At 70.9% G+C, this 55,876-nt stretch carries 55 protein-coding genes (1 of these 55 only partly in view); 17 read left to right on the top strand and 38 right to left on the bottom strand.

All coding sequences use genetic code 11. The annotated features are described in order from the left end of the window. On the top strand, positions 1 to 337 hold the 3' portion of the coding sequence (locus ABD327_RS33240) for a VOC family protein (protein WP_344456758.1). Its footprint begins 41 nt before the window's first position; only the last 337 of its 378 coding nucleotides appear in the window; its start codon lies beyond the left edge, outside the window; it ends in the stop codon at positions 335 to 337. Here ABD327_RS33240 and ABD327_RS33235 read toward each other — a convergent pair. Both ABD327_RS33235 and ABD327_RS33230 read right to left on the bottom strand, forming a co-directional pair. Continuing rightward, on the bottom strand, positions 334 to 1,206 hold the full coding sequence (locus ABD327_RS33235) for an LLM class flavin-dependent oxidoreductase (protein WP_344456756.1): 873 nt from the start codon (positions 1,204 to 1,206) through the stop codon (positions 334 to 336). The two genes, ABD327_RS33240 and ABD327_RS33235, sit on opposite strands and share 4 nt — an antisense overlap. Then, complete coding sequence (locus ABD327_RS33230) at positions 1,203 to 2,258, bottom strand: helix-turn-helix domain-containing protein (RefSeq protein ID WP_344456754.1); 1,056 nt, start codon at positions 2,256 to 2,258, stop codon at positions 1,203 to 1,205. Before ABD327_RS33230 ends, ABD327_RS33235 begins: the two co-directional genes overlap by 4 nt. Positions 2,259 to 2,387: 129 nt before the next feature. Between ABD327_RS33230 and ABD327_RS33225 the strand changes: the two genes are divergently transcribed. Continuing rightward, positions 2,388 to 3,182, top strand: coding sequence for a class II aldolase/adducin family protein (locus tag ABD327_RS33225; protein WP_344456752.1), 795 nt, complete (start codon positions 2,388 to 2,390; stop codon positions 3,180 to 3,182). Between the two features lie 37 nt (positions 3,183 to 3,219). On the opposite strand, the gene ABD327_RS33220 is transcribed toward ABD327_RS33225, so the two are convergent. The 11 genes from ABD327_RS33220 to ABD327_RS33170 form a co-directional block, all read right to left on the bottom strand. Then, positions 3,220 to 3,615, bottom strand: coding sequence for an HNH endonuclease (locus ABD327_RS33220; protein ID WP_344456750.1), 396 nt, complete (start codon positions 3,613 to 3,615; stop codon positions 3,220 to 3,222). A 118-nt stretch (positions 3,616 to 3,733) separates the two neighbouring features. Continuing rightward, a complete protein-coding gene (locus ABD327_RS33215; protein ID WP_344456748.1) occupies positions 3,734 to 4,942 on the bottom strand; it encodes an ROK family protein in 1,209 nt (402 codons plus the stop codon). A gap of 17 nt (positions 4,943 to 4,959) precedes the next feature. Continuing rightward, complete coding sequence (locus tag ABD327_RS33210) at positions 4,960 to 6,207, bottom strand: sugar ABC transporter permease (protein ID WP_344456746.1); 1,248 nt, start codon at positions 6,205 to 6,207, stop codon at positions 4,960 to 4,962. Then, positions 6,204 to 7,013 carry an ATP-binding cassette domain-containing protein gene (locus ABD327_RS33205; protein WP_344456744.1) on the bottom strand — a complete coding sequence of 270 codons (810 nt, stop codon included), beginning with the start codon at positions 7,011 to 7,013 and terminating at the stop codon, positions 6,204 to 6,206. The genes ABD327_RS33210 and ABD327_RS33205 overlap by 4 nt, the downstream gene beginning before the upstream one ends. A gap of 65 nt (positions 7,014 to 7,078) precedes the next feature. Then, positions 7,079 to 8,164: a sugar ABC transporter substrate-binding protein gene (locus tag ABD327_RS33200; protein ID WP_344456742.1), complete on the bottom strand. Its 1,086-nt coding sequence runs from the start codon at positions 8,162 to 8,164 to the stop codon at positions 7,079 to 7,081. A gap of 254 nt (positions 8,165 to 8,418) precedes the next feature. Continuing rightward, positions 8,419 to 11,742 carry a S41 family peptidase gene (locus tag ABD327_RS33195; protein ID WP_344456740.1) on the bottom strand — a complete coding sequence of 1,108 codons (3,324 nt, stop codon included), beginning with the start codon at positions 11,740 to 11,742 and terminating at the stop codon, positions 8,419 to 8,421. A 64-nt stretch (positions 11,743 to 11,806) separates the two neighbouring features. After that, a complete protein-coding gene (locus ABD327_RS33190; protein ID WP_344456738.1) occupies positions 11,807 to 12,769 on the bottom strand; it encodes a GNAT family N-acetyltransferase in 963 nt (320 codons plus the stop codon). A 71-nt stretch (positions 12,770 to 12,840) separates the two neighbouring features. Further along, on the bottom strand, positions 12,841 to 14,142 hold the full coding sequence (locus ABD327_RS33185; protein ID WP_344456735.1) for a L,D-transpeptidase: 1,302 nt from the start codon (positions 14,140 to 14,142) through the stop codon (positions 12,841 to 12,843). Further along, positions 14,139 to 15,377, bottom strand: coding sequence for a L,D-transpeptidase (locus ABD327_RS33180; protein ID WP_344456732.1), 1,239 nt, complete (start codon positions 15,375 to 15,377; stop codon positions 14,139 to 14,141). The genes ABD327_RS33185 and ABD327_RS33180 overlap by 4 nt, the downstream gene beginning before the upstream one ends. 200 nt (positions 15,378 to 15,577) lie before the next feature. Then, positions 15,578 to 16,237, bottom strand: a complete 660-nt coding sequence (locus ABD327_RS33175) for a VC0807 family protein (RefSeq protein ID WP_344456729.1) — start codon at positions 16,235 to 16,237, stop codon at positions 15,578 to 15,580. A gap of 216 nt (positions 16,238 to 16,453) precedes the next feature. Beyond that, the gene (locus tag ABD327_RS33170) at positions 16,454 to 16,735 is read right to left on the bottom strand and encodes a GlsB/YeaQ/YmgE family stress response membrane protein (RefSeq protein ID WP_344456727.1); all 282 of its coding nucleotides are present in this window, start codon (positions 16,733 to 16,735) and stop codon (positions 16,454 to 16,456) included. A gap of 196 nt (positions 16,736 to 16,931) precedes the next feature. Between ABD327_RS33170 and ABD327_RS33165 the strand changes: the two genes are divergently transcribed. Then, positions 16,932 to 17,438, top strand: coding sequence for a DM13 domain-containing protein (locus ABD327_RS33165; protein WP_344456725.1), 507 nt, complete (start codon positions 16,932 to 16,934; stop codon positions 17,436 to 17,438). A 75-nt stretch (positions 17,439 to 17,513) separates the two neighbouring features. On the opposite strand, the gene ABD327_RS33160 is transcribed toward ABD327_RS33165, so the two are convergent. After that, complete coding sequence (locus ABD327_RS33160; RefSeq protein ID WP_344456723.1) at positions 17,514 to 19,346, bottom strand: AMP-dependent synthetase/ligase; 1,833 nt, start codon at positions 19,344 to 19,346, stop codon at positions 17,514 to 17,516. 164 nt (positions 19,347 to 19,510) lie between these two features. Here ABD327_RS33160 and ABD327_RS33155 point away from each other — a divergent pair, with 164 nt between their 5' ends. Both ABD327_RS33155 and ABD327_RS33150 read left to right on the top strand, forming a co-directional pair. Next, positions 19,511 to 21,049, top strand: coding sequence for a peptide MFS transporter (locus tag ABD327_RS33155; protein WP_344456721.1), 1,539 nt, complete (start codon positions 19,511 to 19,513; stop codon positions 21,047 to 21,049). 119 nt (positions 21,050 to 21,168) lie between these two features. Beyond that, positions 21,169 to 22,077 carry a metal-dependent hydrolase gene (locus ABD327_RS33150; RefSeq protein ID WP_344456719.1) on the top strand — a complete coding sequence of 303 codons (909 nt, stop codon included), beginning with the start codon at positions 21,169 to 21,171 and terminating at the stop codon, positions 22,075 to 22,077. A 53-nt stretch (positions 22,078 to 22,130) separates the two neighbouring features. Here ABD327_RS33150 and ABD327_RS33145 read toward each other — a convergent pair whose 3' ends face one another. Both ABD327_RS33145 and ABD327_RS33140 read right to left on the bottom strand, forming a co-directional pair. Beyond that, positions 22,131 to 22,559, bottom strand: a complete 429-nt coding sequence (locus ABD327_RS33145) for a CBS domain-containing protein (protein ID WP_344456717.1) — start codon at positions 22,557 to 22,559, stop codon at positions 22,131 to 22,133. A 94-nt stretch (positions 22,560 to 22,653) separates the two neighbouring features. Next, the gene (locus ABD327_RS33140; RefSeq protein WP_344456715.1) at positions 22,654 to 23,541 is read right to left on the bottom strand and encodes a DUF1444 domain-containing protein; all 888 of its coding nucleotides are present in this window, start codon (positions 23,539 to 23,541) and stop codon (positions 22,654 to 22,656) included. A gap of 141 nt (positions 23,542 to 23,682) precedes the next feature. Between ABD327_RS33140 and ABD327_RS33135 the strand changes: the two genes are divergently transcribed. Next, entirely contained in the window at positions 23,683 to 24,651 is a 969-nt protein-coding gene (locus tag ABD327_RS33135; RefSeq protein ID WP_344456713.1) for a sulfotransferase family protein, read from the top strand. Here ABD327_RS33135 and ABD327_RS33130 read toward each other — a convergent pair. The 8 genes from ABD327_RS33130 to ABD327_RS33095 form a co-directional block, all read right to left on the bottom strand. After that, positions 24,624 to 24,749: a hypothetical protein gene (locus ABD327_RS33130; protein ID WP_344456711.1), complete on the bottom strand. Its 126-nt coding sequence runs from the start codon at positions 24,747 to 24,749 to the stop codon at positions 24,624 to 24,626. The two genes, ABD327_RS33135 and ABD327_RS33130, sit on opposite strands and share 28 nt — an antisense overlap. Before the next feature lie 195 nt (positions 24,750 to 24,944). Further along, complete coding sequence (locus ABD327_RS33125) at positions 24,945 to 25,385, bottom strand: hypothetical protein (RefSeq protein ID WP_344456709.1); 441 nt, start codon at positions 25,383 to 25,385, stop codon at positions 24,945 to 24,947. 46 nt (positions 25,386 to 25,431) lie between these two features. After that, positions 25,432 to 27,330: an ABC transporter ATP-binding protein gene (locus tag ABD327_RS33120; RefSeq protein ID WP_344456707.1), complete on the bottom strand. Its 1,899-nt coding sequence runs from the start codon at positions 27,328 to 27,330 to the stop codon at positions 25,432 to 25,434. A 75-nt stretch (positions 27,331 to 27,405) separates the two neighbouring features. After that, positions 27,406 to 28,176, bottom strand: coding sequence for an enoyl-CoA hydratase/isomerase family protein (locus ABD327_RS33115; RefSeq protein ID WP_344456705.1), 771 nt, complete (start codon positions 28,174 to 28,176; stop codon positions 27,406 to 27,408). A gap of 186 nt (positions 28,177 to 28,362) precedes the next feature. Further along, complete coding sequence (locus ABD327_RS33110; protein ID WP_344456703.1) at positions 28,363 to 28,578, bottom strand: helix-turn-helix domain-containing protein; 216 nt, start codon at positions 28,576 to 28,578, stop codon at positions 28,363 to 28,365. Positions 28,579 to 28,693: 115 nt separating this feature from the next. After that, the gene (locus ABD327_RS33105) at positions 28,694 to 30,292 is read right to left on the bottom strand and encodes an ABC-F family ATP-binding cassette domain-containing protein (protein ID WP_344456701.1); all 1,599 of its coding nucleotides are present in this window, start codon (positions 30,290 to 30,292) and stop codon (positions 28,694 to 28,696) included. A gap of 123 nt (positions 30,293 to 30,415) precedes the next feature. Then, a complete protein-coding gene (locus ABD327_RS33100) occupies positions 30,416 to 31,552 on the bottom strand; it encodes an EAL domain-containing protein (protein ID WP_344456699.1) in 1,137 nt (378 codons plus the stop codon). 80 nt (positions 31,553 to 31,632) lie between these two features. Then, complete coding sequence (locus ABD327_RS33095; protein ID WP_344456696.1) at positions 31,633 to 31,983, bottom strand: ABC transporter permease; 351 nt, start codon at positions 31,981 to 31,983, stop codon at positions 31,633 to 31,635. A 259-nt stretch (positions 31,984 to 32,242) separates the two neighbouring features. On the opposite strand from ABD327_RS33095, the gene ABD327_RS33090 reads away from it, so the two are divergent. The 4 genes from ABD327_RS33090 (at position 32,243) to ABD327_RS33075 (ending at position 35,274) form a co-directional block, all read left to right on the top strand. After that, positions 32,243 to 32,887 carry an AIM24 family protein gene (locus ABD327_RS33090; RefSeq protein WP_344456694.1) on the top strand — a complete coding sequence of 215 codons (645 nt, stop codon included), beginning with the start codon at positions 32,243 to 32,245 and terminating at the stop codon, positions 32,885 to 32,887. After that, on the top strand, positions 32,887 to 33,537 hold the full coding sequence (locus ABD327_RS33085; protein ID WP_344456692.1) for an AIM24 family protein: 651 nt from the start codon (positions 32,887 to 32,889) through the stop codon (positions 33,535 to 33,537). The genes ABD327_RS33090 and ABD327_RS33085 overlap by 1 nt, the downstream gene beginning before the upstream one ends. A gap of 1 nt (position 33,538) precedes the next feature. Further along, positions 33,539 to 34,549 (top strand): AIM24 family protein, encoded by a 1,011-nt coding sequence (locus ABD327_RS33080; RefSeq protein WP_344456690.1) that lies wholly within the window; start codon positions 33,539 to 33,541, stop codon positions 34,547 to 34,549. 104 nt (positions 34,550 to 34,653) lie between these two features. Continuing rightward, positions 34,654 to 35,274 (top strand): DoxX family protein, encoded by a 621-nt coding sequence (locus ABD327_RS33075; RefSeq protein WP_344456688.1) that lies wholly within the window; start codon positions 34,654 to 34,656, stop codon positions 35,272 to 35,274. 21 nt (positions 35,275 to 35,295) lie between these two features. On the opposite strand, the gene ABD327_RS33070 is transcribed toward ABD327_RS33075, so the two are convergent. After that, positions 35,296 to 36,150, bottom strand: a complete 855-nt coding sequence (locus ABD327_RS33070) for an NAD(P)-dependent oxidoreductase (RefSeq protein WP_344456686.1) — start codon at positions 36,148 to 36,150, stop codon at positions 35,296 to 35,298. A gap of 192 nt (positions 36,151 to 36,342) precedes the next feature. Between ABD327_RS33070 and nhaA the strand changes: the two genes are divergently transcribed. The 3 genes from nhaA to ABD327_RS33055 all read left to right on the top strand — a co-directional run bounded on the left by nhaA (position 36,343) and on the right by ABD327_RS33055 (position 39,656). After that, positions 36,343 to 37,551 carry a Na+/H+ antiporter NhaA gene (nhaA, locus tag ABD327_RS33065; RefSeq protein WP_344456684.1) on the top strand — a complete coding sequence of 403 codons (1,209 nt, stop codon included), beginning with the start codon at positions 36,343 to 36,345 and terminating at the stop codon, positions 37,549 to 37,551. Between the two features lie 124 nt (positions 37,552 to 37,675). Beyond that, the gene (locus ABD327_RS33060; RefSeq protein WP_344456683.1) at positions 37,676 to 39,004 is read left to right on the top strand and encodes a TrkH family potassium uptake protein; all 1,329 of its coding nucleotides are present in this window, start codon (positions 37,676 to 37,678) and stop codon (positions 39,002 to 39,004) included. Then, positions 38,997 to 39,656 (top strand): potassium channel family protein, encoded by a 660-nt coding sequence (locus tag ABD327_RS33055; RefSeq protein ID WP_344456681.1) that lies wholly within the window; start codon positions 38,997 to 38,999, stop codon positions 39,654 to 39,656. Before ABD327_RS33060 ends, ABD327_RS33055 begins: the two co-directional genes overlap by 8 nt. Positions 39,657 to 39,796: 140 nt before the next feature. On the opposite strand, the gene ABD327_RS33050 is transcribed toward ABD327_RS33055, so the two are convergent. From ABD327_RS33050 to ABD327_RS32995, 12 genes are all read right to left on the bottom strand, one after another. After that, positions 39,797 to 40,168: a metal-sulfur cluster assembly factor gene (locus tag ABD327_RS33050; RefSeq protein WP_344456679.1), complete on the bottom strand. Its 372-nt coding sequence runs from the start codon at positions 40,166 to 40,168 to the stop codon at positions 39,797 to 39,799. Next, positions 40,165 to 40,629 (bottom strand): Fe-S cluster assembly sulfur transfer protein SufU, encoded by a 465-nt coding sequence (gene sufU / locus ABD327_RS33045; protein WP_344456677.1) that lies wholly within the window; start codon positions 40,627 to 40,629, stop codon positions 40,165 to 40,167. The genes ABD327_RS33050 and sufU overlap by 4 nt, the downstream gene beginning before the upstream one ends. A gap of 4 nt (positions 40,630 to 40,633) precedes the next feature. Beyond that, the gene (locus ABD327_RS33040) at positions 40,634 to 41,896 is read right to left on the bottom strand and encodes a cysteine desulfurase (RefSeq protein WP_344456675.1); all 1,263 of its coding nucleotides are present in this window, start codon (positions 41,894 to 41,896) and stop codon (positions 40,634 to 40,636) included. A gap of 5 nt (positions 41,897 to 41,901) precedes the next feature. Beyond that, positions 41,902 to 42,648, bottom strand: a complete 747-nt coding sequence (sufC, locus tag ABD327_RS33035; protein ID WP_344456673.1) for a Fe-S cluster assembly ATPase SufC — start codon at positions 42,646 to 42,648, stop codon at positions 41,902 to 41,904. A 1-nt stretch (position 42,649) separates the two neighbouring features. Next, on the bottom strand, positions 42,650 to 42,982 hold the full coding sequence (locus ABD327_RS33030) for a Rieske (2Fe-2S) protein (RefSeq protein ID WP_344456671.1): 333 nt from the start codon (positions 42,980 to 42,982) through the stop codon (positions 42,650 to 42,652). Beyond that, positions 42,979 to 44,103 (bottom strand): Fe-S cluster assembly protein SufD, encoded by a 1,125-nt coding sequence (sufD, locus tag ABD327_RS33025; RefSeq protein ID WP_344456669.1) that lies wholly within the window; start codon positions 44,101 to 44,103, stop codon positions 42,979 to 42,981. Before sufD ends, ABD327_RS33030 begins: the two co-directional genes overlap by 4 nt. Beyond that, the gene (sufB, locus tag ABD327_RS33020; RefSeq protein WP_344456667.1) at positions 44,103 to 45,515 is read right to left on the bottom strand and encodes a Fe-S cluster assembly protein SufB; all 1,413 of its coding nucleotides are present in this window, start codon (positions 45,513 to 45,515) and stop codon (positions 44,103 to 44,105) included. Before sufB ends, sufD begins: the two co-directional genes overlap by 1 nt. Continuing rightward, a complete protein-coding gene (locus ABD327_RS33015) occupies positions 45,512 to 46,252 on the bottom strand; it encodes a helix-turn-helix transcriptional regulator (protein WP_344457157.1) in 741 nt (246 codons plus the stop codon). Before ABD327_RS33015 ends, sufB begins: the two co-directional genes overlap by 4 nt. An 80-nt stretch (positions 46,253 to 46,332) precedes the next feature. Next, positions 46,333 to 47,268, bottom strand: coding sequence for a universal stress protein (locus ABD327_RS33010; RefSeq protein ID WP_344456664.1), 936 nt, complete (start codon positions 47,266 to 47,268; stop codon positions 46,333 to 46,335). Continuing rightward, positions 47,258 to 48,694 carry an amino acid permease gene (locus ABD327_RS33005; protein ID WP_344456661.1) on the bottom strand — a complete coding sequence of 479 codons (1,437 nt, stop codon included), beginning with the start codon at positions 48,692 to 48,694 and terminating at the stop codon, positions 47,258 to 47,260. Before ABD327_RS33005 ends, ABD327_RS33010 begins: the two co-directional genes overlap by 11 nt. A 33-nt stretch (positions 48,695 to 48,727) precedes the next feature. After that, positions 48,728 to 49,972: an arginine deiminase gene (locus tag ABD327_RS33000; RefSeq protein ID WP_344456659.1), complete on the bottom strand. Its 1,245-nt coding sequence runs from the start codon at positions 49,970 to 49,972 to the stop codon at positions 48,728 to 48,730. An 84-nt stretch (positions 49,973 to 50,056) separates the two neighbouring features. Next, complete coding sequence (locus ABD327_RS32995; protein WP_344456657.1) at positions 50,057 to 50,968, bottom strand: F0F1 ATP synthase subunit gamma; 912 nt, start codon at positions 50,966 to 50,968, stop codon at positions 50,057 to 50,059. 154 nt (positions 50,969 to 51,122) lie between these two features. On the opposite strand from ABD327_RS32995, the gene ABD327_RS32990 reads away from it, so the two are divergent. From ABD327_RS32990 to ABD327_RS32975, 4 genes are read left to right on the top strand one after another with little or no spacing between them, the layout of a single operon-like run. Continuing rightward, the gene (locus ABD327_RS32990) at positions 51,123 to 52,037 is read left to right on the top strand and encodes an ABC transporter ATP-binding protein (RefSeq protein WP_344456655.1); all 915 of its coding nucleotides are present in this window, start codon (positions 51,123 to 51,125) and stop codon (positions 52,035 to 52,037) included. Next, positions 52,034 to 52,816 carry an ABC transporter permease gene (locus ABD327_RS32985; protein ID WP_344456653.1) on the top strand — a complete coding sequence of 261 codons (783 nt, stop codon included), beginning with the start codon at positions 52,034 to 52,036 and terminating at the stop codon, positions 52,814 to 52,816. The genes ABD327_RS32990 and ABD327_RS32985 overlap by 4 nt, the downstream gene beginning before the upstream one ends. After that, positions 52,813 to 53,709 carry an EamA family transporter gene (locus ABD327_RS32980; RefSeq protein ID WP_344456651.1) on the top strand — a complete coding sequence of 299 codons (897 nt, stop codon included), beginning with the start codon at positions 52,813 to 52,815 and terminating at the stop codon, positions 53,707 to 53,709. Before ABD327_RS32985 ends, ABD327_RS32980 begins: the two co-directional genes overlap by 4 nt. Before the next feature lie 41 nt (positions 53,710 to 53,750). Continuing rightward, positions 53,751 to 54,740, top strand: a complete 990-nt coding sequence (locus tag ABD327_RS32975; RefSeq protein ID WP_344456649.1) for a COX15/CtaA family protein — start codon at positions 53,751 to 53,753, stop codon at positions 54,738 to 54,740. Here the strand turns inward: ABD327_RS32975 and ABD327_RS32970 are convergent. After that, positions 54,737 to 55,876, bottom strand: a 1,140-nt coding sequence (locus ABD327_RS32970) for a PrsW family intramembrane metalloprotease (RefSeq protein WP_344456647.1), incomplete at its 5' end; no start/stop codon positions are given. The genes ABD327_RS32975 and ABD327_RS32970 overlap by 4 nt on opposite strands.

The following is a 55,876-nucleotide window of genomic DNA, read 5'->3' as shown; positions in this document are numbered from 1 at the left end:
TCTGCGCGGTGCCCTCACCTTCCTGTGCGACGCCTTCGGGTTCTCCTCCCACCTGATGGTCGAGGACTCCGCCGGGGTCATCCAGCACGCCGAGCTCGTCCTGGACGGCGGCGTCATCATGCCGACCGGCGACGACAACCCCTCCGCCATGTGGCTGTGCGTCCGGGTCGACGACCTCGACGCCCACTACGCCCGCGCGGTGGAGGCCGGCGCCTGCATCGTCGAGGAGCTGCACGACACCCCGTACGGCTCGCGCGACTACAGCGCCCTGGACCCGGCCGGCCACCGCTGGACGTTCACCACCTACAACCCCTACGCCCCGTCCTCCGGGGGCTAGCGGAGCCCTGCGCAGAAGGCGGCGACGGCCTCGAAGACCTTCATGTCGGCGTCCCACGCGGAGTCCGGGCGGGGCCAGTGCAGGGCGAGGTCGGTGATTCCGGCCTCGGCGTACCCGCCTTGCAGGTCCTCGAAGGCGGCCACCGAGGAGAGCCAGGGGTCCGGGGTGAAACCGGTGAGCAGGAGCCTGGGCACGGACGCCGGGTCGCGGCCCTCCGCGTGGCAGATCTCCTCGAACCGGGCGAGGCTCTCCTTCAGGCGAGGCAGAGCGGGTGCGTCAGAGCTCTGGGGGTTGGCGATCCAGCCCTGGCCGAGCCGGGCCGCCAGGCGCATGCCGCGGGGCCCCTCCCCCGCGATGAGGAACGGCGGACGGGGCCGCTGGACCAGGCCGGGGGACACCGTGACCCCGCGGGCCGACCAGTACTCGCCCTCCGCGGAGACGTCGGTGCCGGTGAGCAGGGCGTCGAGCTGGGTCACCCATTCGGTGAACCGGTCGGCGCGCCGCCGCGGCGTCCACTCCGCGCCGAGCACGTCGCCGTCCGAGCCGTGGGACGTGCCGCCCGCGCCGACGCCCAGGGTGATCCGGCCGCCGCTGATCCGGTCGAGGGTCTTCACCGCCTGCGCGGTGGGGACGGGGTGCCGGAAGTTCGGCGACGTGACCAGCGTGCCCAGCCGTATCGTGGACGTCAGGGCCGCCGCGGCGGCCAGGGAGGTGTACGCGTCGTCCCAGGGGGTGTGCCCCCGCCAGGCCAGATGGTCATAGAGCCAGCCGGTGTGGAAGCCCAGCTCCTCCGCCCGTTTCCACAGTTCCCCCATCTCCGGCCACGGGGAGGTCGGCCACATCACCACGCCCACGTTCATGGATCTCATCGTGCCAGGAAAGTCCGCAGAGCCCACCATTTATGCGCGGCCTCGGGCACCGGCAGCCGGTCCAGGCGTCCTCCGGTGAGCTGGTGGAAGCGGCGCAGCCGGTACTTCACCGTGTTGGGGTGGACGTGCAGGACGGCGGCCGCGGGCTCGATCCGGCCGGCGTGGTCGAGGAAGGCCAGAGCCGTCTCCGCCAGCGCCCGGTGGAAGGAGTCGGCCGGGTCCAGGCCCGCCAGCAGCTCCCCGGCCAGCAGGCCGCCCAGCTCCGGCTCGGCCGACAGCGCCGTCAGCAGGGCGAGCTCCGTCAGCGGGCGCAGACCCGGCTCCCCCGGCCGCAGGGCGCGCCCGCACAGCCGGTACATCGCCGGGATCCGCTCGGGCGGCACCAGCGGGGAGACCACCCCGCGCAGCTCCGGCAGCTCGGGCGGGACCGAGACCAGGGCCGTCAGCCGCCCGTCGACCAGGCCGACCAGGCCGGACGGCCCGCCCAGCGCGGGCTCGAGCCGCCGGGCCTCGGCCGGGTCGCTGACGTCGGTGACGACCACCCGCCGGGGCCGGTCGGACTCCAGCTCGCCGTGCAGCAGCCGGCGCAGCCGCTGGACCTGGATGTCGCGGGCGGTCCCGGCCAGTTCCAGCTCGGCGATCCGGTGGGCGTGCACCATCCTGTGCTCCAGCGCGGTGGCCACGACGTCGATCCGGGTGACGGCCTCCAGCAGCTCGTCCGCCGGGATCCCCAGCTCCCGGCCGCGGTCCACGACCGTCCGCACCAGAAGGGAGCGCCCGGCCTGGAAGCCGTCCAGCAGCGCCGCCACCGGAACGCCCTGCCGGGCCCTGGCCGCGCCCAGCTCCTCGGCCGCCCGCAGGTCCGTCAGCTCCTCGTCGCCCGTGGCCAGCGCGGTGAGCGCCGCCTCGACGATCGCCCGCACGTGCCGCCGCACCTCGTCCTCGGGGAGCGCGGCGACCAGCGGCGAGCGGGCGCGGGCGGCCCGGACCGCCGCCTCGACCACCGCCGGGTCGGGACCGCCCTCCCCCAGCAGCCCCACGAAACGCTCCACTCGAGCCCCCCTTGTCCACTGCCGACAACCGGCTCGGCCCGGCTTGGACGTCCGGGGCCTAGCCAAGCGTGCGGGCATAGGCTTCAGTAGCACCATAGTTTGACGCCCCAGGACAAAGGAGCCCAGGAGATGTCGCAGGAAGAGGAGTTCCTGAACAAGCTGGCGACGGATCTGATCTACCGGTTCCCGCCGAACTTCGACGACGTCGAGGGCGAGCGGCGGCACCGCAAGGAGCGGCTGGCCGTGGCCCTGCGGGTGTTCGGGAAGTTCGGGTTCGAGGAGGGCGTGGCCGGCCACATCACCGCCCGCGACCCCGAGCACACCGACCACTTCTGGGTGAACCCGTTCGGGATGTCCTTCAAGCACATCCGGGTCAGCGACCTCATCCTGGTCAACCACCAGGGCCAGGTCGTCCAGGGCCGCCACCCGGTCAACGAGGCGGCCTTCGCGATCCACTCCCAGCTGCACCAGGCCCGGCCCGACGTGGTGGCCGCCGCGCACAGCCACTCCACCTACGGGCGCGCCCTGTCGGCGCTGGGCCAGAAGCTCGCGCCCATCACCCAGGACGCCTGTGCCTTCTACGAGGACCACGGCCTGTTCGACGACTACACCGGGGTCGTCACCGACCTGGAGGAGGGCAAGCGCATCGCCGCCGCCCTCGGCGGTCAGAAGGCGGTCATCCTGCGCAACCACGGGCTGCTGACCGTCGGCGACAGCGTCGACGCCGCCGCCTGGTGGTTCGTCACCATGGAGCGCTCGTGCCAGGTCCAGCTCCTGGCCCAGGCCGCGGGCACCCCCGTGCCGATCGAGCACGAGAACGCCGTCCTCACCCGCGGCCAGCTCGGCAACGACCTGGTGGCGTGGGTGAACTACCAGCCCATCGCCGACCAGGTCATCCGGGAGCAGCCCGACCTGTTCGACTGACCCTCATGGGGAGTCCCGCCCGGGACTCCCCATGCCCTCACAGCGCCATGAGCTGGTCCCAGGTGGGGACGTACGGGGTGAACGACAGGAGCATCCCGCACTCGCGGAGCAGCGAGTCGGCCTTGCGGTGGTTGCAGCGGGTGCACGCCAGGACGGTGTTCTCCCAGCTCGACTCCCCGCCCCGGGAGACCGGGACGATGTGGTCGATGGAGTCACCCGGCCTGCCGCAGTAGCCGCACCGGCCGCGGTCCCGCTTGCGCACCCCGGCCTTGCTCCAGCCGGGTCGCCGCGAGTGCCGCCACCTCGTCGTCACGTACCGGACCAGCCGCAGGACCCTCGGCTCGGGGAACACCCCGAAGCTCCGGCCGTCCACGGCCTCCTCGATGACCGCGACGCCGCGCACCAGCATCCGGATCGCGTGCCTCAGAGTCACACGCTGTAAAGGCTCATACGAGGCGTTGAGCACCAAAACGCCCGCCATCGTGTACACCCCCTTCCTGTCGGGTTCCCCTTCGGGGAGGCCCTGAAGCAGAGTGCCGACCGGCCGGGGGTCAAGGCAACGGGTTTTTGCTCCTGGCGAGGGCCTCCAGGGGGTCGGCGAGCACGTCGGCGAAGGCGAGTTCCGCGGCGCCCATGAGGGTCGCCTCGTCCCCCAGCTCCGAGGTGCGCAGCCTGACCTGCTCCCTGGCCGCGCCCAGACCCGCCAGGGCGAGCCTGCTGCGGACCTGGGCGGCGGAGCCCAGGTAGATCTCCCGCAGCACCCCGCCGAAGACCACCATCGCGGGGTTGAAGATGTTCACCAGGTTGGCGACCCCGTAGCCGAGCCAGTCGCCGACCCGGTGCAGGGCGTCCCTGGCCGTCACGTCCCCGCGGTCCGCGGCGTCCACGACGGCGGCGACCGCCTCCCGGCCGGTCCGGCCGGTCCGGCCCGCCGCGGCCAGCAGCGCCAGCTCCCCGGCCTCGGCCTCCAGGCAGCCGTGGGAGCCGCAGCCGCAGGGCCGCCCGCCGGGGTTGACGACCATGTGGCCGACCTCGCCGCCGTAGCCGCCCACCCCGCCCAGCAGCCTGCCGCCGACGATGACGCCGCCGCCGATGCCGACGTCGCCGTGCAGGTAGATGAGGTCGTCCAGGCCCACGCCCGCACCGCGCGTGCGTTCGGCCAGCGCCCCGAGGTTGGCGTCGTTGCCGACCGAGACGCGCAGGCCGAGCCCCAGCCTCCGGCCCAGTTCCGCGCCGAAGGGCACGTCCGTCCAGCCGAGGTTGGGGCTGCGCCGCACGACGCCGTCCTCCTGGCGGACGATGCCGGAGAACGCCGCCCCGACCCCCACGCACACCGTGTCGGGCCGCGCCCTGCGCATGAGCTGGCGGGACAGGCCCACCAGCACCGAGACGACCTCCTCGGGGTGGAAGGGGTCGGGCTGCCGTGGAGCGTTCCTGCGGTCCAGGACCACCCCGCCGAGCCCGACCCTGGCGACGGTCAGCCGGTCGGCCCCGACGTCCAGTGCCAGGACGTGGACCCGGGCCGACTCGGGCCGCACCACCAGCGAGGGGCGGCCCGCCTTTCCGGTCGTACGGGGCAGCTCCTCGCTCACCAGCCCTGCGGAGGTCAGGTCGGAGGTCAGCGCCATGATGGTGCTGCGGTTCAGCCCCATCCGCTCGGCCAGCTCCGCGCGCGAGGCCGGGCCCGACAGGTGCACGTGGCGGAGCAGGGTGCCCAGATTGTGCCGGCGGATCTCCTCGGGCGAGGGCGCGGCTTTCACGGGTCGGGGGGTCCTTTCTATCTTCCCGGCAGCGCGCGTTTACGCGACAGGGCGTCGACACCCGCCGCCAGAAGCAGGACCAATCCTGTCACGATGAACTTGGTTCCCGCGCTGTAACCCATGAGCCCCATGCCGTTGTCGATCACCGCGATGACCATGCCTCCGAGCACCGCGTCGAGCATCCGCCCGCGCCCGCCGAACAGGCTGGTGCCGCCGATGACCGCCGCGCCGACCGCCTTGAGCAGCACGTCGCTGCCGCCGGTGTTGGGGTCGACGGAGTTGGCGCGGGAGGCGGCGATGAGACCGCCGATCGCGGCCATCGCCGAGCACAGCACGAACGCGGTGATGCGGATGCGGTCGACGTCGATGCCGGCCCGCCGGGCCGCCTCCTGGCTGCCGCCGACGGCGTAGACGTGCCGCCCGAAGGTGGTCCGCGTGAGCACGAACGTCCACAGCACCAGCAGCACCGCGATGAGCGGGACCACGATCGGCACGCCCTTGAGCGAGTGGAGCGCCGGGTTGTAGCTGCGCTCCATGCTGAGGACGAGCACCGCCGCGCCCAGCAGCAGCGCCAGTCCCGCGATCTTGAGCCCGACCACCGCCGGGCTCTCCACCGCCAGCCCCCGCGCCGCCCGGTTGCGGTACCGCAGCAGCAGCACGGCGGCGTAGCCCAGCACCGCGACGGCGCACAGCCCCCAGCCGAGGAGGATCGGGACGTTGTCGTTGGCGATCGCCAGCACCGTCTTGTCATGGATGGAGATGTTGGTCCCGTTGTCCATGATCTTCAGCGCCACGCCCTGCAGGGCCAGGAACGCCGCGAGCGTCACCACGAACGACGGGATGCCGATCCGCACCACGATCAGGCCCAGGGCCAGGCCGATGACCAGGCCGACGACCAGGGCGATCCCGACCGCCGCGTACCAGGGCCAGCCCTGCCGGGTGAGGGTGACCGCCAGCACCGCGGCGCAGACCCCGCTGGTGAAGCCCGCCGACAGGTCGATCTCCCCGAGCAGCAGCACGAACACCAGGCCCATCGCGATGACGATGCCCGCGCCGCCCTGGGTGAGGAGGTTGGCGAAGTTGCCCTGCGTCATGAAGCTCGGCTGCGCGACCCAGAAGAAGATGCACAGGACGACCAGCGCGGTGACGGCGGGCAGCGCTCCCATGTCCCCGCCCTTGACCTTGGTGAGGTAGCCGCCGGCCAGGGACGGAAGCGTGCCACCGGGGCCCGCGTCGGGCTTCTGCTTGTGGGCGGTGACGCTCATGTCCTGGCTCCGTTTCCGTTGCCGTTCGTGCCGGCGAGGCCCAGGTCCCCGCTGCGACCGGAGGTGATCAGTTCGACGACCTGCGCGTGCGTCACGTCGCAGGTCCGCACCTGGGCCGCCATCCGGCCCAGGTAGAGGGCGGCGATCCGGTCGGACACCGCGAAGACGTCGTTCATGTTGTGCGAGATGAGGACGACGGCCAGGCCCCTGTCGGCCAGGCGGCGGACCAGTTCCAGCACCTGCTGGGTCTGCGCCACGCCCAGGGCCGCGGTCGGCTCGTCCAGGATGACGACCTTGCTGTTCCACAGCACGGCCTTGGCGATCGCGACGGTCTGCCGCTGCCCGCCCGACAGGCTCGACACCTGCTGGCGGACGGACTTGACGGTCCGGACGGACAGCCCGGCCAGCGTCTTGGCGGCCAGTTCCTCCATCGTGTACTCGTCCAGGATGAGCCCGTTCCGCTTCTCCCGGCCGAGGAACATGTTCTGGACGATGTCCAGGTTGTCGCACAGGGCCAGGTCCTGGTAGACGATCTCGACGCCCAGCGCGGCGGCGTCCCGCGGGCTGTTCACCTGCACCGGCACGCCGTCGAAGAGGTACTCGCCGGCATCTATCGGGTGGATGCCGCCGACGCACTTCACCAGGGTGGACTTGCCCGCGCCGTTGTCCCCGACGAGGGCCGTCACCTCCCCGGAGTGGGCGGAGAAGGCGACGTCGTGCAGTACCTGCACGGGGCCGAAGCTCTTGTCGAGGCCACGCAGTTCGATCACGGGGGTGCGCGGATCCGGGGGCGCGGACGCGGTCATGGATCTCCTCAAGGGGACGGCCCCGGCCGCCGCGGGGGAGGCGGCCGGGGCGCTGGGGGGTGGTCCTACTGGATGCCCGCCTCGGCGCACTTCTCCGCGAAGTCGCCGGTGCACAGTTCTTCCTTGGTGACGTAGCCGTCGGTCACGACGTCCTTGACGTTCTCCTTGAAGATCGCCTGGGGCTCGAGCAGCACCGAGGGCACCTCGGTGCCGGTCTCGGGGTCCTTGACCGTGCCGTTGGTCTCGCCCTTCTCGCCCTTGGCCAGCGCGACCGCGAGGCCGGCGGCGGCGTCCGCCTCCTTCTTGATCGCCTTGTAGACGGTCATGCACTGGTCGCCCGCGAGGATGTTCTGCAGTCCCTGGACGGTGGCGTCCTGGCCGGTGACGGGGACCTGCCCGTTGAGCTTCTGCTTCTTCAGCACCGCGATGGCGGCGTTGCCCAGGCCGTCGTTGGCGGCGAGCACGCCCGCGATCTTCGGCTGGCCGGTGAGCATCTGCTCGAAGATCGTCCCGGCCTTGGTGTTGTCCCACTCGGGCACCGACTGGTCCGGGCCCTTCACGTACTCGCCCGAGTCGTACTTGGGCTGCAGCACGCCGTCGTAGCCGTTCTTGAACAGGGTGGCGTTGTTGTCGGTCGGCGAGCCGTTCAGCTCCGCGATGATCGGCTTCTGCGCGCCCTTGTCCGTCAGGCACTTGGCCAGGCCCTCGCCCTGGAGGGTGCCGACCTTGGTGTTGTCGAAGGAGACGTAGTACTCCGCGCCGCCGCCGAGGGTGAGCCGGTCGTAGTCGATGACGGCCACGCCCCGGGACTTGGCCTTGGCGATGACGGCCTTGCCGGTCCCGCTGTCGAGGTTCACGATGAGCAGGACGGTGGCCCCGTTCGTGATCATCTGGTCGGCGATGGTCTGGAAGGAGTTCTTGTCGCCCTGCGCGTTCTGGATGTCGGAGTCGACGCCCGCGGCGTCGAACGCCTCCTTGAGGTACTTGCGGTCGGCGTTCTCCCAGCGGGCGGAGGACTTGCTGTCGGGCAGGATCACCCCGATCCGGCCCGCCTTCTCGGGTGCGGCGGTCTCGGTCTCGTCGCCGCAGGCGGCGAGGGCGGGGACGAGGAGGGCGGTGCAGGTGGTCAGCGTGAGGAGGCCCTTGCGCATGCTGCGGGGGTCCTTTCAGGAGACTGCCGCCGGACGGGGATGGCGGCGGGGGTGGGGGGTGGGAGTGCTCCGGGGGGCTCACCTGCCGGTTCGCTCCCCGTCGAATGTTGTTTGCTGCAACTTATGTCAGGGTGACCTGAGACACAACACCCCGATCCCCCCATTTTGTTGTCTCAGATAACAATCGAACAACGCGCCGGGCGGACACGAAAAAGCCGCCGCCCCAAGGGGACGGCGGCCGGTGCGGCACGGGCTCAGTGACGGTCGGGCGGCGCGGCGGGACTGCGGTCCGCCAGCGAGGCCAGGGCCAGGCCGATCGCGGTGTCGAGCTGGGGGTCGCGGCCGTTGACCCAGTCCTCGGGGGTCATGACGACCTCGAGGTCCGGATCGACGCCGTGGTTCTCCAGACCCCAGCCGTAGGCGTCGAACCAGGTGGCGTACCTGGGCACCGTGATGGAGGTGCCGTCGGCCAGGCGGTGCCAGCCGTCGATGCCGATGACGCCGCCCCAGGTGCGGGTGCCGACGACCTTGCCCAGACCCATGATCTTGATCGCGGCGGAGATGATGTCGCCGTCCGAGCCGGCGCGCTCGTCCACCACCGCCACGATCGGGCCGCGCGGGGCGTTCTCCGGGTAGGAGGAGGGCAGGCCGCCGCGCGGCACGTCCCAGCCGATGATCTTGCGGGCGAGCTTCTCCAGCACCAGCTGGGAGGTGTGGCCGCCGCGGTTGCCGCGCAGGTCCAGGACCAGGCCCTCCAGCGCCATCTCCACCCGCAGGTCGCGGTGCAGCTGCGCCCAGCCGAACCCCACCATGTCGGGGATGTGCAGGTACCCCAGGCGGCCCTCTCCGGCCTCGCGGACGCGCCTGCGGCGCTCGGACACCCAGTCCTGGTAGCGCAGCCGCTCCTCGTCCAGCAGCGGCACCACCGCCACCCTGCGCGGCGGCCCGCCCTCGCGGGGGCCGACGGTCAGCTCGATCGGGGTGTCGGCCATGCCCGCCAGCAGCGGACCCGGCCCGGTCACCGGATCGACCGGCCGCCCGTCCACCTCCAGCAGGACGTCGCCCGGGCGCACCACGATGCCCGGCCCCGCCAGCGGGGCGCGGGCGCGCGGGTCGGAGGACTCGCCCGGCAGGATCCGCGTGATCCGCCAGACGTCGCCGTCCCGGCGCAGGTCCGCGCCGAGCATCCCCAGCCACTCGCCCTCCCGGTCGTAGCGGGCGCGGGAGACGTAGGCGTGGGAGGTGCCCAGCTCGCCGAGCACCTCCCACATGAGGTCGGCGAAGTCGTCGGGGGTGGCCACCCGGTCCAGGACGGGGCGGTAGCGCTCCAGCGCCGCGTCCCACCCGGCCTCCTCCAGGGCCCGCTCGCTCCAGAACTCGTGGCGCGTCGCACGGCCGGCCTCCGCGTAGGCCAGCCTCCAGCGGGCCACCGGGTCGATGCCGGTCCTGGCCCGGGAGAGGTCGACCTTGACGGCGTCGTCGTCGGAGCCCGAACCGCTGGAGGCCACCACCTGCAGCCTGCCCCGGTTGCGGATCACCAGCCGCTCCCCGTCACCGCTGACGTCGTAGCCGTCGAGCGGGTCGACGATCTCCTCGCACTTGCGGGTGCCGAGGTCGAAGCGCTCCAGGGACGGCCGCAGCGGGGCGGTGTCGGGCTGGGGCCCGCTCTCGCCCAGCGAGCCGGACAGCGGCAGCTTCATCCACACCACACCGCCCTTGACCGCGCTCATCGCGGCATAGCGGGAGGCCTCCACCGGGAAGGGCACGACCCGGACCGACAGGCCCTCCAGGTCGACCCTGGTGCGATCCTTCTTGCCGCCCTTCCCGCCCTTCCCGCCCTTCTCCTCCTTGCCGCCCTCGGCGTCCTTCTCGCCCTTCTCGCCCTCGGCGTCCTTCTCGTCCTCGGCGGCATCGTCCTCGCCGTTCGCGTCGTCGGAACCGACGGGACGGCCCTCGACGGACGGCGCGAACGGAGACGGCGTCGAGGCGGCCAGCGGCACCAGGTACGGGCGGCATCCGAACGGGAACGACAGGTCGAACACGTGCTGGTCGTAGACCGGATCGAAACCCCGCCACGACAGGAAGGCCAGGAACTTGCCGTCCAGCGTGAAACAGGGAGAGCTGTCCTCGAACCTGCCGTCGGTGACGTCCACGACGGTCCTGTCGGCCAGGCGGGCCAGCCGGATCCGGCGCAGCGGCGAGGCCTCCGGCGCCGACCAGGCGAGCCAGGCCGAGTCCGGCGAGAACGCCACGTCCTCGATCCGGCCCTTGTCCGTCGCCGCCAGCTCCTCCGTCTCCCCCGACTCCAGGTCCACCAGCAGCAGCCTGCCGTCCCTCGTGGTGACCGCGGCGGTCCCGCCGTCGGGGGCGGGCACCAGGTCGTCGACCCAGCCCAGCCGGCCCGCGGCCAGCCGCCGCGGGGACGTCCCCGGCTCCAGGCCCGCCGCGGGGGCCACCTCCAGGGCGTCGCCGGGAAGGTCCGTGCCCGCGTCCACGATCCAGGCGACGTTCCCGTCGCCCAGGACCCGGGGCAGCCGGGCCCGGGAGCGGGGATCGGTGGCCAGCGTGCGGGCGGGGCCGTCTCGGTGGGTCAGCCAGTGCACGGTCCCGGCGACCTCCACCACGCTGGCCCTGCCGGTGCGGTCGCAGGAGAAGCCGCCGAGCATGTCCTCGCCGGTCACCTGGAAGGGGCGGCGGGCCGTGCCCGAGCCGCCCAGCCGGACCTCCAGCGGCCTCGGCTCGTCCTCCAGGCCCTCCAGCAGCCAGATCCGCCCGGCCGAGCAGTAGACGACCCGGGAGCCGTCGGTGGCGGCGTGCCTCGCGTAGAACTCGGGCCTCCCGCCGTGGCGGCGCAGGCCGGAGCCGTCGAACTCGCAGGAGTACAGGGCGCCGACGCCCTCGTGGTCGGAGAGGAAGGCGACCCGGCCGTCCACGATCATGACGCTGTCCAGGTGGCCGCCCAGGTCGGCCAGGATCCGCGTGAAGTGGTCCTCCTCGATCGACAGCGCGCCGTCGGCCTCGGTCCGGTACTCGGCGGGCTCGATCGCCGCGCCCGTCCACAGCCTGCCCATGCCGCCGCCCCGGTACCGCTTCCAGCGGGCCGGCTCGCTCGCCCCGCCGGTCAGCAGCGCCGCCCGCTCCGAGCGGTGCGTCCCCGACAGCGCCAGATCCTCCACCGGCCCGTACGGCAGGCGCGCGGCGGTGCTGCCGTCGACCGGGACCGCGTAGGCCCAGGTGAAGTGGGAGAACGGCTGGGCGGTGGAGCTGGTGGCCAGCACCCGGCCGCCGGGCGTCCAGCCCCGCACCCGGGTGGAGGCGGCGCCCCAGTGGGTGAGGCGCTCGCTCGGACCCCCGTCCACCGGCGCCAGGTGGACCTCGGGATCACCGTCCCTCCAGCTGGTCCAGGCGACCTTGCTCCCGTCCGCGGACAGCCGTGGATGGCTCACCGGGGTGCGGTCGGCCGACAGGCGCCAGGCCCTCCCGCCGTCCAGCGGGGCCAGCCACACGTCGTCCTCGGCGGTGAAGGCCAGCAGGTCGCCCCTCAGATGGGGATAACGCAGATACTCACCCGAAGTCACCACTCCATCGTAGGGTTCCGCCGCCTCCCGCGTCGCGGCGATGATCCATCGGAGCGGATCGCGGTCAGGGAAGGTCGGAGGCCGTGGCCTGGTACTCCCGGTACTCGCGCAGGGGGCGGAAGCCCAGCGCCTCGTTGACCGCGAGCATGTGCTCGTTGTCGTCGGCGTTGTCGGTCTCGATCTCGGTGATCTCGGGGCGCTCCTCGGCCAGCCAGCGCAGCATGGCCGCCTTCACCCACAGGCCCAGCCTGCGGCCCCGGTGCTCGGGCACGACGGCGGTGTCGTACTGGAAGGCCCGCTCGGGAGCGTCCCCCGGCACGACGATCTCCGTGAAGCCGGCCAGCCGGGTGCCGTGCAGGGCGGCCACGGTGTAGAGCTCGTCGCCGCGCTTGGCCACCTGCTCGGCGGTCTCCCTGACCCGCTCGGGGGTCCACGCCGACTCGCCCTCGTCGTGGTCGGCCATCGCCCGCTTGGCCATGGCGAAGGCGGCGGCGAGCCGGTCGGGCACCACGCCCGTCCAGCGGATCAGCCGGTAGCCCGACGGGTCCAGCGCGGCGTAGCCCTCCGTCTCGACCCTGGCCCTCGCCTCGTCCGTGCGCAGTACCAGGCCCTGGGTGGTGAGCACGCAGCCGAAACCCCTGGACTCCAGGAACGGCACCGCGGGAGTGCCGGCGAGCGCCTGGGCGATCGCGGTGGCCCGCTGGTCGGCGCGCAGCGCCCCGGCGGCCGACCGCAGCAGCCGGGTGCCCACCCCTCGTCGGCGCAGGCCCGGATGCACGTGGATCTCGATCTCCCCGGCCCTGACGGCCGCGTCGCCGGGCAGGCGCAGGCTCGCCACCGCCCCGAACCCGTCCTCGTGCGGCACCGCCCACATCCGGCGGGGCACCCCTCCCAGCAGCCATCCGACGGTCTGCGACGGCTCGGGAGAGGGCTCTTCCGGATGATCGTGGGTGTGCACCGAGGACACCAGCGCGTGCCAGGCGTCCAGTTCCCCGTCCGCCGGATCGTTCACCTCGACGATGTCCATCTTCGGAGTTCTACCGGAAGCCGGGCGCGCTCGGGAGGCCAATCAGGATCTCGGTTGGGGAACCGGCGCTCTCAGGGGGCCGTCTCCGTCGCCGCCGGAGTCGAGGGAGAGGCCGCGGGAGGCGTCGTCGCGGGCGTTTCGGAGGCCTCCTCCGCCGGTCCGGTGTTCACCTCCCGGTCCAGGGCGCCGCCCTGGACCCACTGCTTCCACGGCATCTCGTAGTACGACCAGCCGTTGTTCCACTCGATCCGGCGCTTGGTCCCGGTGATGTCGACGACATCGCCGCGCTGGAAGTTGTTGTAGAACCACTGGGCGAACTCCGGCGGCGCGTTCACGCAGCCGTGGCTGAGGTTCTGGCGGCCCATCGCCCACACCCGCGAGGCCATGGAGTGCACGTACTCGCCGGAGTTGGAGATGCGGACGGCGAAGGGGATCTTCTCCTCGTAACCGCCGTTGGCCTTGTCCTTGGGATCCACGCCCATCCACTCCGACGTCATGGTCTCGACGCGGTGCCGGGACATGGTCAGGTGGGAGCCGCTCGTGGTCAGGAAGGTGTCGACGCCGTTCCTGACCGGGCCGTTGCCGCTGCCCGCGCTGATCGGGACGTGTTTGACCCTCTTGCCGTTGCGGACGACGGTGATGTACTTCTTCTTGGTGTCGACGGTGCTGATCTGCGAGTTGCCGATCTTGAACTGGTGGGTCCTGTCCGCCGCGCCGTAGACGCCCTTGGCGCCGCGCACTCCGGCGAGGTGCGCGGTCAGCTTGATCTTCTGGCGGGCGTCCCAGTACTTCTTGTTCTTGGTCCGGAAGATGACCTGGTTGTCGGCGGTCCAGTACCAGGCGCCGACCGCGGGCTTCTCCGAGCGCACCACCAGGGCCTGCTCGACCGCCTTCTTGTTCGAGATGTCCCGGTCGAAGGTGATCGTGATGGGCATGCCCACGCCGACGGTCTCCCCCGGCGCGGGGATGATGTCGGCGATCTTGAAGGTGTTCGCGGGCTTCAGCGTGGTGAAGCTGCTGGCGACGGTGGCGGTCTGGACGTTGTTGGCGGCGGTCGCCGACACCTGGTAGGTGGCGCCGGGCCTGAGCGCCCAAGTGGACGTCCACGAGGCGCCGTCGGCCGACAGCTCGCCCTCCACGTCCTTCTTGCCGACCTTCACGGTGACGTTCTGCAGCGTGCCGTCGGCGACGGTGATCTTGATCTTGCTGTCCGGCTTGACCTTGCCGGTGCCGTCCGCGGGGGTGATGGTCACCTGGGGGGCGGCCGGTTCGGCCTGTGCCCGCTCGGTGACCTTCGCGGAGTTCTCGGAGCAGGCCGTGAGGAGGAGGAGCGCCGCCGTACCGGCCAGCGCGAAGGGGGTGCGACGCATCATGTAGTGGGGCTCTCAGCGGGGGTCGTGGTGGTGGCGGTGTCGGGGGCTGCGGGGGCGTTCTCCTGGCCGGGAGCGGTGGAGACGGACTTGTCGAAGGCGCTGCCCGTCACCCAGTCCTTCCAGGGCTTCTGCCAGTAGCCGTAGCCGTTGTCGAATTCCAGTTCCCGGTCGGTGCCCGTCACGTCGACGATGTCGCCCCACTTGGACTGGTTGTAGTACCACTGGGCGAACGCCGGCGGAGCGTTCACGCAGCCGTGGCTCACGTTGGCGCGGCCCTGGGAGCCGACGGACCAGGGGGCCGAGTGCACGTACTCGCCGCTGTAGGAGATGCGGACCGCGTAGGGGACGATCTCCTTGTAGTAGCCGGGCTCGCCCTCCTTGATCCCCGGGGAGATCATGGTCTCGGGGTTCTTCTTCTCCATCGTGACGTGGATGCCGCTGGTCGTCGTGTACTTGCGCTCGGTCGCCTTGCCCGCGCTGATGCCGACGTCCTGCTTCTTCTTGCCGTCGATCTTGACGACCATCCGGTGCGTCCTGGTGTTGATCGTGCTGATGTTGGAGGAGCCGACCTTGAACTTGAGGTTGAAGTCCTTCATCCCGTAGACGCCCTTGGCCGCCTTGACACCGGTGAACCGGCCGCTGACCTTGATGTCCTGGTAGGCGTCCCAGTAGTCCTTGGTCCGGAAGATCACCTGCTCGTCGGTGTACCAGTACCAGGCGCCCTCGTTGGGCTTCTCCGACTCGACGGTCAGCGCGCTCTCGACGGCCTTCTTGTCCTTCACCGGCTGGGTGAAGTTCAGGACGATCGGCATGCCGACGCCGACGGTCTGGCCCGACCAGGGGATGTTGTACTCCAGGCCGAAGGTCGAGGAGGGCTTGAGGGTCTTGAAGCTGCTGGTGGTGGTGGCGGTCTGGCCCTCGTTCTGGGCGACCGCCTCGACTGTGTAGGCGGCGTCGGGCTGCAGGTTGCCCGCGGACTTCCAGACCTTCTTGTCCGAGGAGAGCGCGCCGGGCACTTCCTTGCCCTTGAGCTGCACCTTCACTCCGGTGAGCTCGCCGAGGGTCGCCTGCACCGTGACGCCCTGCTCGGGCTTGGCCTTGCCCGTCCCGTCGGCGGGAGTGATCGCGACGACCGGGGGCTGCGCCTTCTCCTCGCCCGGCCCCGTCCCGTTGCCGCCTCCTCCGCTGCACGCGGCGACCAGTGCCCCCACACTGACCAGTCCGATCAGCCGCAACCTCCGAAACCCCCGCAAGTCCTGCCGCACAGCAACAACCTCCGTTAACAGCCCCGTACAGGTCAGTAGCCCATTCCCGGCCAAACACCTGCTACGAGAGACATTAACGGCTAAGACGAGGGATGATGCCATATAGTTCGGAACCCGCAAGACTTCGATAAACAATCGTTGCCCCTCGTCACGAGGGTGTGGCGCGGAGGTCAGGCGGTCGCCACGGGCACCGCGATCTCGCTTCCGACCCGGTCCACGATGCGCCGGAAACCCAGCAGCGTCACCGCGCCGGCGGCCACCCAGGCGAGGCCCACGGCCGAGGTGCGCAGCCACAGGAACGTCTCCAGTGACTCGTGCCACAGCAGCCACAGGCTGAACACCGCGTTGGCGAAGAAGACCAGCGCCCACAGCAGCGAGACCCGCAGGAAGAACCGGCGCACCCGGTCGTGGGCGAGGAAGGCGTCGGGCAGGGGCACCAGGTCGGTCGCGACCTTCTGTGCCATCGGGCGGCCCAGGGGCACCGAGGCCAGGAACACCGTGCCGACCAGCAGGGTGCCGAGCGTGGGCTGGAGGAAGAACAGCTTGGGGTTCCCGGTGCCCAGGGCCAGCACCGCGCGGGCGCTCACTCCCAGGGCCGCCAGCATCAGCGTGCCGGGCACCGGGCCGCGCCGCACCAGCCGCAGGGCGATGCCGCCGAAGACCCACAGCACCGCGACGGCCACCGCGCCGCCCTGCCCGAGCAGCAGCAGCGCCAGGTAGAAGACGGCGACCGGGGCGATCACCCCTTCGACGAACCGGGGCAGGGCGTGCCGCAGCAGCACCCGGAACCGGGGAAGTTCGAAAGTGTGTCCGGTGACGTGCAGCTCCATCCAGGCGCCCCCGAGACCGCAAGAGAAGAAGGAGAAAGGCAGCCACTCACGTTACGTGAAGATCTGTTGTGGGTTGTGCCGATTCGCTGAGGCGAGCAGAACCCGGACTTACCAGAAGCGGAGGGCTCCGTCTCCGGACACCCTCCGCTTCCGTTCACCACTGGACTCGGGGACGGCGGTCCGGTGCAAGCGGAGCGCCGCCGCCCGGCATCGCGGTCAGTAGCCGCTGGTCCCCCCTCGGCCCTTGGGCCAGAGTGCCGCCACTGCGAACACGGCGACGGCCGCGATGACCACCTGGAAGAGGACCTCCCAGAAGTTGAAACCACCCGTGCTCAGCTTCAGCAGACGGGCCAGTGCGGTGCCCGCGAAGGCCGCGACGATGCCCACCAGCACCGTGAGCCAGATCGGCATGTTCTGCTTGCCGGGAACCAGGAGGCGTCCCACCGCCCCGATGATGGCGCCGAAGATCAGGGCGCTGATGATACCCGTGATGGTCATGTCCTGCGCCTCCCTTCCGTGGCGACGTCCATGGCTCGTCCGTACCCTCGGCGCCCCTGGGAACACGAGAAGCCCGAATTACTTAACAAATCCATACTTCGGGTGATGTCACCACCTCGTAAGCAGAACCTCGGAAGAAAGCCGCCCGCGCGGCGGTGGAATGAGGAGGACCGCGATCCAGAGTGAAGGGACCGATATGACGCGCAGGGGATGGGCGGCGGTCGTAGCCGCCGCGGGGGTGCTGGCGCTCGTGGCGGCCCTGGCCGCCTTCCAGCCTTGGAAGCTCTGGGTGGACCAGAGCGTTCAGGAGGCCGACCTCCCCGCCGCCTCCGGACCCGCCGCGCCGGACCGGCGGGAGGGCGGCCCCGAGAAGGTCTTCGAGGGTTCCGCCTGGCGCTCCTACTCCCACGGCGAGACCACCGGGAAGGTGAAGGTCTACCGGCGTCCGGACGGCTCCCACGCGGTGCGGCTGGAGGACCTGAGCACCTCCAACGGGCCGGACGTGAAGGTCGTCCTCTCCCCCAAGCCCTTCGACGGGGTCGGCGACCTGGGCGCGGACCACCTCTCCCTGGGCGCCCTCAAGGGCAACCGGGGCAGCTCCAACTACGAGATCCCGGCCGGGACGGACCTGTCGAGGTACCGGTCGGCGGTCATCTGGTGCGAACGCTTCGACGCGGTGTTCGCCGCGTCCGCGATCTCCTGACCTCCGCGGGAAGGGAAGCGGCCGGCCCCCCGCCCCCGAGGGCGGTGGACCGGCCGGATCCCGAGCCGGGGCGCGTCAGGCGTAGAGCCCGTCGATCACGTCCTGGTACTTGGTGTGGACGACCTTGCGCTTGAGCTTGAGGGTCGGGGTGAGCTCCTCGGTCTCGGCGGTCCACTCCGCGGGCAGCAGCGCGAACTTCTTCACCTGCTGGACCCGGGCGAGCCGCCCGTTGGCGTCGGCGACGGCCTTCTCGATCTCCTCGCGCACCAGGGGATTGGCGGCGAGCGAGGCGAGGTCGGTCTGCTCGATGCCGCGGGTGGCGGCCCACACCGGGGCGACCTCGCCGTCCAGGGTGATGAGGGCGGTGAGGTAGGGCCGCTTGTCGCCGTAGGTCAGGGCCTGGCCGACCAGCGGGTGCTCCTTGAGCAGGTTCTCGATCATCGACGGGGCGACGTTCTCGCCGCCCGCGGTGATGATGATCTCCTTCTTGCGGTCGACGACCTTGAGGAACCCGTCCTCGTCCACCTCGCCGATGTCGCCGGTGTGCACCCAGCCCTCGTCGTCCAGCAGTTCGGCCGTGGCCTCGGGCCGGTTGAGGTAGCCGGGGGTGCAGCTGGTGCCGCGGAAGAGGATCTCGCCGTCCTCGGCGAGGCGCATCTCGATGCCCGGGAAGGGACGGCCGACCGTGCCCAGCTTGAAGGAGCCGTTGACGTTGGCGGTGGCGGCGCCGGTGGTCTCGGTCATGCCGTAGACGTCCAGGATCGCGATGCCCAGGCCGGAGAAGAAGCGGGCGACCTCGATCGGCAGCGGGGCCGCGGCGCTCATCGCGTGCACCACGCGGTCCAGGCCGAGCAGGCCCCGGATCTTGGACAGGACGGCCTCGTCCATCGCGGCGTACCTGGCGGCCAGCTCCTCGGAGGTGGTGCCGCCGAACTCGCGGCTCGCCACGTACTCGCGGCCCACCGCCATGGCCGCCTCGATGCCGGCCTTCTTGGCCTGGTCGCTCTCCTGGGACAGGACGGCCTGGACGCCGGCCATGACCTTCTCCCAGATCCGCGGGACGCCGAAGAACGCGTTCGGGCGGACCTCGCGCAGCAGCGTGGTCAGCTGGGTCGGGTCCGGGCAGAAGTAGACGTGCGCGGCCCGCTCGATCGCCAGGTAGTAGGAGACGACGCGGTCGGCGATGTGCGCGAAGGGCAGGTAGGAGACGCCGATGTTGTGCTCGGGCAGGCCGGAGGTCGCCGAGGAGCACTGGCCCTCGTACAGCGCCATCTGGTGGGTGATGATGACGCCCTTGGGGTTGCCCGTGGTCCCCGAGGTGTAGAGGATCGTCAGCGCGTCGGTCGGCTTGATCGCCTGCGAGCGGCGCTCGACCTCGTCCTTCTGCTCGGCGAGGGTCTTGCGGCCCAGTTCGACGAAGTCCGCCCAGGACACGTAGAGGTCGCCCTCGGGCACGTCGTTGAGGACGATGACCTTGCGCAGGTTGGGCAGCCTGTCGATGACCGGCTGCCAGCGCCCGAGCTGGTCCTTGCCCTCCAGCACCGCGATGACCGCTTCGGAGTTCTCGGCGATGTAGTGCACCTGGTCCGGCGCGAGGGTGGCGTAGACGGTGCTGGGCACGCCGCCGGCGTGCATCGCGCCGAGGTCGGCCAGGACGTGCTCGGAGCGGTTGGAGATCATCAGGGAGACGACCTCGCCCGGCTGCAGCCCCAGTGCGACGAAGCCCGCCGCCAGTTCCAGCGCGCGCTCCCGGACCTCGCTCCAGGTGAGGGTGGGGCCGTTGAGGTCGGTGTAGGCGGGGAGTTCCCCGAAGGTCTCGGCCGTTTCGCGCAGGACGCCGCAGATGGTGCGGCCCTCGATCTTCGCGTCGAACCTGGCCCGTTCCTCCAGGATGGCCGTGGTGCTCATGGGTGCGCGCCTCCATGTAAACGTTCACTTATCCGGGGGGCCCATACGACCACGCCTCCCGCACCGGAGACAAGGTCCGGCGGCGGAAATCCGCCCATCGTAAGTAACTAGTTACTTTGTGACAGGGCCCACACCTTCGCACATTACCCACTACTGGCCAGTATGTGACTCTCTGTAGGATTTCTCCTGGGTACCGGCAGACTGTGAACTCGCCCGCCAGTGCCCCCGAGAAGACCTTCTTCGGACACCCGCGGGCTCTGGTCACACTCTTCATGACCGAGGTGTGGGAGCGGTTCAGCTTCTACGGCATGCGCGCGATCCTGGCGCTGTTCCTGTCCGCCGCGGTCCTCGACGGGGGCCTGGGGCTGAGCACCGGCACGGCCGCCGCGATCGTCGGCGTCTACAACGCCATGGTCTACCTGGCGGCGCTCCCCGGCGGCTGGCTCGCCGACCGGGTGCTGGGCCCGCGGCGCGCCGTCCTCGTCGGCGCGCTGGTCATCATGGCCGGGCACATCTCCATGGCGATCCCGAGCGGGGCCGGATTCGTCTACCTCGGCCTGGCGCTGATCGTCTGCGGCACCGGGCTGCTCAAGCCCAACATCTCCAGCATGGTCGGCCACCTGTACGAGCACAGCGAGGCCGCCCGCAGGGACGCGGGCTTCTCCCTCTTCTACATGGGCATCAACCTCGGCGCCCTCTCCCCCTTCATCGTGGGCGCCCTCGGCCAGAAGGTGAACTACCACCTGGGCTTCGCGATCGCCGCGGTCGGCATGTTCTTCGGCGTCGTCCAGTACGTGGCCGGCGGGAAGGGTCTGCGCGGCATCGGCGAGCGGCCCGCCCACCCGCTCACCACGGCGGAGCGGGCCGGGGCCGTCAAGGTCACGGTGCTCGCCCTCGCGGCGCTGGCGGTGCTCGCCCTCGCGGCCCTCGCCCTCGGAGTCCTCACCCTGGACGCGGTGACGGTGTTCCTCACGGTGCTGGCTATAGCGGTGCCCGCCGGGTACTTCGCCTACATCTTCCTGGGGGACCACGGGCTGACCGACCTCGAGAGGTCCCGGATGCGGGCCTACCTCTGGCTCTTCCTGTCCGCGGCGGTCTTCTGGATGATCTTCGATCAGGCGGCGACGACCCTGACCATCTTCGCCGCGACCTCCACCGACCTGAACGTCCTCGGCTGGTCGATGCCCTCGAGCTGGACCCAGAACATCAATCCGATCTTCATCATCCTGCTCGCCCCGCTCGTCGCCGCGCTGTGGGTGCGGCTGGGCGACCGGGTGGGCACCCCGCTGAAGTTCGCCCTCGCGCTGGTCCTGGCGGGCCTCAGCTTCGTGGCCATGGCCCTGGCCGCCACCGCGGCCGCGGGTGGGGTGAAGGTGTCGATCCTGTGGCTCGTCCTGGTGTACCTGATCCAGACGGTCGGCGAGCTGTGCCTCAGCCCGGTCGGCCTGTCGGTGACGACCCGGCTGGCCCCCGCGGCCCTCGGCTCGCAGATGCTGGGCGTGTGGTTCCTGGCCGTCTCCGTGGGCGACTCCGTCGGGGGGCAGGTGGCCCGGCTCTCCGACGGCGGATCCAGCCCCGCCTACTACCTGTGGTCGGGGGTGTTCGCCGTGCTCGTCGGGCTGGTCCTGCTCCTCTTCGCGCCGCGGCTCCGGCGGCTCATGCGCGAAGGGGCACTTGACAATAAGCGAAATTTGTCAAGCTGAGACAGTGCGCTCCCCGGGTGTTTGTCATCAACCGCAGTGGCACGGGGGTGTTTTCTCCGGCATAGTGCGGAACCTGTCGTGACAGATGATGCACCTGATGACGCGCCGTAGGAGGATCCATGGGGCTGCCCTCATTCGAGGTCGACGAGCGGCATCCGCCGATCAAGCCCAGGCGCGTGAGCTTCGACTGGGAGAACACCCCGCTGCACTGGATTCCCGGCAATCCGGTCGCGACCCACATGATCAACTCGTTCCACCTGGTGCTGCCCGAGGGCGAGCGCTGGTTCATCCAGTGCGTCCAGGACGCCAAGCCGCAGATCACCGACGAGCGGCTGCTGGAGGAGGTCCGGGGCTTCATCGGCCAGGAGATGGTGCACGCCAGGGCGCACAACTCCTTCCTGGCCGACCTGCTGGAGCGGCACGGCGTCGACCACACGCCCATCACCGAGATGGGCCGCCAGGGCAACGAGAACCGGCCGGCGGACCGGGCGAAGCTCAAGCCGAGGGCGCGCCGCCGCATGCTCAGGTTCGAACTGGCCGCCGTCTCGGCGATCGAGCACTACACCGCGGTCCTCGGCCAGTGGATCCTGGACAACGACAGGCTGGACGCCGCCGGGGTCGACCCGACGATGCTGGACCTGCTGCGCTGGCACGGCGCCGAGGAGGTCGAGCACCGCTCGGTGGTCTTCGACGTCTACCAGAAGGTCGGCGGCGGCTACCTCACCCGGGTCGTCGGCTGGCTGGTCTCGCTGTCCTTCCTCTACTGGGCGCTCATCGGCGGCGCCCGGTTCCTGCTGAAGCAGGACCCGACGCTCGACCGCAAGCCGACGATGCGCTGGATGTACCGCGAGTACCGCCGGGCCGCCAAGGCCGGGCTGGTCCCCGGGCTCTTCCGGCTGCTCATCGTCGAGGGCGCGTCCTACCTCAAGCCGGGCCACCACCCGTCGCAGATCGGCAGCACCCCGCAGGCCCTGGCGTACCTGCTGAAGTCGCCCGCCGCCCAGGCCGCCGGCTACGACCCGTACTGACGCCGCTCCAGCCCGGCGCCCTTCCCTCCGCGGGGACGGGCGCCGGGGATCGGTCAGCCGTGGATGTATCCCACGAGCTGCTCGCGTTCGGTCTCGAGCTGGTCGATGGCGCTCTTGACGACGTCGCCGATGCTGACGATCCCGGCCAGCCCTCCGTCGGAGAGCACCGGAAGGTGCCGGATGCGGTGCTCGGTCATGATCTTGCGCAGGCTCTCCGACGAGTCACCCGGCGCGCAGGTCCGGACGGGGCTGGTCATGATCTCCGACACCGGGGAGTCCAGCAGTCCGGCGCCGCACTCGTGCAGGCGGCGCACCACGTCGCGTTCGGAGGCGATGCCGGCGATCGCGGACCCGTCGGGCGAGACCACGACGGCGCCGATGTTGCGGTCGGCCAGGACCGCGAGCAGTTCCCTGACGGTGGTCTCCGGCGGCACCGTCTCCACCCGGTCACCCTTGACGCGAAGAATGTCGGCTATACGCATTTATCACCCTTACCAAATCGTGGACGGGGGTTCTTTGCGGACACGGTCGCACGCCGAAGGACTCTCCGGGAAGGGCCCCTGGCAGGGGTTTTGCCTAATCCCGGACAGTCCGTTCCCCCGCGGCGGCGGGAAGGAGGCCCTCCGGCAGCACCGGTCCGAGGCCGTCCGGGCCCGGCTCCAGCGGGGTGAGCACGCCGTGCCGCCACCAGTACAGCCCCTCGCTCAGCGAGCCGGGCCCCTCCCGGTACCCCCGGTCCGCCTGCTCCTTCAGGGCGGCGGCGGCCCGGGTCAGCGTCTCCTCGTCCTGCCCCGGGCGCAGCGGGAAGGCCAGGAGCCGGCTGCGGCTGGGCAGCGCGACCAGCGCGCCGAGCGGGTCGAGCGGCAGGTACTCCCCCAGCCAGACCAGGTGGGTGGCCGCGTAGAAGGTCCAGCCGTGCAGCACCGTGACGACGGGCTCCTCCGGCCCGGACGCCTCCGGGTGCGACTCCTCCCGCTGAAGCGGCCCGTCGGCGTGCACGTTGGCCCGGCCCAGCGCGAACAGCTCCTCCTCGGAGACCCCCCAGAGGGCCACCTCGGCCCGGGTGAGGGCGCGCACCGTGGTCGGGGTGTCGAGCACGATCACCTCGGCGAGGCCCGGCGCGAACGGGCGGGCGGCCAGCACGCCCTGGTCGGCCTCCGCGGGGTGCATCCGGGCGCGCAACAGATGACGGATCAGCCCGAAATCGCCCAGGTCCAGAGGTTCTTCGACCGCGGTGACGATCGTGGTGACATGGTCGGAGACCACGGCGGGCCAGTCGTCACGCGGCATCAGCCGGGCCAGCTGCCTCAGGTCGCGCAGCCCGACGTGCAGCCGGCCCCGGCCCTCCAGCTCCATCACGTCCCCCGGCAGACGGGTGCAGGAGTATCCGAGGCTCTCGGCCACCAGGACGACCAGCGAGTCCAGCGCCGCCTCGCCGTCGTCGTCCTCCCGGTCCCCGCTCATGGGCCCTCCTCCCACTGACGGCTTCGCAGGCAGCTTGACAGCAAAGGAGCGTGATGGGGAAGACCCGGTCCGGCGGATCTGTTCGGCCTCGTGGCCAGATAGCTGGATCTTCGGCCTTTCAGTGGGACACTGGGGGGAATCATGAGGCAGACGCCGCACATTCTCGTGGTCAACGGGATCAAGGTCCACCGTCCGGTGTTCCTGCTGGGTGCCCCGCACTCCGGCACGGACCTGGTCGCACGGGCGCTCAGGCATTCCGCGGGCGTCCACGTGACCCGGGGGCGGCCGGCCGTGACCAAGCTGGTCTACGCCTTCGCCCGCCGGCCGTCCATCGCGACCGAACGCGGCAGGGGCGCGGCGCGCGTGCTGCGCGACGCCTACGCCGAGTCCTGGCAGCTGTCCGCGCACGGCTGCCGGGACTGCCCCGCCGAGTGCTGGGAGCTGTCCGGGTACACCCCGGGCGACCTGCGCCCCGACGGGCCGTGCACGAATCCCTCCGGGCTTCGGCGCTTCGCCGACGCCGCCCCCGATCTGATCTACAGCACCGACGTGCTGCTCGACGCCTTCCCCGACGCCCAGCTCGTCCAGGTGATCAGGGACGGCCGGGAGGTGGCGGCCGACATGCTCGCCGACGAGCGGTCGATGACCTGGTTCAAACCGGGGATCCTCGACCTCGACGAGGTCTTCCCCCACCCGTTCCTGGGCGTGGACGAGCCGTCCTGGCGGGCCCGCTGGCCCGAGGCCGCCCCCGTGGTCAAGTGCGCGCTGCGCTGGCGCGGCGCGGTGCGGATCAGCGCGAGACTGCGCGCCCAGGTCCCGGAGGAGCAGCTGCTGACCCTGCGCTACGAGGACCTGATCGCCGACCCGCTGGCCGGAGCCGACAGGCTCTCGGACCACCTGGGCGAACGGGTCTCCCGGGACGCGCTGGCCTTCGCGGCCGAGGCGCACCGGGACGGCCCTTGGCGGCCGCTACCCGCCCGGCGGGGCGCCGCGGAGCCCTCCGAAGGCCGGAGGAAGCCGCTCACCGCCAGGCAGGCCGCCCAGGTGGAGAAGGCCGCCGGACGGGAGTTGCGGGCGCTCGGCTACCTGCCGAGCTCCGAGGAGGACTGAACGGCGGGGCGCAGGTCGTCGGCTATCCAGCCGATGGCGACGCCCGCGGCGCCCAGCCCTACCAGGATCGTGGTGTAGCGGAAGAGGAACTGACGCATCGCGCCTCACTCGGGACGAAGGACGAAGGATGATGGAGTCGGTCCGGGCCGATGGTCGCGGGCCGCGGTGACCGAAGGGTTGACGTGGCCGCACCGTCCAGCAAAACCCCGCCCAAGGCGCGGGGCGACGGTCACTGCGTGATCGTCATCGTCACGGGACCCGGCCGTGACCGAATGCGGCGGGAACCCGGCGGCTCACTGCGCCCTCCAGACGGCGCTGCCGCCCTCCTGCTCGGGAAGGCACCGGTAGGAGCGGTAGCCGTCGGTGCCGAGCGCCCCCGGCGCGGGACAGGCCCTGCCGGGCTTGACCGTGCCGTCCGGCTGGGATCCGACGTCCAGGACCCAGCGCGCGGCGGTGTCGCCGGAACGCTTGACGCACCGGGCCATCCGCCCGGCCATCGTCCGGCCGAGCTCTCCCTCGACCGAGCACTCGGCGTCCACCCGCACGTCCTGGCGCACCGGAGGGTTCACGGTCACCGTCTTGGCCGCCACGGTGACCGTCTGCGTGGGATTCGCCGGTTTCACGGAGCCCGTGAAGTTGGGACGCGGCGTCTGCGCGTTGGGGATCGTGGTCCCCTCACCGCAGCCCGCCAGCACGACGAGCAGGCACAACCCCGCCCCCGTCGACTTGATCATCGCTCCCCCGAACGATCGCCGTAAGTGATCAACTTACAGCACTATGTCACTTCGCGGCCAAGGGGTCCAGCGTCTCCTGACGGGCGAACTGGGTGCGGTAGAGCTCGGTGTACAGGCCGCCGCGGGCGAGCAGTTCGCCGTGTCGGCCCCGGTCGGCTATCCGGCCGTCCTCGATCACCAGGATCTGGTCGGCCTCCCGGATCGTGGAGAGCCGGTGGGCGATCACCAGCGAGGTGCGCCCGGCCAGCGCGGTGCTCAGCGCCCGCTGCACCGCGGCCTCGGACTCGGAGTCCAGGTGCGCGGTGGCCTCGTCCAGCACCACCACGGCCGGGGCCTTGAGCAGCAGCCTGGCCAGCGCCATGCGCTGCTTCTCCCCGCCGGACAACCGGTAGCCGCGGTCGCCGACCACGGTGTCCAGGCCGTCGGGCATCGCCTCGACCAGGCCGCGGACCTGGGCGCCCGCCAGCGCCTCCCAGAGCTCCTCCTCGGTGGCTCCGGGCCGGGCGTAGAGGAGGTTCTTGCGGATGCTGTCGTGGAACAGGTGGGCGTCCTGGGTGACGACGCCGACCGTCTCGTTCAGCGAGGCCAGCGTCAGGTCCCGGACGTCCTGGCCGCCGATCCGCACCGCGCCCTCGTTCACGTCGTACAGGCGCGAGACCAGGTGGGTCATCGTGCTCTTGCCCGCTCCCGAGGGACCCACCAGCGCCACCAGCTGCCCCGGCTCCACGGTGAAGCTGACGTCGTGCAGCACCTCCTTGGCGGGGGCCGAATCGGCGCGGGCGATGGACTCCAGCGAGGCCAGCGAGACGTCCTCGGCCGCCGGGTAGCTGAAGACCACGTGGTCGAAGGCCACGCCGGGGGCGCCCTCGGTCTTCAGCGGGCGGGCGCCGGGCCGGTCGGCGACCATGGGCTTGAGATCGAGCACCTCGAAGACCCGGTCGAAGCTCACCAGCGCGGTCATCACGTCCACCTGGACGTTGGACAGCGCGGTGAGCGGCCCGTACATGCGGCTCAGCAGCGCCGTCAGCGCCACCAGGGTGCCGATCTGCAGGGAGCCGCCGACCGTCATGACCCCGCCGATCCCGTAGACCATCGCGGTGGCCAGCGAGGCCACCAGGGTCAGCGCGGTGAAGAAGACCCGCCCGTACATGGCCGCGATGATGCCGATGTCGCGGACCCGGCCGGCCCGCCGGGAGAAGCGCTCGGACTCCTCGTCGGGACGGCCGTAGAGCTTGGCCAGCATCGCGCCCGAGACGTTGAAGCGCTCGGTCATCAGCGAGCCCATCTCGGCGTCCAGCACCATCTGCTCGCGGCTGATCTTCTGCAGCCTGCGGCCCACCAGCTTGGCCGGGATGATGAACACCGGCAGCAGCAGCAGCGCGACGACGGTGACCAGCCACGACAGGTAGAGCATCGCGACCAGCACCAGCACCAGGCTGATCACGTTGGAGACGACCGAGGACAGCGTGGTGGTCAGCGCCCGCTGCGCCCCGATCACGTCGCTGTTGAGGCGGGAGACCAGGGACCCGGTCTGGGCGCGCATGAAGAACGCCACCGGCATACGTTGCACGTGGTCGAAGACCTGGCTGCGCAGGTCGTAGATCAGGCCCTCGCCGATCTTCGCCGAGTACCAGCGCTGGAACAGCGAGAGGACCGCGTCCACCACGGCCAGCCCGGCCAGCCCGAGCGCCAGCCCGATCACCAGGGACCGGTTCCCCGGGACCACCCCCTGGTCGATGATCGCCCGGATCAGCAGGGGGCCCGCCACCACGCTCACCGCCGCCAGGGAGTTGAGCAGCAGGAAGAGCACGAGGTCGCGCTTGTAGGGGCGGGCGTACCCCATGATCCGCCGTACAGTGCCGGGTTTCAGCTTCTCGTGCTTCACCGACGGGTCCCTGCGGAAGGACGCCATCACCGAGAAACCGTTACCACCGGGCATGCTCATACGGCTCGACTCCTTTGTCGCTCGGGACCACCCCGCTGAGGGAAAGCGGATGGCCCAGCCGAATATTCCTTACTCTCAGCCGTTCCGCAGCAGGCGTCCCACCTGGGCCCGGCGCTCGGCCAGGCACTGCTCTCCGAGAGTGTGGCCCGGAGCCTTCTGCAGCAGCTCCTTGGTAGCGCGGGCGGCGCCCACCTCGACCCGGAGCAGCGCGTTGACCAGCTCCTCGACGGCGCCGTCCAGTTCGTCGGCCTTGACGACCCGCTCCACCAGGCGCAGCTCGCGCGCCTCGTCGGCGTCGATCACCCGGGCGGTCAGGCACAGCTCCAGCGCCCGGGGGAGCCCGACGATGTCCACGAGCGGCTTGGTGCCGGTCAGGTCGGGCACCAGCCCGAGGGCCGGCTCCTTCATGCAGAACTGCACGTCGTCGGCGGCGATGCGGATGTCGCAGGACAGCGCCAGCTGGAAGGCCGCGCCGATGGCGTGGCCGTGCACCGCCGCGATGGTGGTGAATCGGGGGTCGCGCAGCCAGAGGAAGCCCTCCTGGTACACGCCGATCTGGTCGACGAGCTCCTCGGGACCGATGCCGTCGGCCAGGACGGACGGTTCTCCCGGCATGCCCTCCGGCGTGAAGAGCCGCAGGTCGATCCCGGCGGAGAAGGACGGTCCCGAACCCTTGAGCACCACGATGCGGACGGTCTCGGGCAGTTCGTCGCCCAGGTCGGCCAGGCCCTTCCACATCGTCGGCGACTGCGCGTTGCGCCGCTCGGGACGGTTCAGGGTGATGGTCGCCACCGTCTCCTCGTGATCGAGTTCGAGCAACAGGCCGGCCTTCGCCAGATCCGCCATATCGTGCCTCCTCCGGGCCGCCGGCCCCCCTCCGGGGCCGGTCGCGCGGACACGGGACGGACCTTCGGCCCGCCGCCGCGACCGCACCGAATATTACTCGGTAGTAGCCGGGGCGACGGGCCCGGACGTCGTGCCCGCCGTGCTCGTCTCTCACCGAGGGGACCGGGACCCCCCTCGGTCACTCGGTCACGGCGCCTTCTTGCCTCGGGTGGCCCCACCGCGTCCGCGCAGGTTCACGCCCGACTCGGTGAGGATGCGGTGGATGAAGCCGTAGGAGCGGCCGGTGGCGGCAGCCAGGGCGCGGATGCTCTCGCCGGAGTCGTACCTCTTCTTGAGATCCGCCGCCAGCTTGTCGCGCTCGGCACCGGTCACGCGGGTGCCCTTCTTCAGGGTCTCTGCCACGAGTACCTCCCGTAGTGATGTGGTGACCGCTGCGTTATCTCCTGCCATGATCAGACATCTTCGCCGTCTCGGCTACCCACTACGCCAGAAAAGATCTGCTTCCTTGCTCAGAAGGTCAAGCCAGAGCCACCAGATCAGCAAATTCGTCGCTCCAGATGTCTTCCACACCATCAGGGAGCAAAATCACGCGTTCCGGTTGGAGTGCCTGCACCGCGCCTTCGTCGTGGGTGACCAGGACTATGGCACCGGAGAAGGTGTTGATGGCCCCCAGGATCTCCTCGCGGCTGGCCGGATCCAGGTTGTTGGTGGGCTCGTCGAGCAGCAGCACGTTGGCCCGCGAGACCACCAGGGTGGCCAGCGCCAGGCGGGTCTTCTCACCGCCGGAGAGCACGCCCGCGGGCTTGTCCACGTCGTCGCCGACGAACAGGAAGGAGCCCAGGACCTTGCGGGCCTCGACCTCCGGCAGGTCCGGCGCGGCGGACTTCATGTTCTCCAGCACGGTGCGGTCGTGGTCGAGCGTCTCGTGCTCCTGCGCGTAATAACCCAGACGAAGGCCGTGACCGGCGATAACCCCACCCGTGTCGGGCTTTTCGACGCCTCCCAGCAGCCGGAGCAGGGTCGTCTTCCCCGCTCCGTTCAGTCCAAGCACGACGACCCGGCTGCCCCGGTCGATCGCAAGGTCGACATCTGTGAAGATCTCCAAGGATCCGTACGATTTCGACAAACCCTCCGCGAGTAGGGGGGTTTTGCCACAAGGCGCCGGTTCCGGGAAGCGTAGTTTGGCCACCCGGTCGGCCCGGCGCTCCCCCTCGACGCCCGACATCAGCCGGTCGGCCCGCTTGAGCATCTGCTGGGCGGCCTTGGCCTTGGTGGCCTTGGCCCGCATCTTGTCGGCCTGCGCCGTCAGCTGGCCCGCCTGCCGCTGGGCGTTGGCGAACTCCCGCTTGCGGCGCTTCTCGTCGGCCTCGCGCGTGTCCAGGTACTTCTTCCAGCCGACGTTGTACATGTCGATGACGCTGCGGTTGGCGTCCAGGTGGAAGACCCGGTTGACCACGGCCTCCAGCAGGCCCACGTCGTGGCTGATGATGACCAGGCCGCCCTGGTGGTTCCTCAGGAAGTCCCGCAGCCAGACGATCGAGTCGGCGTCCAGGTGGTTGGTCGGCTCGTCCAGCAGCAGCGTGTCGGCGTTGGAGAACAGGATCCGGGCCAGCTCCACGCGGCGGCGCTGGCCGCCGGACAGGGTGTGCAGCGGCTGGCCCAGTACCCGGTCGGGCAGGCCCAGGCTGGAGGAGATCGCGGCGGCCTCGGACTCGACCGCGTAGCCGCCCAGGATGTGCAGCCGGTCCTCGGCCCTGCCGTAGCGCCGCACCGCCTTGTCGCGGGCCGCGCCCGTCTGGGTGGACATGGCGACCTCGGCCGCGCGCAGCTGGGCGAAGACCTCGTCCAGGCCGCGGGCCGCCAGGATCCGGTCGCGGGCCAGCACCTCCAGGTCGCCGCTGCGCGGGTCCTGGGGCAGGTAGCCCAGGGTGCCCGAGCGGGTCACCGACCCGGACGCCGGCAGGGTCTCGCCCGCCAGCACCCTGGTGAGGGTGGTCTTGCCCGCGCCGTTGCGGCCGACCAGGCCCACCCGGTCGCCCGGGTTGACGCGGAATGTTGCCTTCTCGATGAGGAGCCGGGAGCCGGCGCGCAGTTCGATGTCGTTGGCGATGATCACTTTGGTGGGTTCTCCCCCGGGGAAACGGAAGCGCTCCGCTCGACGCCCTTGGCGGAGGCACGGGAGCACCGGCCAGTGTACGGGGCCCCGCTTCCCACTCGCGAACACGTTTTCGGGGCCGGCTCAGCGGGACATGCCGCGGATCAGGTCGGCGACCCGCACGATGCCCAGGCAGCGCCCGATCTCGTCCGTCACCACGAGGTCGTCGTAGACGCGCTCCTCCTCCTTCCCCGCGGCGCGCAGGGCGGCGATCGCCGGGACGCTCCTGGGCACCAGCCGGGGCTCGTCGGCGAGCCTGGACGCGGGTTTGCGGGCGTGCAGGGCGTGCCCGTACGCGCCGGAGAAGGCCAGCAGGAACCGCGCCCGGTCCACGGTGTAGCGAGGGCGCTGCCGGGCGTCGACCAGCACGATGCTCGACGGGCTCCGCTCTGTGGACAGGACCTCCAGCACCTGGGAGGCGGTGGCGTCGTCCCGCATGGTCACGGCCGGCAGGAGGTACTCCGACACCCGCGGGCCGAGGTCGGCGGCCGGATCGTGCCGCGGCCGCTCCCCCACGGGGACGAGTGCCTTGACGGGCTGTCCGGGCCGCCAGTCCGGCGGGGTCAGCAGCGGCCCCTGGGCCAGCCGCACCCCCAGGGAGTGCAGCCGCGCGAGCTGCTCCTCGCTCTCCACGCCGGGGGCCAGCACATGGGTGCCGAGCCGGTGGGCGAAGGTGACGAGCGCCTCGACCAGAGCGGTCCGGCGGCTGCCGGAGGCCGCGTGGCGGGCCAGATCGGGATCCAGCCGCACCAGGTAGGGGCTGCCCTCCACCAGGACGTCCAGCGGCGCGTGGGTGGTGCCCAGCCCGCCGAAGCCCACCAGGTAGCCCGCGTGGCGCAGGTCGGCGACCCCCGAGCCCACCGCCCCCCGCAGGGCCGGGGCGAACCCGCCGGTGACGCAGACGATCACCTCCTGCGGCCGGCGGCCCGTCTCCTGCAGCCCCTGGTGGAGCCGGGTCAGCACACCCCTGCCGAGGGCGACCGTCTCGGCGCGCACGGCGATCTGGAGGGGCAGCCGGGTGGAGTGGCCGGACAGCGCCCTGGCCCCCTCCAGCGCCCTGCGGACGTCCTCGGAGGCGGGATCGACGGGTCCGGGGGCGCCGGGTGAGGGACCCACCCGGGTCTCGACGGCGACGACGTCGCCCGAGCCGAGGTCGACCACGGGCTGGAAGAGCGCGTTCTCGGCGACTCCTACCGGAGGCCGGGTGTCAAGAACTGCCACGGGAGCCATGATGCCGTCCGGAAACGGCTAAACCCGGACCGTAAAAGGACGTTCACGAAGAATTCGTTGAGCTTCACGCGCTACATGTCGCTGGTGAGGAAGATCGACACGAGGTAGGTGACGGCCGCCAGGCCGGCCAGCCAGGGCAGCGGGCCCAGCGGCTGCTCGCGCAGCGCCTGGACGACGATGGCCGCCACCAGGCCGGCCATCAGCACGTCGCCGGTCATCGCGGCGGAGCGCAGGTGGCTGCGCCCGTTGCGGCCCCGCCCGAACGCCTCGCTGATCACCAGCGCCGACTCGTCCCTGCGGTAGGCCAGCTGCAGCCCGTAGGCCACCAGCACCAGGCCGGCGACCACGCCGACGGCCACCGCCTCCCGCGTGTACAGCAGCGCCGCCACCCCGACGCCCGTGAGCATCGCGAATCCCGGCACCAGCCACCCTTGACGTCCACGTCGTTCCGGAGCAAGCCACATGCCACCCATCCTCCCGCAGATCGGAGCCCGATGCGGATCTTTCCAGCGCGCCGAAAATCGTGGCGCGGGCGCGACCGAAGGATTCACCGGTGTTTTCGGACGATTCATGCGCTCCCGCCGGCCGGGCCGCCGGGCCCTCCCCTCATCCTCGAGAGTGAGGGGATGTCGGTCCGCAGACCGGTGCGACCACCGCGATCCAGTGGCTAGGGTGCTGCACGTGGCGCAGTTTCGAATGAACGGCTCTCGCATGCTGGCCGTCGACCTCATGGGCGAGACGATCCGCGCCCTCAACGGGTCGATGGTCGCCTACGAGGGCCAGATGCAGTTCAAACGCCAGGGCATGACCGGCGGCGAGGGGCTCATGGGCGCGGTGCGCCGGCGGGTCGCCGGCGAGTCGGTCACCCTGATGGAGATCAGCGGCCAGGGCACCGTCTACCTGGCCCACGAGGCGACCGAGGTCAACCTGGTGCCGCTGCAGGGCGACACCCTGCTGGTGGAGTCCGAGAGCCTGCTGGCCCTCGACGGCCAGCTGCGCACCGGCGTGCAGTTCACCGGGCTGCGCGGCATGAGCACCGGGCAGGGCCTGGCCACCACCAAGGTCGAGGGGCACGGCACGGTCGCGATCCTCTCGGACGGCCCGGCGATCGCCCTGGAGGTGGTGCAGGGGCAGCCGCTGAGCGTCGACCCGCAGGCCTACGTGGCCCACCGCGGGCAGCTCCAGCAGGACTTCGTCACCGACGTCAACTGGCGGACGGTGCTGGGGCAGGGCTCGGGCGAGAGCTTCCAGCTCAGGTTCACCGGCCACGGCCTGGTCTACATCCAGCCGGCCGAACGAGGAGAAGGACTGGGGGCGGAGGTCTGATGCCCGGGTACAGCCCCATCAACACCAAGATGCTCCAGGTCCCCATCGGGCCCGGCCAGGAGGTCTACAGCAAGCGCGGCGCGATGCTCGCCTACGCCGGGGGCGTGCGGTTCGCCCCGACGGCCACCGCGGGCTCCGGGATCGCCGGAACGCTCGGGCGGGCCATGGCCGGCGAGAGCTCGCCCCTGATGCACGTCACCGGGCAGGGCAGCGTCATGCTCGGCCATCACGGGCTGCACGTCGAGGTCGTCGACCTCCAGGGCGACACCCTGTACGTCGAGGCCGACCGGCTGCTGGTCTACGACGCCTCGCTGCAGAGCGGCACCATGTTCCTCGGCGAGCAGGGCGGGCTGTCCGGCGTGATCCGCGGCCAGATGACCGGCCAGGGCCTGTTCACCACCACGCTCACCGGGCACGGCTCGTGCGCGCTGCTCTCGCACGGCGGGGTCGTCCAGCTGCCCGTCCAGCCGAACCGGCCGGTCTACGTCGACCCGCAGGCCTACGTCGCCCACCGCGGGCAGATCCAGAACAAGCTGCACACCGCGCTGGGGCTGCGCGACCTCCTCGGACGCGGCTCGGGCGAGGGGTTCCAGCTCGAGCTGACCGGCCAGGGAGTCGTGTACGTCCAGGCCAGCGAGAGGAAGTTCTGAGATGGGTTACCCGCCGCAGCCTCCGTACGGCCAGCCCGAATACCCCCAGCAGGGCGGCTACCCGCCCCAGCAGGGCGCCTATCCCCAGCCCGGCTACCCGCAGCCCGGCTACCCGCCCCAGCAGGGGTATCCGCAGCAGCCCGGCTACCCGCCCCAGCAGGGCGGCTACCCTCCGCCTCCGGCGCCCCCGGGCTACGGAGCCCCTTCCGCGCCGCCGCCGATCGCCACGTTCAACGCCTCGACGCTGCCCGACGACGACAACGTCAACCCCTATGCCTTCTCGGTGAACCTCAACGGGCAGTGGTTCATCCAGAAGGGCAAGATGATCGCCTACTACGGGCAGATCAAATTCGAGGCGCTGTCCGCCGGGCCGCTGGACGCGCTGGTGTCCGGGCACTTCCACTCCCCGCTGTACGCCCACGACTGGGTGGTGGCGCAGGGGCAGGGCAAGCTGCTGCTGGGCGACCGGGGCTTCGACCTGAACTCCTTCGACCTGGAGGACGGCAACCTCACCATCCGGGCGGGCAACCTCCTGGCGTTCGAGCCCCGCCTGACGCTCAAGCAGTCGATCATCCCGGGGTTCCTCACCCTGCTGGGCACCGGCAAGTTCATCGCCTCCTCCAACGGGCCGGTGCACTTCGTGGAGCCGCCGATCCGGGTCGACCCGCAGTCGCTGCTCGGCTGGGCCGACCTGCCCTCCCCCTGCCACCACTACGACCACTCCTACATGCGGGGGGTGCTGGGCATGGCCCGCGGCCTGTTCGGCGTCGGCGGCACCTCGGGCGAGGAGCACCAGTTCGAGTTCACCGGCCAGGGGACCGTGCTGATGCAGTCCTCCGAGCAGGTCAGGGAGTCGTCCGCCACGCTCAGGGAGCTGGAGGGCCAGGTGGGCATGCTCGGCACGAGCGGCCTGCAGCGGCTGAACCAGGTGATCAGCCAGCGGCTCGCCTCCGAGCAGCAGCAGGGCCGGTCCTCCGGTGGATCGGGCTTCATGGGCGGTTTGCTTGATTAGTCCAACTTCACGATGAAATCGGCGTAAGAGGGGTACCTTCCCGAGCATCGGCCCGCGTGTCGGTGACGACACACCTCCGTGACTCGGGAAGGACACCCCCCGCCATGCGCACCCGCCCGGCCTACGACGTCATAGCCCTGTTCGCCCGGTGCGCGGTGGGGATCGTCTTCCTCGTGCACGGCTGGCAGAAGGTGGAGGCCGGCATCAACTCCACCGCCGCGGCGTTCGACCTGACGGGAGTGCCCCTGGCCAAGGCGGCGGCCGTCTACTCCACCTTCGCCGAACTGCTGGGCGGCGTCGCGCTCATCGCCGGCCTCGGCCTCCCCGTCACCGGCGTCCTGCTCTTCCTCGACATGGCCGGCGCCTTCGTCTTCGTCCACCTCGACCGGGGGCTGACCGGCCCCGAGGGCTCCGAACTGGTGCTCGTCCTGGCCGCCGCCTCCCTGCTCTTCGCCGCGGGCGCGGGCGGACGCCTCACCGTCGACAACGCGCTCTCCGTCCAGCGCCACCGCACCGCCGAACTGGCCGAGGACTTCCCCCTCGCGCCCGAGACCGACGACGTCCCCGGCATCGCGCACCGCCCGTCCCCCGACACGGAACCGGCCGGCGAGCCCCTCCCCGAGCCGTCTCCGACCGTCCCCGACGGCGTCGTCGCGGAACCCGTCCCCGTCCCCGTCCCCGGCGACGTCCCGGTCGCCCGAGCCCGCGGGAAGAGGACGAAGTAGAAGGCGCCCCCCGGCCGCAGGTCAGGAGAAGGATGCGAAATAGGACGCGGCCATGTCCTCCTGGCCGTGGCCCTCGGCCGTGGCGCGGCGGAAGCGTTCGGCGCCGGCGGCGGTGACGTCCAGGCGGACTCCCGCCTCTTCGGCCGCGGCGAGGATCAGTTCGGCGTCCTTCTCCGCGGTGACGACGGAGAAGGACGGGGTGAAGTCGCGGGAGCGGATCGTCTTGGTCTTCATCCTCAGATAGCCGCTGTCCAGACTGCCGCCCTCGACGATGTCGAGGAGGTTCTGCGGGTCGACGTCCAGAGCCTCGGCCAGGGACAGGGTCTCGGCGATGCCGTGGTTGAGGGCCAGGACCCAGTTGTTGACGACCAGCTTCAGCCGGGTCGCCCGGCCCGGTTCGGTGCCGACCCACAGCGTCTTGACGCCGACCGCGTCGAAGACCGGCGCCAGGCGGCCGCGGACCTCCTCGGGGCCGGAGGCCAGGACGACCAGTTCCCCCTGCTCGGCGGGCTGGCGGGTACCCAGCACGGGGGCGTCCACGTAGACGATGTCGTTCTCGGCGGCGAACCCCGCCAGGACGGGGGCGTCGCCCAGCGCAGCGGTGGACGACTGCATCCACAATGCTTCCGGCCGCAGACTCGACGCCGCCTCCCTCATCGTGTCCAGGGCCACATGCCCGTCGAACAGGGAGGTCAGCACGACCTCCGCGCCGGCCACCGCCTCCGCCGGGGTGTCGGCTACCACCGCCCCGTCCCCGGCGAGCGGCTCGGCCTTGCTCCGGGTCCGGTTCCAGACCCGGACCCCGTGCCCCGCCCGCAACAGGTTGCGCGCCATGGCGGCGCCCATGATCCCGGTTCCCAGCACGGCCACGTCCACGGTCGGCTCCCTCCCGTCTCGCTTCTCCGATCTCATGCGGCCTTCCCCGGCGGGTGTCGGGCAACCTGGAGCCCGGCCATCGCAGGTGAAAGAATTACCGATTAAGGTGGGAGTAAGCGTGATCTCCACGCGGGTGTGCCGGGAAGTCTGGTCGGCGATGTCTTCAGCATCGAATCGACCAGGAGCGACGCAGTGCGACTTCCCTTCTCCAAGGCCGCCCGCCCGGACCGCGACGTCAACGACAGCCGCGTGGAGACCCTGAGGGAGTTCCTCCGGGAGGAGACCACCGGAGGCAAGCTACTCCTCGGGGCGACCCTGGTGGCCCTGCTGTGGGCCAATCTGGCGCCCGGAGCCTACGAGCGGATCTGGGGCCTGGAGTTCGGCCCGGATTGGGCCCATCTGCACCTGTCGCTCTCGCACTGGGTCTCCGACGGGCTGCTGGCGATCTTCTTCTTCATCGCCGGCATGGAGGTCAAGCGCGAACTCACCGTCGGCGAGCTGGCCGGATGGCGGGCCGCCGCGCTGCCGCTGCTGGCCGCGGCGGGCGGAATGATGGTGCCCGCGCTGGTGGCGCTGGCGGTCTCCCGGGGCCAGGCCGCCGAGGGCGGGGCCTGGGCCATCCCGGTCGCCACCGACATCGCCTTCGCCCTCGGGGTGCTGGCCCTGGTCGGCTCCGCGCTGCCGAGCGGGGTGCGCGTCCTGCTGCTGTCCATGGCCGTGATCGACGACCTGGGCGCGATCGCGCTCATCGCCCTCCTGTTCACCAAGGGTTTCAGCCTGCTGTGGCTCCTCGCCGGGTTCGCGCTGTGCGGCCTCTACTGGCTGGCCCAGCGCCGGCGGTGGACGCCCCTCGCACTGATGGTCCCGCTGGTGGTCGCCGCCTGGATCTGCGTCCACGCCAGCGGCGTGCACGCCACCGTCACCGGCATCATCCTGGGCCTGCTGACCCCGGTCGTCGCGCGGGAGGGCGAGGAGGAGTCCCCCGCCGCCAGGCTGGAGCACCGGCTGCACCCCGTGTCGGCCGGGTTCATCGTGCCGCTGTTCGCCCTGGCCGCCGCCGGGATCGGCCTGGGCTCCCTCGGCGACACCCTGCGCGACCCGATCGCCCAGGGCGTCTTCTTCGGCCTCCTGGTCGGCAAGGTGGTCGGCGTGTTCGGCGGCGCCTGGCTGGCCGTGCGGCTGCGCCTGGGCGAGCTGCCGGGCGGCATCGGCTGGGCCGATGTCTTCCCCGTGGCCGTCCTGGCCGGCATCGGGTACACCGTCTCGCTGCTGGTCGCCCAGCTGACGACCGACGATCCGGACGCGGTCGTCCGCGCCTCCACCGCGGTGCTGGCCGCCTCGCTGCTGGCCTCTCTGCTGGCGATGGTCCTGTTGAGAGCACGGGCCAAGGCCCATAGCTGAGATCGGGTACGTCCGATCCGGAGGGCGGCTCCCCGGCGCGGAACGTCGGTCTTTGTTGATACCTTCTTCGCCGGTAGTCCAGAGGGGGACCGGTGATGATCGAGACTGACGGGACCGGTTGACGATGCCGGTGCTCAAACACCCCGCGCAGGTGATCGTCGGCGGCTTCGGGATCGCGATCCTCATCGGGACGCTCCTGCTCCTGCTGCCCGCGTCCACGAGCTCCCCGGGCTCGGCCACCCCGCTGAACGCGCTGTTCACCGCCACCTCGGCGATCTGCGTGACCGGCCTGCTCCTGGTGGACACCGAGACCCACTGGTCCACCTTCGGCGAAGTCGTGATCATGCTGCTGATGCAGGCGGGCGGGCTCGGCATCATGACGCTGGCCACCCTGTTCGCGCTGCTGGTCTCCGGCCGGGTGGGGCTGCGCGCCCGGCTGCTCGCCCAGACCGAGACCAAGACCCTCTCGGCCTCGGACGTCCGGCGCGTGGTGCGCAATGTCGTGATCTTCAGCCTGGTGTCCGAGCTGCTGATCGCCGTGATCCTCACCCTGCGCTTCATGCTGGGCTACGGCGAGGGCCTCGGCCGCGCCGCCTACCTGGGTCTGTTCCACGCGATCTCGGCGTTCAACAACGCCGGGTTCGCCCTGTGGCCCGACAGCGTGGTGCGGTTCGCCACTGACGCCTGGATCTGCCTGCCGATCGCGCTCGCCGTGGTGGTGGGCGGGCTGGGCTTCCCCGTGGTGTTCGAGCTGGCCCGCTCCTGGCGGCGGCCGAGCCGCTGGTCGGTGCTGACCCGGATCACCCTGGCGGTGACGGTCCCCTTGCTGGTGCTGGGCACCGCCGCGTTCACCATCTTCGAGTGGAGCAATCCCGGCACGTTCGGCGCCCTTCCCCAGTCCCGGCGGGTGATGGCCGGCTTCTTCACCGCCGTCATGCCGCGCTCCGGCGGGTTCAACCTCATCGACATCTCCCAGATGCGCTCGGAGAGCTGGCTGGTCACCGACATCCTCATGTTCATCGGCGGCGGCAGCGCCGGCACCGCGGGCGGGATCAAGGTCACCACCTTCGGGCTGCTGGCCTTCGTCATCTGGGCCGAGCTGCGCGGTGAGGACCAGGTGAACGTCGGGCACCGCAAACTGCCCAGCGCGGTGCAGCGCCAGGCCCTGACGATCGCGCTGCTGGGCGTGGGGCTGGTGGCCGCCGGCACCTTCGTGCTGCTGTCCCTTTCCCGGCAGACCCTGGACGAGGTGGCCTTCGAGGTGATCTCGGCGTTCGGCACCGTCGGCCTGTCCCTCGGGGCCACCACCTCGATGCCCACCTCCGGGCAGATCCTGCTCGTCGTGCTGATGTTCATCGGCCGGATCGGTCCCGTCACGCTCTTTTCCGCGCTCGCCATGCGGGAACGTACCCGTCATTACGAACTACCCGAGGAGCGACCGATCGTTGGCTGACAGAGACAACCTCCCCGTCGTGGTCATCGGCCTCGGCCGGTTCGGCAGCTCCATGGCACTGGAGCTGACCCGGCTGGGCACCGAGGTCCTCGCCATCGACCACCGGCCCAAGGTCGTGCAGTCGCTGGCGGGCGAGATCACCCAGATCGTCGCCGCCGACGCCACCGACCTGCAGGCGCTGCACCAGCTGGGAGTCCCCGACTTCCAGCGGGCCGTGGTGGCCATCGGCAGCGACATCGAGGCCAGCATCCTCACCACCTCCCTGCTGGTGGAGGTGGGCATCGAGGACATCTGGGCCAAGGCCATCAGCCGCCAGCACGGCCGGATCCTGGAGCGCATCGGCGCCACCCACGTGGTGCTGCCCGAGCACGACATGGGCGAGCGGGTGGCCCACCTGGTCAGCGGCCGGATGCTGGACTACGTCCAGATCGACCCTGACTTCGTCCTGATCAAGACCCACCCGCCCCGCGAACTGGTGGGCGTTCCCCTGGGCGAGGCCAAGCTGCGCCGCAAGTACGGCGTCACCATCGTCTGCGTCAAGAGCAAGGACGAGGACTACACCTACGCCACCCCCGACACCGTCCTCCAGTACGGCGACATCATCCTGGTCGTCGGCCCCACCGCCAAGGTGGAGCGCTTCACCACCCTCTGAGCACGAGCGCGCGGCCCGTCCCGGGGCCGGGCGGCCGCTCCCGGGACCGGCCGCGTCCACGGCCGGTGCGGCCCCTGAGCACACGCGAAAAGGCCCCGGTCCCTCCAGGGAGGAACCGGGGCCCGAAGACGGGAGATCCGTCAGACGTTGAAGCCGAGGGCGCGGAGCTGCTCGCGGCCGTCTTCGGTGATCTTGTCGGGGCCCCACGGCGGGAGCCACACCCAGTTGATCTTCAGTTCGTCGACGAGGTCGGCGGTGGCGCCCTGGGCCTGGTCCTCGATGACGTCGGTCAGGGGGCAGGCGGCGCTGGTGAGGGTCATGTCGACCGTCAGCAGCCGGTGGCCGTCGGTCTCGGTGACGTTGACGCCGTAGATCAGGCCGAGGTCGACGACGTTGATGCCCAGTTCGGGGTCGACGACGTCGCGCAGGGCCTCGAGGATCTGCTCTTCCTCGTCGGAGGGGCCGGTCAGGGCGTCGAGGACTTCCTCTTCCGCCGCATTGGTCTCGCTCATGATGACTTCTCCAGGGTCTGGGCGGTGGCGTCCTTCCAGGCCATCCAGCCGAGAAGGGCGCACTTGACGCGGGCGGGGTACTTCGAGACTCCGGCGAAGGCGACCGCGTCCTCCAGGACGTCCTCGTCGGGTTCGAGCGCGCCCCGGGACTGCATCAGCGCGAGGAACTCCTCGCTCAGTCGCATCGCGTCCTTGACGCTGCGGCCGATGATCAGCTCGCTCATGACCGAGACGCTGGCCTGGCTGATCGAGCAGCCCTGCCCCTCGTAGGACACGTCCGCGATCATCGACTGATCACCGTCGGCGCCGGCGTTCTCGAGGTGCACCCGCAGGGTGACCTCGTCGCCGCAGGTCGGGTTCACATGGTGGACCTCGGCCTCGTACGGTTCCCGCAGCCCGCGGTGCTGCGGGTTGCGGTAGTGGTCCAGGATGATCTCCTGGTACATCGATTCCAGCTGCACTGTCTCAGACCGTCCCGAAGAACTTCTGCGCCTTGCGGATGCCCTCGGCCAGGGCGTCCACCTCACTCAGGGTGTTGTACACGTAGAACGACGCCCGGGTGGTCGCGGGTATTCCGTACCGGCGGCACAGCGGCCAGGCGCAGTGGTGGCCGACCCGCACCGCGAGGCCCTGGTCGTCGAGGACCTGGCCCACGTCGTGCGGGTGGATGTCCTCCACGACGAAGGAGACCGTGGCGCCGCGGGCGGCGGTGTCGGCCGGGCCGATGATCCGCAGCCCGGGCAGCGAGCCGATCTGCTCCAGGGCGTAGGCGGCGAGCGTGTGCTCGTGCTCCACGACCTTGTCCATGCCCAGGGCGTCCAGGTAGTCGCAGGCGGCGGCCAGGCCGACGGCCTGGGCCGTCACCGGCACGCCCGCCTCGAACCGCTGCGGCGGGGCCGTGTAGGTCGAGTGGTCCAGCTGGACGATCTCGATCATCGAGCCGCCGGTGATGAACGGCGGCATCGACTCCAGCAGCTCGCGGCGGCCCCACAGCACGCCGATGCCCAGCGGGCCCAGCATCTTGTGGCCGGAGAAGACCAGGAAGTCGGCGTCCAGGTCGGCCACGTCCACCGGCAGGTGCGGCACCGACTGCGCGCCGTCGACCAGCACCAGCGCGCCCACCCGGTGGGCCCGCTCGGCGATGGCCTTGACCGGGTTGACCGTGCCCAGCACGTTCGACTGCTGGGTGAGCGCGACCAGCTTCGTGCGCTCGCCCACCAGCTCGTCGATGTTCGACAGGTCGAGCCTGCCGTCCTCGGTCAGCCCGAACCAGCGCAGGGTCGCGCCCGTCCGGCGGCACAGCTCCTGCCACGGGACGAGGTTGGCGTGGTGCTCCATCTCGGTGACCACGATCTCGTCGCCGGGGCCCACCACGAACCGCTCCGCCGACGGCCCGAAGGTCGCGGCGTTGCTCAGCGAGTAGGCGACCAGGTTGATCGCCTCGGTCGCGTTCTTGGTGAACACGATCTCGCCCGCCGGGGCGCCGATGAACCGGCCGATGGTGGCGCGGGCCGCCTCGAAGGCGTCCGTGGCCTCCTCGGCGAGCAGGTGCGCGCCCCGGTGGACGGCGGCGTTGTGCCGCTCGTAGAACTCACGCTCGGCGTCCAGGACCTGGCGCGGCTTCTGCGAGGTCGCGCCGGAGTCCAGGTACACGAGCGGGTGCCCGTTCCTGACCGTCCGGTCCAGGATCGGAAAATCCTTCCGGATCTCCTCCGACAGCAGAGCCATGGCTTTTACACGCCCGCCTTCGTGTACTTCTCGTAACCCTCGGACTCCAGTTCGTCGGCCAGCTCCGGACCGCCCTGCGCGACGATGTGGCCGTCGGCGAAGACGTGCACGAAGTCCGGCTTCACGTACCGCAGGATGCGGGTGTAGTGGGTGATCAGCAGGACGCCGGTCTCGCCGGCGGCGCTGAAGCGGTTGACGCCCTCGGAGACGACCTTGAGCGCGTCGACGTCGAGGCCGGAGTCGGTCTCGTCCAGCACCGCGACCTTCGGCTTGAGCATCTCCAGCTGGAGGATCTCGTGGCGCTTCTTCTCACCGCCGGAGAAGCCCTCGTTGACGCTGCGCTGGGCGAACGCCGGGTCCATCTGCAGCTCGGCCATGCGCTCCTTGAGCTCCTTGGAGAACAGCCGGAGCTTGGGCGCCTCGCCCCGCACCGCGGTGACGGCGGTGCGCATGAAGTTGGACACCGACACCCCGGGGACCTCCACGGGGTACTGCATGGCCAGGAACAGGCCGGCGCGGGCCCGCTCGTCGACCTCCATCGCCAGGACGTCCTCGCCGTCCAGGGTGACGGAACCGGACGTCACGGTGTACTTGGGGTGGCCCGCGATGGCGTAGGCCAGCGTGGACTTCCCGGATCCGTTCGGGCCCATGATGGCGTGGATCTCCCCCGCCTTCACCGTCAGGTTGACGCCCTTGAGGATCTCCTTGTCGGCGACCGTCACATGCAGGTCGCGGATCTCCAGCGTGGCCATGTCAGGACTCCCCATACTCGGACGACTCGTCGAGGTCCACCTGGACCTCGTCGCCCTCGATCTTCACTCGGTAGGTGGGCACCGCCTGCGTCGCGGGCGGGCCGGTGGGCTTGCCGGTGCGCAGGTCGAAGCAGGACCCGTGCAGCCAGCACTCCAGTGTTCCGTTGTGGACCTCGCCCTCGGAGAGGGCGACCTCGGCGTGCGAGCACACGTCCTTCATCGCGTACACCTCGCCGCCGGTGCGCACCAGCACGACGGGGGTGTCGTCGACCTCGACGGCCAGCGGCGCGTCCTCGGCCAGCTCGGCCAGGGGGCAGATCTTCACGAAGCTCATCGGGCGAGCTCCACGTCGATCGCCGCCTCGACCCGCTCGCGCACCTCTTCGACCTCGATCTTCTGCACCAGCTGGTACAGGAAGCCGCGCACGACCATGCGCTTGGCCTCCGCCGCCGGGATGCCCCGGGCCTGCAGGTAGAACAGCTGCTGGTCGTCGAGCCGGCCGGACGCCGAGGCGTGGCCCGCGCCGGCGACCTCGCCGGTGAGGATCTCCAGGTTCGGCACGGAGTCGACCCGGGTGCCGTCGGTCAGCACCAGGTTGCGGTTGAGCTCGTAGGTGTCGGTGCCCTCGGCCTCGGCGCGGATGACGACGTCGCCGATCCAGACGGCGTGCGCGTCCTGGCCCTGCAGCGCGCCCCGGTAGTCGACCCGGGAGCGGCAGTTCGGCACGGAGTGGTCGGCCAGCAGCCGGTGCTCCAGGTGCTGGCCGCCGTCCACGAAGTACAGGCCGTACAGCTCGGCGTCGCCGCCCTGCCCGTGGTAGGAGACCGACGGGCGGATGCGCACCAGGTCGCCGCCCAGGGTGACGTTGAACCCGGCGAACTTCGCGTCCTTGGCCAGGTGGGCGTGCTGGTGGGAGACGTGCACCGAGTCGTCGTGCCACTCCTGCAGCGAGAGGACCTTCAGCGAGGCCTGCTCGCCGACGATGAACTCGACGTTGTCGGCGTAGGTGGCCGAGCCGCCGTGGTCCAGGACCAGGGTGGCCGAGCCGAACGCCTCGACGATCACGGTGAGGTGGCCGTAGGCGGCGTGCGCGGAGCCCTCTCCGCGCAGCCGGACCGTGATCGGCCGCTCCACGGAGGTCTCGCGCGGCACCGTGATCACGGTGGCGGTGGTGAAGGAGCTGTAGGCCTGGGCGGAGACCCGGTCGGTCGGGGTGTAGCCCGAGCCGACCCGCGGGTCGCCCCGGCCCACTGACTCGACCCGCACTCCGGGGTCGGCCGTGACGTCGACGAGCACCTTGCCGTCGGGGGCCGCGGTGCCGTCGTGCAGGCCGCGCAGGCGGCGCAGCGGGGTGAACCGCCACTCCTCCTCGCGACCGTTGGGCACCGCGAAGTCGGCGACGTCGTAGGATGCCTTCTCCGCGATCGTGGAGACAGGCTTAACTTCCAGGCCCATCAGCCGACGGCCCCTTCCATCTGCAGTTCGATGAGCCGGTTGAGCTCGAGTGCGTACTCCATGGGCAGCTCGCGCGCGATCGGCTCCACGAACCCGCGGACGATCATCGCCATGGCCTCGTCCTCGGTCATGCCGCGGCTCATGAGGTAGAAGAGCTGGTTCTCCGAGACCTTGGAGACGGTGGCCTCGTGGCCCATCTCCACGTCGTCCTCGCGGACGTCGACGTAGGGGTAGGTGTCGGAGCGGGAGATCTGGTCGACCAGCAGCGCGTCGCACTTGACCGTGGACTTGCTGTGCTCGGCGCCCTCCTGCACCTGGACCAGGCCGCGGTAGGAGGTGCGGCCTCCGCCGCGCGCCACCGACTTGGAGATGATCGAGGAGGAGGTGTGCGGGGCGCAGTGCACCATCTTGGCGCCCGCGTCCTGGTGCTGGCCCTCGCCGGCGAAGGCGATGGACAGGGTCTCGCCCTTGGCGTACGGCCCCATCAGGTAGATCGCCGGGTACTTCATGGTGACCTTGGAGCCGATGTTGCCGTCGACCCACTCCATGGTCGCGCCCTCGTAGGCCACGGCCCGCTTGGTGACCAGGTTGTAGACGTTGTTCGACCAGTTCTGGATCGTCGTGTAGCGGCAGCGGCCGCCCTTCTTCACGATGATCTCGACGACGGCCGAGTGCAGCGAGTCGGACTTGTAGATCGGCGCGGTACAGCCCTCGACGTAGTGGACGTAGGCGTCCTCGTCCACGATGATCAGGGTCCGCTCGAACTGGCCCATGTTCTCGGTGTTGATCCGGAAGTACGCCTGCAGCGGGATCTCCACGTGCACGCCCTTCGGCACGTAGATGAAGGACCCGCCGGACCACACGGCCGTGTTCAGCGCGGCGAACTTGTTGTCGCCCACGGGGATCACGGAGCCGAAGTGCTCCTCGAAGAGCTCGGGGTGCTCCCGGAGACCGGTGTCGGTGTCCAGGAAGATGACGCCCTTCTCCTCGAGGTCCTCACGGATCTTGTGGTAGACGACCTCGGACTCGTACTGGGCCGCGACGCCCGCGATCAGCCGCTGCTTCTCCGCCTCGGGGATGCCCAGCCGGTCGTAGGTGTTCTTGATGTCCTCGGGAAGGTCCTCCCAGGACTCCGCCTGCTTCTCCGTGGAGCGCACGAAGTACTTGATGTTGTCGAAGTCGATCCCCGACAGGTCCGACCCCCAGTTGGGCATGGGCTTCTTCTCGAAGAGCCGCAGTCCCTTCAGCCGAAGGTCGAGCATCCACTCCGGCTCGCTCTTCTTGGCCGAGATGTCGCGGACGACCTCGTCGGAAACGCCGCGCTTGGCCGAGGCGCCTGCGGCGTCCGAGTCGGCCCAGCCGTACTTGTAATTGCCCAGACCCTCAAGTTCGGGATTGGCTGCCGTAGTCATAGGGAGATCCCTCCGGACTCCTCGTTAGCTGCTTTTACCGGTGAAACGTGGGTGGTGCAGACGCCGTCGCCGTGGGCGATGGTCGCCAACCGCTGCACCGGAGTGTCGAGCATCCGCGCGAACGCCTCTGTCTCGGCCTCGCACAGCTGCGGGAACCGCTCGGCCACGTGCGCGACCGGGCAGTGGTGCTGACACAGCTGAGTCCCTCCCAGAACGTGGGGGGCCTTGCTGGCGGAGGCCGCGTACCCGTCCGCCGACAACGCCTCGGCGAGCGCGTAGACCCGCTCCTGCGGCGGGAGGTCCCGCAGCCGGGGGGCGTAGCGCTCTTCGAGGTCGGCCAGCTGGCGCCGGGCGAACTCCGACACCGCGTGCTCTCCGGCCGTCTCGGCCAGGAAGCGCAGGGCGCTGGCGGCCAGGTCGTCGTAGGCGTGGACGAACGCGTTGCGGCCCTTGTCGGTGATCGCGAAGAGCTTGGCCGGACGGCCCCGCCCCCGTGAGGCGGACGGCCGCGCCCGGCGGATCTCTATCATTCCGTCGGCGAGCAGCGCGTCGAGGTGCCTGCGGACCGCGGCGGGGGTGAGCCCGAGCCGCTCGCCCAGGGCGGACGCCGTCACCGGACCGTTCTCGAGAATGAGCCGCGCCACGCGGGCGCGGGTGTCACGCTCGGCCCGAGGCACGCCGGAGCCCGCCACGGCGTCGACCGCGGCGCTCCTGACGTGGGGCGTGAACTCGGGCATGTATTTCACAACATCAGTGTGCCGTAATTACTTCCTCCAGCACAAACGAATGAGGGTAATCCGTCTCACGCAGGCAAGCCTTACCTAATCTCCGGCCTCCTGCCCCGGGCCGCGGACCTGGGAACGACCATGACGGGGCAGGGCGCGGCACGGATGATCTTCAACGACATGTCGCCCATGAAGACCCGGCGGAGCGGGCCCGCCTCGCTGGAGGAGCAGACCAGGAGTTCCCCGTCGGTCCAGCGGGCGCCGCGCACCGCGTGGGCGGCGTCCCAGCCGGCGGCCACCTCGGTGAGGATGTCCTCCTGGCGGAGCGGGCCGGCCAGGGCCGTCTCCCGGACGGCGTCCGCCAGGTCGCCCCGCAGCGCCTCCACGAGCCTGCGCAGCTGCTCCTCGGCCAGGACGGCGGCCTTCCCCCCGGCCGAGGAGCCCACCGCGAAGGTCAGCAGCCGCAGCGGCACGCCGAACCGGGACGCGAGCGTCGCGGCCAGGCCCACCGCGTCGATCGCCCCCGGACGGCGCACGTACGCGACCGTGACCCGGTCGAAGCCCCGCCGCCCCAGGTCCGCGTGGTTCTTCGGGGCTATCGCGATCGGAACGGGCGAGCCGTGCAGCAGCTGGTCGGCGGTGCCGCCCAGCGAGATGCCGGCGCGGGGGCCTCCGGACGCCGAGCCGATGACGATCGTGTCGGCGCCCGCCTCGGACGCCAGCCGGGCCAGGCCCTTCCCGCTGCCCCTGTCCGTGCCCACCAGCAGCCGGTCCGGCTCCACCCCGCGCTCCGCGGCCAGCCCGGCGCCGCGCGCCAGGACCGTGCGGGCCCGGTCCTCCAGATACCGCTCCCACTCGGCGTCCACCGCCCCCGGCCCCAGCCCCGCGGGCCAGGCCGGCATCCGCACGTGCCCGAGCAGGAGCGCGCCGCCCCCTCCCGCCGCGCTCGTCATGTCCGTCCCCAGCGCGACGGCGTCCGCGCCGCGCCGGTCGTCCGTGCACCCCACCAGGACTCTGTCACCGGGCATCGGAGAGCTCCCTCCCCCGCCGCAGCCGGGAGTGCCTGCGGCTGTAGGCGAGGTAGACCGCCAGGCCGCCCAGGATCCACAGCCCGAACACCAGCCAGGTGACCGGCCTCAGCCCCCGCATCACGTAGAGGCAGAAGAAGACGCCCAGGACGGGGGTGACCGGGTAGAGCGGGGCGCGGAAGGAGCGCGGCAGGTCGGGCCTGGTCCGGCGGAGGATGATCACGCTCGCGTTGACCAGGGCGAAGGCGAAGAGCGTGCCGATGCTGGTGGCGTCGGTCAGGTGGTTCAGCGGCACCAGGGCGGCCAGCACCGAGACGAAGACCCCGACGATGATCGTGTTGGCGGCGGGCACCGAGTACTTCGGCGCGACCCGCTGGAAGATCGACGGGATCAGCCCGTCCCTCGACATGGCGAACAGGATGCGGGTCTGCCCGTACAGGACGGTCAGCACCACGCTGGTGATCGCCACGACCGCGCCCGCCGACAGCAGCAGGGACGGCCAGGCCTCTCCCGTGACGTCCGACAGGATCGCCGAGAGCGAGGCCTCGGTGTCGTCGTCGAGGTCCTGCCAGGGCATCGCGCCGACGGAGGCCAGCGCCACCAGGACGTAGAGCGCGGTGACGACGGCCAGGGAGAGGACGATCGCCAGGGGCAGGTCCCTCCGGGGGTTCTTCGCCTCCTCCCCCGCGGTCGAGGCGGCGTCGAACCCGATGTAGGAGAAGAAGACCTGCGCGCCGGCCGCGCTCACCCCCGCCACCCCCAGCGGCAGGAACGGCTCGAGGTTTCCCGACTGGAACCCGGTGAAGGCGACGGCGCAGAAGAACAGCAGCAGGACGATCTTGAAGAACACCATGAAGGTGTTGACCCTGGCGCTCTCGGTGGCGCCGCGCAGCAGCACCAGCGTCATCGCCGCCACCACGAGCACCGCCGTCAGGTTGAGCACCCCGCCCTTGTCGGGGGCCTGCGACCAGGCCTCGGGGATGGTGAAGCCGAACGCCTTGTCCAGGAAGTCGTTGAGGTACTGGCCCCAGCCGACGGCCACGGCCGAGACCGACACCCCGTACTCCAGCAGCAGGCACCAGCCGCACACCCAGGCGACGAGCTCGCCCATCGTGGCGTAGGTGTAGGAGTAGCTCGACCCGGAGACGGGGATCGTCCCGGCCAGTTCGGCGTACGACAGCGCCGAGAACAGCGCGGTCACCGCCGAGAGCAGGAAGGCCAGCACCACCGCCGGGCCCGCCAGCGGGGTGGCCTCCCCCATGACCACGAAGATCCCGGTGCCCAGTGTGGCGCCGACGCTGAAGAACGTGAGCTGGATCAGGCCCATCGAGCGCCGGAGCCCGCCGCCCTCCCCGTGGCCGCTCTCCCGGACGATCGCGTCGACCGGTTTGGTGCGCCAGAGGCCGTGCCAGAAACCCGAAGCCATGCGGTTCCCCCCGAAACCACCGGCGAGGCGCGGCTAGGTCGCCTCACGTTCCATGGGACAGGACATGCAGCGCGGCCCTCCCCTCCCGCGGCCCAGTTCGCTGCCTCGGATGGTGAGCACCTCGACGCCCTTCCTGCGCAGGAAGTTGTTGGTGGTCGTGTTGCGCTCGTAGGCCACGACCACCCCCGGTTCGAGGGTGAGGACGTTGCAGCCGTCGTCCCACTGCTCGCGTTCGGCGGACATGACGTCCTGGGTGGCGGTGTGGACCTCGATCTCGTCGATGCCGATCGCCCTCCCGATGGCCTTGTGCATGTCCTCGGGAGGGTGGTCGGTGACCTTCAGCTCCTTCTCGTTGTCGCCGGGCTCGATCGTGTACGAGGCGAGCATCCCCATGCCCGCGTACTTGGTGAAGACCCCGGGCGCCACGTTGGTCATGACGGTGTCCAGGTGCATGAACACCCGGGCCTTCGGCATGTCCAGCGCGACGATCTTCCGGGCGGCGCCGGCGTGGAACAGCCGCTGCGCCAGCATCTCCACCGCCTGCGGCTGGGTGCGCTCGCTCATGCCGACGAGCACCGCCCCCTCCCCGAGGACCAGGACGTCGCCGCCCTCGATGGTCGCGGGGGCCATGGGCGCGCCGTGGTTCCAGACGTGGAAGCCGCCTTCGTCCGGCCGGTCGTAGCCCGCGGCGAACAGCGGGTGGTACCGGTAGATCGCCTCCATGTTCGCCGTCTCGCGGATGCGGGCCTTCTTGCGCATCACGTTGATGGACAGGCCGTCGTAGATCCAGCAGGAGGTGTCGCGGGTGAACAGGAGATTGGGCAGCGGGGGGAGGAGGAAGCCGTCGGGGTTCAGCGAGTGGAAGGCGATCGACTTCGGCTCCGCGATGCGCATCAGCAGCTCGCGTTTGGTGATGCCGCCGGTCAGGGTGAGCGCCAGCTCGGGATCGGGCATGGAGTCGAGTCCGTCGAGGATCGCGTCGGCGGCCAGGGGGCCGAACCTGCGCTCGTCCACGACCCTGCCCAGGATGTGCTTGCGCGCCTCGGGGATGGCGATGGTCTCCTGGAGCAGGTCCATCAGCAGGTGGACCCTGATCCCCCGCCCCTCCATCAGCCGCCGGAACTCGTCGTGCTCCTCGCCCGCGCGCTCGACCCACAGCACGTCGTCGAAGAGCAGTTCGTCCTTGTTGGACGGGGTCAGCCGCTTGAGCGCGAGGTCGGGCCGGTGCACCAGCACCTGCCGGAGCCTCCCGACCTCCGAGTCGACATGGAACGTCATGAGTCCGTCATCACCTTGATGTCCCTCTTCTCCAGAACCGGTATGACCTGCCTCCCCGATGATCGACGGGCGGAAACCCCCCGCTCAGTCGCCCTCCCCGCCGCCCTCGGCCAGCGCGTTGGCGCCGCCCACGATGTCGCTCAGCTCGTTGGTGATCTCGGCCTGGCGGGCCTCGTTGGCCCGGCGGCTCAGCTTGAAGATCAGATCCTGGGCGTTCTCGGTGGCCGCCATCATCGCCTGGCGGCGCGCGGCGTGCTCGGAGGCCGCGGACTCCAGCAGCATGTTCCAGATCCTGCCGTGCACGTACTGGTGGATCAGGGCGTCCAGCACGTCGCCCACCGTGGGCTCGAACTCGTGGGAGGCCAGGGGTCCGCCCTCGGGCAGCGCCTCGACCTCCTCGACCTCCAGCGGGAGGATCCGGCGCACGGTCGTCTGCTGCGTGATCATCGACACGAACCGCGTGTAGACGACGTGGACCTCGCCGACCCCGCCCTCGGCGGTGGGCGTCTCGAAGGACTCGACGAGCAGCCGCCCGATCTCGGCGGCCAGCGCGTAGGAGGGCTGCCCGGACTGGCCCGTCCACTGTCCGGCCATGGGCCTCCTGTTGAACAGGAAGTTGTCGACGCCCCGGCGGCCGGTGACGTAGTACACCGGCTGCTTGCCCTCGCCGTCCAGCATCTCGGCCAACTGCCGCCCCGCCCGCAGCACGTTGCTGTTGTAGCCGCCGCAGAAGCCCCGGTCGCTGGTCACCAGCAGGACCGCCACCCGCGAGGTGTCGGTCTTGCGGTCGAGCAGCGGGTGGTCCTCGTGGGCGTTGTGCGTCAGCAGGGCGCTGACCGCCCGGGTGATCTGGCGCGCGTAGGGGATCGAGGCCGCCTGGCGGGCCTGGGCCTTGGTGATCTTGGAGGTGGCGATCAACTCCTGTGCTCTGGTGATCTTCGCGGTCGATCTGATGGACCGGATCCGGCTCCGCAACTGCCTGAGTTCTGCCCCCATGAACTGGACAGTGCCAGACAATCGCCGCCATAGCTCGCCGCACAGCGGAGAATTGAACGCCCGCTTACCGGCCGTCCGGTTTCTTTACCGGGAAGGGCTGGTCCGCCGCGGCCCCCGTCGGGGCGCCGACCTCGGCAGCCTTAGACTCGTGACCATGGCAGCGCCCCCCGCACTCGAGATCACCGGACTGGTCAAACGGTACGGTCCGGCCACCGCGGTGGACGGCCTGTCGTTCACCGCCGCCCAGGGCGCGGTCACCGCGCTGCTCGGCCCCAACGGGGCGGGCAAGACCAGCACGATCGAGATCTGCGAGGGCTTCCGCGCCTTCGACGCGGGCACCGTCCGGGTCCTCGGCCTCGACCCGCGCGACCGGGCGCTCAAACCGCGCATCGGGGTGATGCCGCAGACCGGCGGGGTGCCCGGCACCGCCAGGGCCGGAGAGTTCCTGCGGCTCATGGCCGCCTTCCACCGCGACCCGCTGGACCCCGCCGCGCTGATGGACCGGCTCGGCCTCACCCCGCACGCCCGCACCCCCTACCGGCGCCTGTCGGGAGGCCAGCAGCAGCGGCTCTCCCTGGCCGCCGCGCTGGTCGGCAGGCCCGAACTCGTCTTCCTCGACGAGCCGACCGCCGGCCTCGACCCCCAGGCCCGGCACGCCACCTGGGAGCTGGTGGGCGACCTGCGCGCGGCGGGCGTCTCGGTGCTGCTGACCACCCATTTCATGGACGAGGCCGAGCAGCTCGCCGACCACGTCGTGATCGTCGACCACGGCCGGGTGGTCGCCGACGGCAGCCCCGCGGACCTGACCGGCGCCGAACGCCAGCTGAGGTTTCGCGCGCGAACCTCCCTGAACCTGGACGAACTGCTCAGCGCGCTGCCCGACGGCAGCGCCGCCAAGGAGTCCCCGGCCGGCCATTACCTCATCGAGGGCGACGTGCGGCCCGAGCTGCTGGCCACCGTCACCGCCTGGTGCGCCGCGCACGGCGTCATGGCCGAGGACCTCCGCATCGAACGGCGCACCCTGGAAGACGTCTTCCTCGAACTGACCGGCAGGGAGCTGCGCGCATGACCGCCCACCGTCCGGACGTCCTGGACCTCGCCCCGCGGCCCGCCGCCGCGCCGCTGCCCCGGATGGTCGCCGCGCAGACCGCCTACGAGGTCAGGGGGGTGCTGCGCAACGGCGAGCAGCTGCTGCTGACAATGATCATCCCGGTGTTCCTGCTGGTGCTGTTCAGCGTCACCACGCTGCTGGACACCGGCTCCGGCTCCCGGGTGGACTTCCTCACACCCGGGATCATCGCGCTGGCCGTCATGTCGACCGCGTTCACCAGCCAGGCCATCGGCACCGGGTTCGAGCGCCGCTACGGGGTGCTGAAGCGGCTCGGCTCCACCCCCCTGCCCCGGTCCGGGCTGATCCTGGCCAAGACCCTCACCGTGGTGCTGATCGAACTCCTCCAGGTCGTCGTCATCGGGGCCGTCGCCCTCGCCCTGGGCTGGTCCCCCCAGGGCAACCCCGCCACGGCCCTCCTGGCCGTCCTGCTGGGCACCGCCGCCTTCAGCGGCTTCGGCCTCCTCATGGCCGGCACCCTGCGCGCCGAGGCCACCCTCGCCGCCGCCAACCTGGTCTACGTCCTGCTGCTCCTCCTGGGCGGGGTGATCTTCCCGCTGAGCAAGTTCCCCGAGGGCCTCCGCCCGGTCCTGGAGTACCTCCCGATCTCCGCCCTGACCGAGGCGCTGCGCGCCGTCCTCGCCGACGGCGCCGCCCTGCCCGGCCGTGAGCTGCTCATCCTCGCCGTCTGGGCCGCGGCGGGCCTCGCCCTCGCCGCCCGGTTCTTCCGTTGGGAGTGATCTCGCCGCAGGCGGGACGGTTCGGGCTGGGCAGCGCCCCGCCCTCCGTCCTGGTGCTGGGAGGCATCATCTCGGTCCAGGCCGGGGCCGGGCTGGCCAAGGGGATGTTCGACCGGGTGCCGCCGACGGTCGTGGTGGTGCTGCGGCTGCTGGTCGCCGCGGTCGTCGTGGGGTTCCTGGCCCGTCGGGCCCTGCGGCGGGTGTGGCGCGACCACGGCGCCGGGGACCTGGCGGTGGCGGCGGGCCTGGGCCTGTCGCTGGCGCTGATGAACTTCTCGATCTACCAGTCGATCCAGCAGATCCCGCTGGGCGTCGCGGTGACCATCGAGTTCCTGGGGCCGCTGCTGGTCTCGGTGGCGGCCTCGCGCAGGCCGCTGGACCTCCTCTGGGCCCTCCTGGCCTTCGGCGGGGTGCTGCTGCTGTCCAGGGACGACGGCGCGGTCAACCTCTCCGGAGTTCTGTGGGCACTGCTGGCGGGAGCGGGATGGGCCGCCTACATCCTCTTCGCCGCCTCCACGGGACGGCGGTTCCCCGGCAGCACGGGGCTGGCCCTGGCCAGTGCCGTCGCCACCGTCGCGGTCCTGCCCATGGGGCTCCACTCCCTCGCGGAGGCGGGCGGCCCCGGGGTGCTCACGCCCTCGGTGCTGGCATTGGCCCTCGGGGTGGGGCTGCTGTCCTCGGTGGTCCCCTACACCCTGGAGATGGAGGCGCTGCGGCGGATCCCGCAGCGGGTCTTCGGGATCCTCATGAGCGTCGAGCCCGCGGTGGCCGCGCTGATCGGCGTCGTCCTGCTCGGCGAGTTCCTCGGCGCGGCCCAGTGGGCGGCCATGGGCGCGGTCATCGTCGCCTGCGCGGGGGCCACCCTCACCGCGCGGGACGGCGCCGCGGCCTGACCCGGATCAGACCACCGCGAGGGCGGTCCTACGATGATGCCGTGGCTGTGACGACCTCTGAGAACAAGACCTCCCCGCTGCTCAAGGCCCGGGACGCCGTCTGGAATCCCACCCCAGGTTCGCTGCGGTTCCTGGCCCTGCTGGGAGTGATCACCAACGCCGGGATCGTGGTCACCGGCGGGGCCGTCCGGCTCACCAAGTCCGGCCTGGGCTGCCCGACCTGGCCCAAGTGCACCGGCGACAGCCTGCTGCCGCACTCCTCGCCCGAGCACTCGCCGGTCAACATGGCCATCGAGTTCGGCAACCGCACCCTGACCTTCCTGGTGCTGGCCGTGGGGATCGCCGTCTACGTGGCGGCCCGCAGGCTCTCGCCGAACCGCCCGGAGCTGACCAGGCTCGCGGTGTGGCAGCCGGTCGGCGTCATCCTCCAGGCCGGGGTGGGCGGGCTCACCGTCCTCACCAAACTGCATCCGACCATGGTCTCCCCGCACTACCTGCTCTCCATCGCGCTGATCTTCGTGGCGTTCCTGCTGTACGTGCGGGCGGGCGAGGGCGACGGGCCGGTCGAGCGACTGGTCGAGCCGCTGGTGCACCGGCTGACCCTGGCGCTGGTCTGGGTGGTCGTCGCCGTCCTCGCCGCCGGCACCCTCGTCACCGGCTCCGGGCCGCACGCGGGCGACGCCGAGTCCACCCGCCTGCCCTTCCCGATCGTGGAGATCACCCGGATCCACTCGCTCCTGGCCTGGGCCACCGTCGCCCTGAGCGTCGCGCTCCTGGTCCTCCACCGCAGGACGGGCGCCCCCGCGAAGGTCCGCAGGGCCGGGCTCATCCTGCTGGGCGCGATCCTCCTGCAGGGCGTCATCGGCTACGTCCAGTACTTCCTGGGCGTGCCCGAGGTCCTGGTGGGCCTCCACGTGCTCGGCTCGACCCTGCTGTGGATCGCCGTCCTGAACGTCCTGTACGCCGGCCGCGTCCGGCCCGTCGCCGGCGCCCCCGCCGCGGTCCCGGCCCCCGCCGTCCAGAAGCTCTAGCCCGGCGGCGGGGCGAAGCCCGAGGGGCCCCAGGGGGGCGGGGCGACGGGGCCCGCGTGGATGCGGCTGAGGGCCAGCGCCTGGCGGGCGATGCCCATCAGGCGCAGGAGCTCGCCGCGGCGGCGGGCGAAGAACGGGACGTCGATCACCCCGTTGTCCATGCGCTTGTGCAGCAGGACCAGTTCGGTGGCCGCCAGCTGGTAGTCGCTCATGGCACGGGCGGCGCCCTTGCCGCCGATGGAGCGCGCCCAGCGGCGGGCCTCGCGGCGCAGCGGCATCTGGCCCAGCATGGCGATGTCCTGCGGGGAGACCAGGCCCGTCCGCAGGTAGGCGGGCAGGTAGTGGCCGATCTGGCGGACCAGCGCCCGGCGCTCCAGGAAGATCAGGGTGAGCAGGACCACCAGGATGCAGAAGTCCAGCAGGTAGACCACCGCGAGCCCGCCGACGCCCATCAGGGTGCCGCCGTTCCACAGGCCGTGCAGCAGCATCGCGGCCAGCAGGCCCGCCACCAGGGCGGTGACCCTGCCGGTGCGCCGGTTGGCCGCGTACGCCACGCCCAGGCCGGTCATCGCGGTGAACAGCGGATGGCAGAAGGGCGCGACCAGGCCGCGCAGGAGGAAGACGGCCTCCAGGCGCTGGGCGCCTCCGTCGTCCAGGGCCTCCAGGTAGTAGGAGATGTTCTCCATCATCGCGAAGCCCAGGGAGACCATGGTGGCGTAGACGATGCCGTCGGTGACGCCGTCGATCTCGTTGCGGCGGAACCACAGCAGGACGAACAGCACCGCGCCCTTGAGGGCCTCCTCCACCACGGGGGCGCCCACCACGGTGGTCCAGAACCTGCCCTGCTCCCCGAAGACCGGCTCGGTGACGTACTTCAGCCCCACCGTGTTGAGGATCAGGGCGCCCAGCACCGCCACGCCCGCCCCCCACAGGAAGGCGAAGAGCAGGTCCCGGGCGGGTTCGGGTTCCAGCCGGTCCAGCAGCAGGACCGTCGCGACCATGATGGGCACCGGCAGGACCGCCAGGCCCACGCAGACGAAGAAGTTCGCCCCGCCTCCCAGCAGGGCGAACAGGGCCAGGGCCGCCAACGCGCACAGCGAGGTGACGACCATGCCGACCATCAGCTTGATCGAAGG

Origin of the sequence: Actinocorallia aurantiaca (assembly GCF_039533685.1) — a bacterium.
GTDB lineage: Bacteria > Actinomycetota > Actinomycetes > Streptosporangiales > Streptosporangiaceae > Actinocorallia > Actinocorallia aurantiaca.
Note: the sequence above shows the minus strand (reverse complement) of the source record. Positions and strands in the feature narration are given on the sequence as shown.

Coding starts and splice junctions, on each gene's coding strand:
- ABD327_RS33235 (WP_344456756.1), bottom strand. CDS start 1,206: ATGAGATCCATGAACGTGGGCGTGGTGATGTGGCCGACCTCCCCGTGG.
- ABD327_RS33225 (WP_344456752.1), top strand. CDS start 2,388: ATGTCGCAGGAAGAGGAGTTCCTGAACAAGCTGGCGACGGATCTGATC.
- ABD327_RS33210 (WP_344456746.1), bottom strand. CDS start 6,207: ATGAGCGTCACCGCCCACAAGCAGAAGCCCGACGCGGGCCCCGGTGGC.
- ABD327_RS33205 (WP_344456744.1), bottom strand. CDS start 7,013: ATGACCGCGTCCGCGCCCCCGGATCCGCGCACCCCCGTGATCGAACTG.
- ABD327_RS33200 (WP_344456742.1), bottom strand. CDS start 8,164: ATGCGCAAGGGCCTCCTCACGCTGACCACCTGCACCGCCCTCCTCGTC.
- ABD327_RS33190 (WP_344456738.1), bottom strand. CDS start 12,769: ATGGACATCGTCGAGGTGAACGATCCGGCGGACGGGGAACTGGACGCC.
- ABD327_RS33185 (WP_344456735.1), bottom strand. CDS start 14,142: ATGATGCGTCGCACCCCCTTCGCGCTGGCCGGTACGGCGGCGCTCCTC.
- ABD327_RS33175 (WP_344456729.1), bottom strand. CDS start 16,237: ATGGAGCTGCACGTCACCGGACACACTTTCGAACTTCCCCGGTTCCGG.
- ABD327_RS33170 (WP_344456727.1), bottom strand. CDS start 16,735: ATGACCATCACGGGTATCATCAGCGCCCTGATCTTCGGCGCCATCATC.
- ABD327_RS33165 (WP_344456725.1), top strand. CDS start 16,932: ATGACGCGCAGGGGATGGGCGGCGGTCGTAGCCGCCGCGGGGGTGCTG.
- ABD327_RS33160 (WP_344456723.1), bottom strand. CDS start 19,346: ATGAGCACCACGGCCATCCTGGAGGAACGGGCCAGGTTCGACGCGAAG.
- ABD327_RS33150 (WP_344456719.1), top strand. CDS start 21,169: ATGGGGCTGCCCTCATTCGAGGTCGACGAGCGGCATCCGCCGATCAAG.
- ABD327_RS33145 (WP_344456717.1), bottom strand. CDS start 22,559: ATGCGTATAGCCGACATTCTTCGCGTCAAGGGTGACCGGGTGGAGACG.
- ABD327_RS33140 (WP_344456715.1), bottom strand. CDS start 23,541: ATGAGCGGGGACCGGGAGGACGACGACGGCGAGGCGGCGCTGGACTCG.
- ABD327_RS33135 (WP_344456713.1), top strand. CDS start 23,683: ATGAGGCAGACGCCGCACATTCTCGTGGTCAACGGGATCAAGGTCCAC.
- ABD327_RS33130 (WP_344456711.1), bottom strand. CDS start 24,749: ATGCGTCAGTTCCTCTTCCGCTACACCACGATCCTGGTAGGGCTGGGC.
- ABD327_RS33125 (WP_344456709.1), bottom strand. CDS start 25,385: ATGATCAAGTCGACGGGGGCGGGGTTGTGCCTGCTCGTCGTGCTGGCG.
- ABD327_RS33120 (WP_344456707.1), bottom strand. CDS start 27,330: ATGAGCATGCCCGGTGGTAACGGTTTCTCGGTGATGGCGTCCTTCCGC.
- ABD327_RS33115 (WP_344456705.1), bottom strand. CDS start 28,176: ATGGCGGATCTGGCGAAGGCCGGCCTGTTGCTCGAACTCGATCACGAG.
- ABD327_RS33085 (WP_344456692.1), top strand. CDS start 32,887: ATGCCCGGGTACAGCCCCATCAACACCAAGATGCTCCAGGTCCCCATC.
- ABD327_RS33080 (WP_344456690.1), top strand. CDS start 33,539: ATGGGTTACCCGCCGCAGCCTCCGTACGGCCAGCCCGAATACCCCCAG.
- ABD327_RS33075 (WP_344456688.1), top strand. CDS start 34,654: ATGCGCACCCGCCCGGCCTACGACGTCATAGCCCTGTTCGCCCGGTGC.
- ABD327_RS33060 (WP_344456683.1), top strand. CDS start 37,676: ATGCCGGTGCTCAAACACCCCGCGCAGGTGATCGTCGGCGGCTTCGGG.
- ABD327_RS33050 (WP_344456679.1), bottom strand. CDS start 40,168: ATGAGCGAGACCAATGCGGCGGAAGAGGAAGTCCTCGACGCCCTGACC.
- ABD327_RS33040 (WP_344456675.1), bottom strand. CDS start 41,896: ATGGCTCTGCTGTCGGAGGAGATCCGGAAGGATTTTCCGATCCTGGAC.
- sufC (WP_344456673.1), bottom strand. CDS start 42,648: ATGGCCACGCTGGAGATCCGCGACCTGCATGTGACGGTCGCCGACAAG.
- ABD327_RS33030 (WP_344456671.1), bottom strand. CDS start 42,982: ATGAGCTTCGTGAAGATCTGCCCCCTGGCCGAGCTGGCCGAGGACGCG.
- sufD (WP_344456669.1), bottom strand. CDS start 44,103: ATGGGCCTGGAAGTTAAGCCTGTCTCCACGATCGCGGAGAAGGCATCC.
- sufB (WP_344456667.1), bottom strand. CDS start 45,515: ATGACTACGGCAGCCAATCCCGAACTTGAGGGTCTGGGCAATTACAAG.
- ABD327_RS33015 (WP_344457157.1), bottom strand. CDS start 46,252: ATGCCCGAGTTCACGCCCCACGTCAGGAGCGCCGCGGTCGACGCCGTG.
- ABD327_RS33010 (WP_344456664.1), bottom strand. CDS start 47,268: ATGCCCGGTGACAGAGTCCTGGTGGGGTGCACGGACGACCGGCGCGGC.
- ABD327_RS33005 (WP_344456661.1), bottom strand. CDS start 48,694: ATGGCTTCGGGTTTCTGGCACGGCCTCTGGCGCACCAAACCGGTCGAC.
- ABD327_RS33000 (WP_344456659.1), bottom strand. CDS start 49,972: ATGACGTTCCATGTCGACTCGGAGGTCGGGAGGCTCCGGCAGGTGCTG.
- ABD327_RS32995 (WP_344456657.1), bottom strand. CDS start 50,968: ATGGGGGCAGAACTCAGGCAGTTGCGGAGCCGGATCCGGTCCATCAGA.
- ABD327_RS32990 (WP_344456655.1), top strand. CDS start 51,123: ATGGCAGCGCCCCCCGCACTCGAGATCACCGGACTGGTCAAACGGTAC.
- ABD327_RS32985 (WP_344456653.1), top strand. CDS start 52,034: ATGACCGCCCACCGTCCGGACGTCCTGGACCTCGCCCCGCGGCCCGCC.